This window comes from Streptomyces ziwulingensis, from assembly GCF_039542605.1.
In the GTDB taxonomy this organism is placed as follows: domain Bacteria; phylum Actinomycetota; class Actinomycetes; order Streptomycetales; family Streptomycetaceae; genus Streptomyces; species Streptomyces ziwulingensis.
Map to the genome: position 1 here is coordinate 1 of NZ_BAABIG010000033.1, position 57,671 is coordinate 57,671.

The 57,671-nt window shown below is 72.0% G+C and carries 30 protein-coding genes and 5 pseudogenes; 12 read left to right on the top strand and 23 right to left on the bottom strand.

Annotated features, from left to right (window positions below; genetic code table 11):
* Positions 1–255 precede the first annotated feature (255 nt).
* Positions 256–1,726 (top strand): annotated as a pseudogene (locus ABEB00_RS17515) (NF041680 family putative transposase).
* Positions 1,727–1,810: 84 nt separating this feature from the next.
* Here ABEB00_RS17515 and ABEB00_RS17520 read toward each other — a convergent pair.
* The 3 genes from ABEB00_RS17520 to ABEB00_RS17530 all read right to left on the bottom strand — a co-directional run bounded on the left by ABEB00_RS17520 (position 1,811) and on the right by ABEB00_RS17530 (position 4,245).
* Complete coding sequence (locus ABEB00_RS17520) at positions 1,811–1,969, bottom strand: hypothetical protein (RefSeq protein ID WP_345620679.1); 159 nt, start codon at positions 1,967–1,969, stop codon at positions 1,811–1,813.
* Positions 1,970–2,307: 338 nt separating this feature from the next.
* Positions 2,308–3,084: a lipase family alpha/beta hydrolase gene (locus ABEB00_RS17525; protein WP_345620681.1), complete on the bottom strand. Its 777-nt coding sequence runs from the start codon at positions 3,082–3,084 to the stop codon at positions 2,308–2,310.
* Between the two features lie 294 nt (positions 3,085–3,378).
* The gene (locus ABEB00_RS17530) at positions 3,379–4,245 is read right to left on the bottom strand and encodes an esterase/lipase family protein (RefSeq protein ID WP_345620682.1); all 867 of its coding nucleotides are present in this window, start codon (positions 4,243–4,245) and stop codon (positions 3,379–3,381) included.
* Between the two features lie 342 nt (positions 4,246–4,587).
* Between ABEB00_RS17530 and ABEB00_RS17535 the strand changes: the two genes are divergently transcribed.
* Positions 4,588–5,583: a helix-turn-helix domain-containing protein gene (locus ABEB00_RS17535; RefSeq protein WP_345620683.1), complete on the top strand. Its 996-nt coding sequence runs from the start codon at positions 4,588–4,590 to the stop codon at positions 5,581–5,583.
* Positions 5,584–6,253: 670 nt separating this feature from the next.
* Here the strand turns inward: ABEB00_RS17535 and ABEB00_RS17540 are convergent.
* From ABEB00_RS17540 to ABEB00_RS17560, 6 genes and pseudogenes are all read right to left on the bottom strand, one after another.
* Positions 6,254–6,427, bottom strand: a pseudogene (locus ABEB00_RS17540) (IS5/IS1182 family transposase); the annotation flags it as partial.
* 51 nt (positions 6,428–6,478) lie between these two features.
* Entirely contained in the window at positions 6,479–7,270 is a 792-nt protein-coding gene (locus ABEB00_RS17545) for a recombinase family protein (protein WP_345620684.1), read from the bottom strand.
* An 86-nt stretch (positions 7,271–7,356) separates the two neighbouring features.
* Positions 7,357–7,512: pseudogene (locus ABEB00_RS36070) on the bottom strand (zinc finger domain-containing protein); the annotation flags it as partial.
* A 231-nt stretch (positions 7,513–7,743) separates the two neighbouring features.
* Positions 7,744–8,697, bottom strand: coding sequence for an FAD-dependent monooxygenase (locus ABEB00_RS17550; protein WP_345620685.1), 954 nt, complete (start codon positions 8,695–8,697; stop codon positions 7,744–7,746).
* Positions 8,694–8,936: a hypothetical protein gene (locus ABEB00_RS17555; RefSeq protein ID WP_345620686.1), complete on the bottom strand. Its 243-nt coding sequence runs from the start codon at positions 8,934–8,936 to the stop codon at positions 8,694–8,696. Before ABEB00_RS17555 ends, ABEB00_RS17550 begins: the two co-directional genes overlap by 4 nt.
* 99 nt (positions 8,937–9,035) lie before the next feature.
* Entirely contained in the window at positions 9,036–10,538 is a 1,503-nt protein-coding gene (locus ABEB00_RS17560) for an MFS transporter (protein WP_345620688.1), read from the bottom strand.
* Between the two features lie 164 nt (positions 10,539–10,702).
* Here ABEB00_RS17560 and ABEB00_RS17565 point away from each other — a divergent pair, with 164 nt between their 5' ends.
* Positions 10,703–11,179, top strand: coding sequence for a MarR family winged helix-turn-helix transcriptional regulator (locus tag ABEB00_RS17565; RefSeq protein WP_425586520.1), 477 nt, complete (start codon positions 10,703–10,705; stop codon positions 11,177–11,179).
* A gap of 237 nt (positions 11,180–11,416) precedes the next feature.
* On the opposite strand, the gene ABEB00_RS17570 is transcribed toward ABEB00_RS17565, so the two are convergent.
* Both ABEB00_RS17570 and ABEB00_RS17575 read right to left on the bottom strand, forming a co-directional pair.
* On the bottom strand, positions 11,417–12,067 hold the full coding sequence (locus tag ABEB00_RS17570) for a hypothetical protein (protein ID WP_345620689.1): 651 nt from the start codon (positions 12,065–12,067) through the stop codon (positions 11,417–11,419).
* A 171-nt stretch (positions 12,068–12,238) separates the two neighbouring features.
* A pseudogene (locus ABEB00_RS17575) lies at positions 12,239–12,397 on the bottom strand (transposase); the annotation flags it as partial.
* Between the two features lie 400 nt (positions 12,398–12,797).
* On the opposite strand from ABEB00_RS17575, the gene ABEB00_RS17580 reads away from it, so the two are divergent.
* The 4 genes from ABEB00_RS17580 (at position 12,798) to ABEB00_RS17595 (ending at position 15,788) form a co-directional block, all read left to right on the top strand.
* Positions 12,798–13,088, top strand: coding sequence for a hypothetical protein (locus tag ABEB00_RS17580; RefSeq protein WP_345620690.1), 291 nt, complete (start codon positions 12,798–12,800; stop codon positions 13,086–13,088).
* 21 nt (positions 13,089–13,109) lie between these two features.
* Positions 13,110–13,966, top strand: a protein-coding gene (locus ABEB00_RS17585) for an IS5 family transposase (RefSeq protein ID WP_345620912.1) whose coding sequence is annotated in 2 segments (ribosomal slippage) — positions 13,110–13,478 and positions 13,481–13,966 — 855 coding nt in all. Because the reading frame shifts where the segments join, the coding sequence is not laid out codon by codon here.
* A gap of 118 nt (positions 13,967–14,084) precedes the next feature.
* Complete coding sequence (locus ABEB00_RS17590) at positions 14,085–15,368, top strand: transposase (RefSeq protein ID WP_486389428.1); 1,284 nt, start codon at positions 14,085–14,087, stop codon at positions 15,366–15,368.
* A gap of 72 nt (positions 15,369–15,440) precedes the next feature.
* Positions 15,441–15,788, top strand: coding sequence for a transposase (locus tag ABEB00_RS17595; RefSeq protein WP_345620693.1), 348 nt, complete (start codon positions 15,441–15,443; stop codon positions 15,786–15,788).
* 87 nt (positions 15,789–15,875) lie between these two features.
* On the opposite strand, the gene ABEB00_RS17600 is transcribed toward ABEB00_RS17595, so the two are convergent.
* Together ABEB00_RS17600 and ABEB00_RS17605 are read right to left on the bottom strand one after the other, a co-directional pair.
* Positions 15,876–16,310 carry an SgcJ/EcaC family oxidoreductase gene (locus ABEB00_RS17600; RefSeq protein ID WP_345620695.1) on the bottom strand — a complete coding sequence of 145 codons (435 nt, stop codon included), beginning with the start codon at positions 16,308–16,310 and terminating at the stop codon, positions 15,876–15,878.
* 29 nt (positions 16,311–16,339) lie between these two features.
* Positions 16,340–17,335 carry a helix-turn-helix domain-containing protein gene (locus tag ABEB00_RS17605; protein ID WP_345620696.1) on the bottom strand — a complete coding sequence of 332 codons (996 nt, stop codon included), beginning with the start codon at positions 17,333–17,335 and terminating at the stop codon, positions 16,340–16,342.
* 547 nt (positions 17,336–17,882) lie between these two features.
* Here ABEB00_RS17605 and ABEB00_RS17610 point away from each other — a divergent pair.
* Both ABEB00_RS17610 and ABEB00_RS17615 read left to right on the top strand, forming a co-directional pair.
* The gene (locus tag ABEB00_RS17610; RefSeq protein ID WP_345620697.1) at positions 17,883–18,395 is read left to right on the top strand and encodes a hypothetical protein; all 513 of its coding nucleotides are present in this window, start codon (positions 17,883–17,885) and stop codon (positions 18,393–18,395) included.
* Positions 18,396–18,633: 238 nt separating this feature from the next.
* Positions 18,634–19,161 carry a hypothetical protein gene (locus tag ABEB00_RS17615; protein ID WP_345620698.1) on the top strand — a complete coding sequence of 176 codons (528 nt, stop codon included), beginning with the start codon at positions 18,634–18,636 and terminating at the stop codon, positions 19,159–19,161.
* Positions 19,162–19,258: 97 nt separating this feature from the next.
* Here ABEB00_RS17615 and ABEB00_RS17620 read toward each other — a convergent pair.
* Positions 19,259–19,850 (bottom strand): annotated as a pseudogene (locus ABEB00_RS17620) (transposase); the annotation flags it as partial.
* A gap of 512 nt (positions 19,851–20,362) precedes the next feature.
* The gene (locus tag ABEB00_RS17625) at positions 20,363–20,683 is read right to left on the bottom strand and encodes a hypothetical protein (RefSeq protein WP_345620699.1); all 321 of its coding nucleotides are present in this window, start codon (positions 20,681–20,683) and stop codon (positions 20,363–20,365) included.
* A gap of 61 nt (positions 20,684–20,744) precedes the next feature.
* Here ABEB00_RS17625 and ABEB00_RS17630 point away from each other — a divergent pair, with 61 nt between their 5' ends.
* Entirely contained in the window at positions 20,745–21,155 is a 411-nt protein-coding gene (locus ABEB00_RS17630; protein ID WP_345620700.1) for a hypothetical protein, read from the top strand.
* A 145-nt stretch (positions 21,156–21,300) separates the two neighbouring features.
* On the opposite strand, the gene ABEB00_RS17635 is transcribed toward ABEB00_RS17630, so the two are convergent.
* The 6 genes from ABEB00_RS17635 to ABEB00_RS17660 form a co-directional block, all read right to left on the bottom strand.
* Complete coding sequence (locus ABEB00_RS17635) at positions 21,301–21,648, bottom strand: hypothetical protein (protein WP_345620701.1); 348 nt, start codon at positions 21,646–21,648, stop codon at positions 21,301–21,303.
* 384 nt (positions 21,649–22,032) lie between these two features.
* The gene (locus tag ABEB00_RS17640; RefSeq protein ID WP_345620702.1) at positions 22,033–22,596 is read right to left on the bottom strand and encodes an AAA family ATPase; all 564 of its coding nucleotides are present in this window, start codon (positions 22,594–22,596) and stop codon (positions 22,033–22,035) included.
* Complete coding sequence (locus ABEB00_RS17645) at positions 22,593–23,393, bottom strand: DUF6042 family protein (protein WP_345620703.1); 801 nt, start codon at positions 23,391–23,393, stop codon at positions 22,593–22,595. Before ABEB00_RS17645 ends, ABEB00_RS17640 begins: the two co-directional genes overlap by 4 nt.
* Positions 23,394–24,663: 1,270 nt before the next feature.
* Positions 24,664–24,867 carry a hypothetical protein gene (locus tag ABEB00_RS17650; protein ID WP_345620704.1) on the bottom strand — a complete coding sequence of 68 codons (204 nt, stop codon included), beginning with the start codon at positions 24,865–24,867 and terminating at the stop codon, positions 24,664–24,666.
* The gene (locus tag ABEB00_RS17655; protein WP_345620705.1) at positions 24,842–25,057 is read right to left on the bottom strand and encodes a hypothetical protein; all 216 of its coding nucleotides are present in this window, start codon (positions 25,055–25,057) and stop codon (positions 24,842–24,844) included. The genes ABEB00_RS17650 and ABEB00_RS17655 overlap by 26 nt, the downstream gene beginning before the upstream one ends.
* 712 nt (positions 25,058–25,769) lie before the next feature.
* On the bottom strand, positions 25,770–52,652 hold the full coding sequence (locus ABEB00_RS17660) for a pentapeptide repeat-containing protein (RefSeq protein ID WP_345620706.1): 26,883 nt from the start codon (positions 52,650–52,652) through the stop codon (positions 25,770–25,772).
* Between the two features lie 2,773 nt (positions 52,653–55,425).
* Between ABEB00_RS17660 and ABEB00_RS17665 the strand changes: the two genes are divergently transcribed.
* The gene (locus ABEB00_RS17665) at positions 55,426–55,686 is read left to right on the top strand and encodes a hypothetical protein (RefSeq protein WP_345620707.1); all 261 of its coding nucleotides are present in this window, start codon (positions 55,426–55,428) and stop codon (positions 55,684–55,686) included.
* 554 nt (positions 55,687–56,240) lie between these two features.
* On the opposite strand, the gene ABEB00_RS17670 is transcribed toward ABEB00_RS17665, so the two are convergent.
* Together ABEB00_RS17670 and ABEB00_RS17675 are read right to left on the bottom strand one after the other, a co-directional pair.
* Positions 56,241–56,672 (bottom strand): hypothetical protein, encoded by a 432-nt coding sequence (locus ABEB00_RS17670; protein WP_345620708.1) that lies wholly within the window; start codon positions 56,670–56,672, stop codon positions 56,241–56,243.
* Between the two features lie 29 nt (positions 56,673–56,701).
* Positions 56,702–57,052: a DoxX family protein gene (locus ABEB00_RS17675; RefSeq protein ID WP_345620709.1), complete on the bottom strand. Its 351-nt coding sequence runs from the start codon at positions 57,050–57,052 to the stop codon at positions 56,702–56,704.
* Positions 57,053–57,163: 111 nt separating this feature from the next.
* Here ABEB00_RS17675 and ABEB00_RS17680 point away from each other — a divergent pair, with 111 nt between their 5' ends.
* Positions 57,164–57,553, top strand: a complete 390-nt coding sequence (locus ABEB00_RS17680; RefSeq protein ID WP_345620710.1) for a winged helix-turn-helix transcriptional regulator — start codon at positions 57,164–57,166, stop codon at positions 57,551–57,553.
* Positions 57,554–57,671 lie beyond the last annotated feature (118 nt).

Below are 57,671 nucleotides of genomic sequence, written 5' to 3' on the forward strand. Positions count from 1 at the left end.
GGCTCCACGGTGAAATAGGACACATCCCACCCGCCGAATACGAGACCAACTACTACCGCGCAACCACCAAATTCCAGGTCACAACCACAACCTGAAGTCTCTACCGAACCCGGAACGGTTCACCTTGTCATTTAACGACCGGCGTCGAACGCTGCTCGAACTTGATCAGCGTTTTCGCAGTTCGGCGGACATGTAGGCGGCCTTCGTCTGATCCTGTGCTCCGTCACAGAGTGGATCAGCGCGAAGGCCGTGGTCGTGAGTTTGGTGCATCAGGGTGTCCTGCGGGATGCGTTCGCGGAAGTGTCACACTTCCGGTCGGAGCTGTACGCGTGTCTGACCGTGCGGGGCGACGCGTTGTTCGAGTTGTGCGACGCGCTGCTGTGCACGGACGGGCCGGTGCGGACGCTGGTCGATCTCGCGCTCGCGCCCGAACACCGCCGTGGTCACGGGGCTCTGTACGGCGGACTCAACCAGGGCCGGATCGACGTCGCCCGGCTGCGTCGGGCCCTGGCCGGGGTGCCGCTACCGAAGGCGGCGGACGGCCGGCTCGTGCTGGCGGTAGACGTCTCCCCGTGGCTGCGGCCGGACGCCAACACCTGTGCTGACCGGGCCTTTTCCCACACGTTCGGCCGGGGTGAGGGCAAGCATCAGATGGTGCCCGGCTGGCCGTATTCGGTGGTGGCCGCGTTGGAGACCGGCCGCACGTCCTGGACGGCGGTGCTGGACGCGGTCCGCCTGGAGCCCGGCGCCGACGTCGCCGCGGTGACCACGGTGCAGATCCGAGAGGTTGTCGAGCGGCTGGTCGCGGCCAGCCAGTGGCGGCCGGGTGATCCGGAGGTCCTTGTCGTGCTGGATGCGGGATACGACGCTCCGCGCATCGCCCACCTGCTGGGTGACCTGCCCGTCGAGATCCTCGGCCGGCTCCGTTCGGACCGGGTGATGCGGCGTCCGACGCCCTCCCGCGAAGAGTTCCACCTGGCCAACCCCAAGGGTGGTCGGCTGCCCAAGCACGGCGGCGAGTTCGTCTTCGGCGACCCCACGACCTGGGGCACCGAGCAGGCCGTGACGGTCTCGGACACCCGGCTCTATGGGAAGGCGACCGCGCAGGCGTGGGACCGGCTGCACCCGCGGCTGACCCGCCGGGCAGCATGGCTCGACCACGACGGGCCGCTGCCCATCATCGAGGGCACCGTCATCCGCCTGGTCGTGGAGAAGCTGCCCAGCGGCGGAGTCAACAAGCCGGTCTGGCTGTGGTGGTCGCGCACCGGCGCCACCGAAGCGGACGTCGACCGCTGCTGGCAGTCCTTCCTCCGCCGTTTCGACATCGAGCACACATTCCGCCTGTTCAAGCAGACCCTCGGCTGGACCAAGCCCCGGCTCCGCAGCTCGGAAGCGGCCGACCGGTGGACCTGGCTGGTGATCGCCGCCTATGCCCAGCTCCGGCTCGCCCGCCCCCTGGCCACCGACCTCCGCCGGCACTGGGAGAAGCCGACGGAGCCGAACAGACTGACACCCGCCCGCGTCCGCAAAGGGTTCAGGAACCTGCACGCGAAAACCGGGTCTCCGGCCGGTGCACCGGAACCGTCCCGGCCCGGGCAGGCCGCCAGGCTCGAAGAACCGCCGCCAGGCCACCCGGCATGACGTGGGCAGAGTCCTCTCCACCGGCGAGGCGTTCAGTCGTCCCGCTCACCACAAAGTCGGCACGAAACCGCGTCGAACTGGATAAATGACAAGCTCACACCCTCACACCGCGCCTCGCCCGCCTGGGGAAACGGGCTGTGTGCCACACAGGAGCGCCGTGGTGAACGGTCTACAGGACCGTGCCGTGGAGGGCGCGGCGGTCGCCGGACATCGCGTAGCGGCGGGCGGCGAGGCTGTTGTCGAGGTCCTCGCCGATCTGGTCGCACAGCGGGGCGAGGACGTCGGCCGCCTTGGTGTCGGACAGGTACGCGGGGGCGACTTCGAGCATCTACTCCCCGATCTGCTGGGTGGTGGCGGCGAGGGCGTCGAGGACGCGGCGCAGCTCGGTGAGCGCGGGATCGGCCGGCGGATCGGCGAGCGGCGGGGGCGGTGCGGTGCGGACGTCGCGGAGGCTCTGTCCTGCCCGGTTCGTGCCGGGCAGGACGGGCCCCTTCCTTAGGGCTCGCTGACTGAGTGGTGAGGTGGGCCGACGGCGGGCGCACCGTGTGCCCGGGCATCCATGTGGTTATGAGTGGGGGTCTTGCTGAAGGGGAGTGGCTCCTTCGTAACACAACCCGGCAGGCGCGCCAGCGGGGTTGTGCCTTGGTCCTGGCGACAACGGGTGACCTACCACTTGGTTGCCCAGTACAGGGCGTTGCTGGTGGCGCGTACGGGGGCTGCCCCGTTTGCCAGCGTGGCCCAACGGCTGCTTCCGTAGTTGCGGTAGTACAGGCGTTTTGATCCCTTAGCCAGGACGCGCAGTGCGCTGTGTCCGATGCCCTCCGATTTGTGGTAACGCACCAAGTGCTGGGCGCCGTCGGTGGTAGGTGTGGCGCTGTTGCGTGACACCGTTTTGTCGGCGTTGGAGCCGATGAACGTCCAGTCGGTCTTCGTGGGTTGCGGAACCTGCGTGGAGTGCAGCCAGGTCATGAACTGCGAGCCGGGCAGCATCTGTCGGCACTGCAGGTCCGCTCCGAAGATCGAGTCGCAGTCTCTACCCGTCCCGTAGTGCGGGGTTCCCAGGGTGACTGCGTCCTCGACGTAGAGAAACGGCGGCCAGTTCTCCTCGGGGTCGTGGTAGGTGACCCCCAGTACGGCGGCCCGGACGATCAAGCCGCCCATCGAGTGGCCGACCAGGTCAACGCTTTCGCCTTTGCTGGAGTGGTTGCGGTAGATATCCCAGGCCAGTCGGCGGCCGAGCTCTTTCAGGCTCAGGTCGCGGTCGCCGTCCTCCGGCGCGAGGTTGATGTTGCAGAGGGCATCTGCTGTATAGAAGCCGACCTGGACGAATTGTTCCTTCTTCCAGCCCCAGCCCTGCATCGCCTCGATGAGGCGTCCCCACCGTGACTCGCAGTTCACCCCCTGCGAGATGGCAATGGGGTTGTAGCCCTTGACGAGGTACACCGTCTCGTTCGAACTGTCGGTGCGAGGCGGGGGCGTGGCCGCAGAGTCTGCGGCTGCGCCTGGAACGTTGAGCCCTATCAGTGCCGCGAAGCACATCGCCGCGATGGTTAGAGCGCGTTGTCGTCTTGCCATTGTGTCCCCCCTGGTTGTGGTGACGGAGCGTTGTCACGGCAGCGGTGGTGGCGCGTGGCTCACCACCGCTGCCAGCGGGCCTGTTCAGTGCCGCTCAGGCCCCGTCGTTTGTTGTGATGCGCACGTCGACGGCTGTGCTGGTGGTCACTTGCGGGAGGCGGGTTACCAGTCCTTCTCCCAGTACAGGGCGTTCATGGCAGCCCGGATCGGCGCGGCACCGTTCTGTGTCTCCAGCGGCGGCGTGGGCCAATTCCTGTAGTTCATCGCGTAGGTGCCAGTAGTGATGTCCGTGAGGGCCCCGTGGCTCCATCCGTTGCTGCCGGGGTACCAGACATCGTGAGACGCAGACATGCGCAGAGCGGAGTCGTCCACGACGTCGTCGTCAGCGGCACCGATCAGCGTCCAGTCCGTGCCCTGCGTCCCTTGGGGGCTCTGAGCGGCCCAGTCGAGGAACGAGGACTCGTGCCTCATGTCCTGGCACTGGCGGGTGCCATATGCCAGGGAGCAGCCGATCCCGGCAAGGGTGCTCAGTCCGTCGTGCGGGGTGCCCAGCGTCACGACGTCTTCGACGTAGAGCTTGGTCGGCCATCCGGGCAGCTTCTGCTGCACCCCCGTCAGGGCCGCCCGCACGATCAGGCCGCCCATGGAGTGGCCGACGAGGTCCACCGATTTGCCCTTGGAGGTGTACCGCCGGTAGATGTCCTTCGCCAGTGCCCGGCCCAGCGAACGCAGCGAGGCGTCGGTCCCGCGCCTCGCGATGGTCACACTGCAGCCCCTGTCCCTGGTGTAGAAGCCCACGGTGTGGAGCTTCCCCTGCCAGCCCCATTGCGTGAATGCGGCGGTCGCCGGCTTCCAGTACGTCTTGCAGTTGGCCCCGGGCGGGCTGCCCTTGGAGTAGCCCTTGACGAAGTACACCGCCTCGGTGTTGCTGTCGTCGCGAGCGGGCGCCGCCTGCGCCGGGACCGCCGCAGTTCCCAGGACTAACGCGGCGATCGCGGCCGCGAGGAAAGCGCTCCATCGTCTGATCACAGTTTCCCCCGTTTCTTTGTCCCGATGGCGTCCTCGCTCCCGCCGGACGCGCCAGCGAGGACACTGCGCATGCGCATAACTCACCCTTCTCGCTAGCCCGATGGACTCTCGCATGTCCACGGGCTGGTGCCCGACATGCTGCAAAGCCCGTGAACGAACAGCGGACCTCGAGTGACAACACCGAAGTCGGTCTGTGCCGAGGATTTCCGCACAATCATCGGGCTGACAAGGAGAAGCTCCGTTCGCAACTGTTCGGAACTACGCTCATCGCGTTCCGAACGCGCTCGAACAAGGCCGGTTCAGCCGTTGCCCAGTGATGATCTGTGGGGTCATGCTGAGGCAATGAGCCAGAAGGGAGACGGCCTTGCCAAGCCACTGGAAGATCCACCACAACCTACGCAGGCCAAAACGCCTGCCGAGTTCACCGCGGCACTGCGCACACTGCGCATCTGGTCCGGCCTGACGTATCGCCAACTCGAGGGCAAGGCCTCCACACACAGCGACACCCTTCCAGCCAGCACCATCGCGACCACTCTCGGGCGTGTCACCTTGCCCCGAGAACGGTTCGTTGACGCCCTCACCCGAGCGTGCGGCCTCAGCGACGAAGAAGCGCAGAAGTGGCTCGAGATACGTCGTCGCATCGCCACCACCGAGCCCGCAGCACCCGGTGACGATCCTGATGACAAGCCCGACGGATCACTCACCGACGCGCCGGCCCCCGCGCACGTCCCGTGGTGGCACCGGACTGTTGGTTTGCTCGGCGCTGTCGGGATCGGCGTCGCGGGCACGCTCGGCGCCAGCAGTCTCTTCTCCAACCAGCCCACGCACACCTCCCTGCCCGCAATGCCCGTGACCGGACTGCGCATGCTGGCAGTAGGCAGCTGGGCGCACATTCATCCAGCTCGCACACCAGAGCTGTGCCTCACCGAAGGCAGGGACCGAACCGGCCGATACCCAACCGCGATCGCCGCACAACGATCCTGCGAGAAGGCCATCCAGCCGCGCGTGTTCCTCGAACCGCTGGGCAAAAACATCGTCCAGATCCAGTGGCATCACCCGAAGTACGGCATCGGCTGCCTCACCGTCCTGGCGAACGGGCCGGAGCGCAACCTCCTCGAACCTCGCGACGACTGCGCCAGCGACAACCAGGCCCAACAATTCTGCCTCGAACGCTACGGCCCACCTGACACCGCCCATTTCCGCATCCGCCCGGTCATCACAGACCAATGCCTGAGCCTGCGTGACCAAGACACCAAAGAGGGAGCGGAAATCGTCCAAGGCCGCTGCTCCGGCGCCGCCGACCAGGACTTCCTGATCAAACTGACCCCGCCTCCGTAAGCCGCTGTACTCAGCTTGACTCGTCCTGGCGAAGTGCGGGGGAACGGTGGGTGTTGAGGATGTCCCGTACCGCGACTCTGGGCCGCCGAGTCGGATGTGTGCGCGGACGAGCAGATCGCGAGTGTCCTGCCATCCGAAGCCCTTGCGACCGGTGTTGCAGAGTGGCTGGAAGCGGGGCCCGGTATGATCAACCCCGGGATAGATGCCTTGGCTTGTAGCAGAGCACGGACGCGACGGATATCCGGCGCCGGGTGCGTCCCCAGACCCGGAGCACCGGCGTGTGTGCGCGTCGGCCCCAGGCGCGTGCGCGGGGCGGCGACATCACCGCCGACCGCGGCAACAGCCCCGTGCCTCGCCGTCGCCGGGGTCGAGCAGATGCTCCAACAACCTGACCCACGTCCCGCGCGGGCGAGGTGCTCACGGGAGGCTGCAGAAGGCAGGCAAGAAGAAGCCGAACGTCTACCTGCCCAAGCACCAGTACGTCCTGGCACCGACGACCCTCTCCCGGCACGCTGTCGTACACCACCTGCCCCTGTCCCACCTGAACGCAGGGCACTGCATCATCGCCGTCATGCTCCTCATCTCGATCATCCGCGAGACTCAGGAACGCTATGACGGCATCCGGGACGACTTGCTCATGCAGGCCAGCGGCTAGGGCGCATCGTTTGGATCAGCGGGCTGACCAGAGGAAGATGCCCGCGACGTGGAGGCCGGCCAGGTAGATGGTCGCGGTCTTCTCGTAGCAGGTGGCGATACCGCGCCATTGCTTGAGGCGGTTAATGCACCGCTCGACGGTGTTGCGCTGCTTGTATGCCTCTCGGACGAAGGCAGGTGGGCGCCCGCCCCGGCCCTGTCCTCCCGAAGCTGCCGCGAAGTGACAAGTAGCTCTTTGTGATCAGAGTGACGCCGAGTCAGGCGCTGCGGGGCGAGGTTCGGGGACCGCGCCGGTCCGGCTGGCGGCGAAGTCGGCGTGGGCCTGCTCGACGGCTTCGGGGTATGCCTCGCGTTTGGCGTGCTCGGTCAGCGCTCGGTAGATACTGGCCGCCGAGGGGTTGTATCCTTTGCGCTTGCCGGTGGGGATGAACAGGTCGGGCTGGATCTGCTCGACGGACTCGCCGCCCGCGCGGCGCCGGAGGACGGTGTGGAGCATGTCGTCGGTGATGACCGGGGGCCGGCCGCCGTGCTTGCCCTTGCGGGCCGCGGTGTCGAGGCCCTCCAAGGTCGACTCGCGGATGTTCTCCCGCTCGGTCTCCGCCATCGCGGCGAAGAACGCAAACAGCAGCTTGCCCGGCCCGGTGGGGTCGTAGATCCCGGGCAGGGGCCCAGCGAGCATCTCCAGGATGAGGCCGTGGGCGGTGAGGTGGTCGGCCAGCGCGGTGAGTTCGGCGGCGTCGCGGCCGAGGCGCTTCATCTCGTACACGGTGAAGATGACCCGGCAGTGCGGGGCATGCGCCTTGACCTCCCGCGCGCTCAGCAGCGCCTCCTCGAACCGGGGCCGGACCCGGACGCGGGTGCTGATCTTCTCGCTGAAGATCTTGTCCCGGGGGATGCCGTGTCCCGCGAGCGCGTCGAGCTGGGAGTCGAGTTCCTGGCCGAGGGTCGAGCAGCGGGCGTAGCCGATGCGGATGTTCGCGCCCGGCAGGTCCGGGTCGATCGGCGCGGGGGGGGCGGGGTGACGGGCCGCCATGGCCGGCCCGGCCCGCGGTCGGCCGGAGTCGGCACCCGCAGCGCCTTCTTCAGCCGGGGCACCATGGTGAAGCGGCGGGTGTGGTAGGCGGAGGCGACGGCGCCGCCGCGCGAGCGGCAGGGCGATCCGGGCTGGGCATCACACTTCGGGCAGGTGTGCGCTTCGACATCGTCGCCGTCCGACCGGTCGGCCTTCGGGGGTGCTGAGGGTTCGTCATGAGCCCGGATTTTCGCACAATGCAAGTCTCAGAAGGGGGTCCGCGCTACTTCCGGGTGAGAACGGGTTCTGAGAACGAAACCGGGCCCGGAGGCGGTCCGGCGACCCGTTCCTGATCTTGCTCGGGCAAAGGACCGTTTATGAGAACCGGACGGTGCGGTTGCGGGCCTGGACGCGATGATGCGGTATGGATGCGGCGACCTGAGTGCTGAGAGCGGCCGTTTGCGCTGGTTGCTCCCAGGAGAGTGCCATGACCGTTAGAGGCCGTATGGAGGCAGCGTGAAGGTGTCGGCAGGCGGTACGAGGAAGCGGTTGAGGGCTTTGGCGATGCGGGACCGGGAGGCGGCGCGCAGGACGGTGTTGAGGGCGTGGATGCCGGCCCGGGTGCGGGGTGAGGCGATGCGGGGCACGCCGGGCGGCAAGTGCTGGGCGCGGGTGACGTAGGGGCGGAGGATGTGCTCGTAGCGGGCGAACGCGATGCCGTGATGCGCGTGGTGGGCGAGTTCGCCCGCCAAGACGTAGGCGCCGGTGGGGGCGAGGCTGGTGCCCATCCCGCTGAGAGGTGAGGCGCAGTACGCGGCGTCGCCGACGACGGCGACGCGTTCCCGGGCCCACGAGGGCATGCGGACCTGGGTGACGGAGTCGAGGAAGAAGTCGTCGGGGGTGCCCATGGCGGTGAGGATGCGCGGGACCTCCCAGCCCGCGCCGATGAACAGGCGGCGCAGGAGCTTCTTCTGGGCGTCCGGTGCCAGGCGTTCGTCTCCGCGGGGCGGGGAGGGGTAGGACAGGGAGGCGCGGGTGGTACCTCGGTTGTCGGGGCGCGGGGTCGCTGTGCGTCCTTGGGTGGCGTTGTGCCAGCGTGCCCAGGTGCCGTCCGAGGGCTGGCGGAGGATGGTGAAGTACGCGGTCGTCAGGCCCACGGGGCGAATGTCGGTGGTGTCGCCGAAGATCAGGTCGCGGGTGCGGGAGCAGGCTCCGTCGGCGGCGACAACGAGGTCGAACGTGCGGTCCGGCCCGTTGCGGAAGGTGACGTCGACTTTCTTCCCGGTGTCGGACAGCTGGGTGATCTCGTCGTCGAACAGGTACTCGGTGTGCGTGTGGGTCGTCTCGTAGAGGATGCGTGACAGGTCGGCGCGCAAGATCTCCAGGTCGGCGATCGGGCCCTGGCCGCCGAAGGTTCCGCTGGCGAAGGCGGCTTTGGTGCGGTTCACTGCGTCGACGAAGCGGATACCTTCTTCGCGGGTGGCGTGGGCCCGGAGGGTGCGTCCAGGCCCATCTTGCGGGCGACGTCCCGCCCGGCACCGCGCAGGTCCACGGTCTGTCCGCCTTCCCGCGGGGCGGGGGCCCGCTCGACGAGGGTGGCCTGCATTCCGTGCCGCCGTCCGAGCCAGTGGGCCAGGGCCGGACCGGCGATGCCGGCTCCCGCGATCAGCACGTTCCGGTGTGTCATGACGCTCCCTTCCAACTTCCTCGCCGTTTCCCGCCTCGGGTTGTGGCCCCGGTGCGGTCCGTTCGGGGGCGGCCGGGGCCGCACGGCCCCGGCTTGGGCTCAGATGGCGAGGTGCTGCTTGGTGCCGGAGTCGTCGGCAGTCGTCTCGGGGGTGATGCCGTGCTGCTCTTCTTCGGGGCGGCCCTTCTTGGGCAGCAGGAAGGTGATCGTGAAGAAGACCACCAGCAGGCACGCCTGGACGATCAGCGCGCGGTGGAAGCCGCCGCTGAAGTCACCGGTCTTGACCTGGGCGAAGAACACCGAGCCGAAGACCGCGACGCCGATGGAACCGCCGATCGCCTGGACCGCCGACAGGACACCGGAAGCGGAGCCGATCTCGTCGTCGTCGACCGCGGCCAGGATGAAGCTGAACAGGGCGGCGATCACCATGCCGGCGCCGACGCCCGCCACCGTCGTGCCGGGGACGATGTCCCAGATCGAGAATGAGGCGGAGTCCAGGCCGTCGAGCTCGAACCACAGCACGGCCGCGCCGGCCAGCTGGACCAGCGGTCCGATCTGGAGCACCTTGCGGCCGATCTTGTCGGCGAGGAACGCGCCGCTGATGGCGCCGCCGATCGCGGTTCCCACGGCGAGGGGCAGATTGCCCAGCCCCGCGTCACCGGCAGTGAAGTGCTGGCCGATCTGGAGGAACAGGGTCAGGACGAGCTGGGTGCCGATCAGTCCGCTGAAGAACAGGGCGATGCCGCCGAGGCCGACGGTGAAGGCCGGCTTGCGCAGCAGACCCGGGGTCACCAGCGGCTCGCGGCCCGCAGCGGCCGTGCGGCGCTGCTGGAGGGCGAAGAGGGCGAAACCGATCGCCGAGGCGGTCATGGACAGCCACGTCCACAGCGGCCAGCCGTTCTCCTGGCCCTGGTTCAGCGGCAGCACCAGCAGGGCACAGGACGCCACGATCAGGGCAGCACCGGTCATGTCGACCCGTACCGCGCGGTCGCCCGCCTTCCTGGGCACGAACTTCGCGGCGACGATCAGCGCCGCGATGCCGATGGGCAGGTTGATCAGGAACACCGACCGCCAGCCCAGGCCGAAGAAGTCGCCCTCGATGAGGAAGCCGCCCAGGACCGGGCCGATGATGCCGCCCAGGCCGAGGACGGGTCCGAAGATCGCGAAGACCTTGGTGAGCTCGGGACCGGAGAAGTTCTCCCGCAGCAGGCCCAGGCCCTGGGGCAGCAGCAGCGCTCCGGCGGTGCCCTGCAACAGACGGAAAGCGATCAGCGACTCGATGTTCGGCGCGATCGCGCACAGCAGCGACGCCGCGGTGAAGGCCGCGAGTCCGATCAGGAACATCCGGCGCCGGCCGTAGCGGTCGCCGAGGCGGCCACCGAGCACGAGCCCGGCGCCCAGGGTGAGGGCGTACCCGCCGATCACCCACTGCAGCCCGACGGAACCGGCACCGAGGGACTTCTCCAGGTCCGGCCCGGCGACGTTGACGATCGAGGCGTCCAGGAGATCCATGATCTCCGCGACGATCATCACCGCCAGGATCAGCCACCGCCACCGGTAGGGCTCGGTCGTCTTGTCAGGGGTGGGGGACGGGTCACGCACGCCAGATACCTCCATGGTGAAGTAATTCCATCATAAAGGTAAAGTGGTGGCGGTAGGTTGTCAAAGCGGGGTGAGTGGACCGTGCGGACCGCGTGGCAGAAGAGAAGGGCGAAGGCGTGGAGGAAGCAGTGCGCGACGATGTCGCGGAGCAGCGTGAGCGGCTGATGGAGTCGCTGAGGATCTACGGCGGCCACTACGCCGAGCTCAGCCGGCGCTTCGCCGCCTGGCTGGGCCTGCACTCCACGGACGCGACCGCGGTCCTGGAGATCGCCGCCGCCGAGGAGCGCGGCACCCCCCTGTCGCCGGCGCGGTTGAGCGAGCGGATCTCCCTGTCCTCGGGCGCCACCACCGCGCTGCTGAACCGCCTCGAAGCGGCGGGGCACATCACCCGTGCCCGCGACCACTCCGACCGGCGCATCGTCACGCTGCACAGCGGCGGGCACATCCAGGAGAGGGCGGACGAGTTCTTCGGCCCGCTCGCCAACCGCCTCGACGCCTCGATGTCGCACTTCCCGCCCCAGTTCCTGGAACAGGTCGAAACGTTCATGGCCGACCTGAACACCACCATGGACAGCCACCTCACGGAACAGGACGCGGTGACACCGCGCTCCCCCCACACCCCTGATGGACGAACTCCCTGACCGGCTCGCTCCCAGCCAGCTTCCCCTCACCCGCTCATCCTCTTCGCCCGCGCCCCGCCCCACGCACCCGAGCGGCAGCCGCCTTCGCGACGGGGCCGACCGGGGCTACTCCTCCTCGTCACCGTCCTCGGGCGCGTCCGGATCACGGAAGGGCCGCAGGCCCTGGCCGGGACCGCTGGCAGTGATGTTGAACAGGTATCGGCCCAGGAACCCGCTTCGGCGCCGTCCGGCTGCTCGTCAGGCCGGGGCTGTGGCCGGCTCGCCGCTGCGCGGGCCGGGCACCGAAGCCGCCACGGCGGCGACGAGGTCCAGGTGGGAATTCATGTCCAGCTCGAACCGGCCGTACGGGTTTACGTGCGTCCAAAACAGCGGGGACAGGGCCCGCCGGTCGGCGTCCTTCTTCTCCGCCCGCGTGTTGATCCGCTGCACCAGCTGGATGAACAGCTCCACCAGAGAATCGGTGATCTCCGTCTGCCGCACATGACACAGCGCGGCCAGCAGCGTGTACCGCACCGGTCCGGCTGCCGCCCGCAGGTCCGAGGGGTACTCCTTCGACGCCCGCGCCCGCCACGCCGCCACCAGCTTCTCCGACACGTCCCCGAACAGCTCCGGCGCCAGCTCCAGCGCGCGCACCCGCTGGAGCTTGTTCACCTCCGCCAGGAGACTGTCCAGGCCCAGCGCGCCGGGGTCCGCCTTCAGCTCGGAGAAAAACGACACGCCGCCGCCCGCAGACTCCTCGCCGCCGGCGTCCTCGGCGACCAGGTCGTCCAGCCGGGAACGGGTCGCCGCCGACAGGCGGTCCACGGTGGCCGCGCAGAACTGTTCCTCGAAGGTGCTGACCGCCGAGCCGACCAGGCGGGCGATGCGTCCCGGCGTCGGCGGCTCCATCCGGTCGCCCCGCAGCGCACGACCACGGCCTCCGCGAGCCGGTCCCGGTTCAGCTCCACCCCGCACAGCTCCGCCGCCAACCACTCGGCGAGCTGGGCCTGGTCCTCCGCAGTGCACTCCCGGAACCCGAACGCGCCCCGGATCTCCACACGGTGTCGCTTACTGATCGTTTCAGAAAGAGGTTCGCAGGCGGCGGAGGCATATGAGGATGCAGGCCAGTTCGAGCGGTCCTTGATGGAGATCCGCGCGTTGCTCGTAGCGGGTGCGGAGTCGTTTGAACTGGTGGAGCCAGGCGAAGGCGCGCTCGACCACCCAACGGACCTTGCCCAGCCACACCCGCACGATGACGTCATCGGCCAACCCCATCGATCGCATCAACTCGACGACCGACCGCTCGTCCCCCACAACCGCCCCCGCTCCCCTGCACACAGCCAGTTGCGCGGCACTGTAAACGGACCCACTGACAACGAGCCCGAAGCCCAGCCCCGGGGGACCACACTCCACCCGCCGGCCGACGCCCCACCGGGCTGCTCCCAACACACAGCAAGCCAAACGAGGTAAAGGAAAACAGGTACCCTCGCCTGCATCACCGCAGATCAAGAAGTGTCGTCCCCGCGCCCGCGGGGGTAGCTCGTCCTTCTCCACCTGGCTCCCGCCCGGCCTCTAGGGCGTTTCGTTTGGATCAGGGGGGCGGATGATGGCGGTCGTTCGTGGGTGGCAGTCTGGGGTCATGAGATCCTGGGACACCGCCCCCGAGGACGAGCTGCGGCGTCTGCTCAATGAGTGGGACCCGATCGGCGTCGCTGACGATGTGCGGGACGAGTACGACTGCATGCTCGCTCCTCTGCTCCAGCGGCTTCGTTCCGGCGCCGACCGGGCCGCGATCGGTGAGTTCCCGCGGCGCGAACTGGAAGATCACTTCGGTCTGGACCCTCTGGGCCTGGGGCCAGACGTCATGGCCACCCGAGTGATCGACTGGTGGGCTTCGACCAGCCCGGCTGGTGACGTGGCCGGCGCATAGCCGCTCCCTTCCGATCGTCTGATCGTTGGTCCGGGTGTGCCGTTGACTGACGCGCGGTGGGCGCGGATCGAACCGTTGCTGCTGGGTCGCACACCGAAGCGGGGTGGCCGGTGGCGCGATCACCGCGAAGTGATCGACGCGGTCGCGTGGAAATTCCAGACCGGGTCGCAGTGGGGGCACCTGCCTGAGAAGTACGGCAACTGGCGGGGCGTCTACAACCGGTTGCGGATGTGGGCCGCGGATGGCACGTGGGAGCGCGTGTTCACCGCGCTGATGGCCCAGGCCGACGAGGAAGGCGGCCTGGACTGGGTCGTATCGGTGGACTCCACGCTCGTCCGTGCCCACCAGCACGCTGCCGGAGCCCGGAAAAAGGGGCCCCGGCGGGCGAGCCAGCGGACCATGGCATCGGCCGGTCTCGCGGAGGACTGACTACCAAGATCCACCTCGCGGCCGACGGCCGCTGCCGCCCATTAACGTTCGTGTTGACCGGCGGGCAGGCCAACGACGCGCCGGCCTTCACCGAGGTGATGGCCCGCCTGCGCGTCCCCCGCCGCCGGGGCCGCCCCCGCACCCGGCCCGACGTGGTCCTGGCGGAGGCGTATTCATCCCGCGCGATCCGCAGGCACCTGCGCGGCCGTGGCATCAGGGCTGTCATCCCCGTCCGGGCCGATCAGAATGTCCACCGGCTGAGGCGCGGCAGCCGGGGTGGGCGCCCACCTGCCCTCGACCGAGAGGCATACAAGCAGCGCAACACCGTCGAGCGGTGCATTAACCGCCTCAAGCAATGGCGCGGTATCGCCACCCGCTACGAGAAGACCGCGACCATCTACCTGGCCGGCCTCCACGTCGCGGGCATCTCCCTCTGGTCAGCCCGCTGATCCAAACGAAACGCCCTAGTTGACTCTGTCGGGGATCTTGGAGTTCCTCGGTGCGGCAGCATGATCAACGGGCATGCTCGGGTGGTTCCGCCGACCGATGTAGTTGTCGAGGTGCCCGTTGTCCCTTCGCCCACGTTCCGGTGAGCAAGTCCCTTCTCTGACCGCGCGGATCGCGCGGGCGAGCAACCCGGGCGGTACGACGGCGATATGGGTACGCGATCGCCTCGATGGGCTGTGGTGCGACGAGGACTTCGCCGACTGGTACCCGCGGGATGGGCGCCCGGGGCTCTCGCCTGCTCAACTGGCCACCGTCTGTGTGCTGCAGTTCCTGCTCGGCCTGTCGGACCGGCAGGCCGCCGAGGCGGTCCGCTGTCGCATCGACTTCAAGTACGCCATGGCAATGGAACTGGACGATCCCGGGTTCCACCACAGCGTGCTGGCCGACTTCCGTGACCGTCTCGCCGAAGGCGATCGCGCTGACCGCCTCCTCGACCTCGCGCTGGCCCGCCTCACGGAGGCCGGACTGGTGCGCGAGCGCACCACGCAGCGCACCGACTCCACCCACGTCCTGGCCGCGGTGCGCGACCTGACCCGCCTGGAGCTGGTCACCGAGGCGGTCCGCGCCGCACTCGAAGAAGTGGCCGGTATGTCCCCTCACCTGCTGGACGAACTGGTCGATGAGGAGTGGGGCCGCCGCTACGGTCGGCCAGTCCGCCTGGGCAAGACCCCCAACAAGCCCACGACCAGAATCCTGGCCACCGGGAACGATGCCATCCGGCTCCTGGAACACCTCTACCGGCACGGAGCAGGCCGCACGTCCGGCCCTCGCGTCCAGGCCCTGCGCCAGATCATGGTGCAGAACTACCACCGTGACCAGGCAGGCCGGCTGCGCTGGCGCACCGCCGAGAAGGAAGGCGGACCCGGGCTGCCACCCTCGTCCCGGGCAGTCGTCTCGCCCTACGACACCTCGGCCCGCTATGCGAGGCACGGGCACATCATCAACTGGAAGGGGTTCGCCGCTCATCTGACGGAGACCTGTGCTCCCGACGGCCCCAACGTGATCACGACGTGGCCACCACCGCGGCCACCACCCACGACAGTCAGGTCCTGCCCGGCATCCACACCCGTCTGGCGCGGCGCGGGCTGCTGCCCGCCGAGCATCTGGTCGACGCCGGCTACACGTCCCTGCCCCACCTCGAACAAGCCACCCGTGAACACCAGGTCACGGTCTCCGGGCCGCTGCGGAGCAACCCCACCCGCCAACACCGGCAGAACGAGGGCTTCGCCCGGGACGGCTTCCACATCGACTACGACCGTCAGCAGGTCACGTGCCCCCAGGGGCAGGTCAGTGCGGGCTGGCACGGCCCTCACCCGACCTCGTCACCCACCGCGGCCCCGCTGATCGTGGCCAGGTTCACCAAGAGTCAGTGCCGTCCCTGCCCGGCCCGCACCCAGTGCACCTCCACCGCCGACAGTGCCCGAACCGTGGGGTTTCCCCCGAGAACTCCGTGACCTGCAACTTCGCGTCCGCGCGGAGCAACAGACGCCCGAGTGGAAGACCCGCTATGCGGTCCGCTCGGGAGTGGAGGGCACGGTCAACGAGTTCGCCCACGGACACGGCATGCGGCGCTGCCGCTACCGAGGACAAAGAAAGGCCCGCATCCAGCACGTTCTGACGGCCATTGCCGTCAACATCGAGCGCCTCAGCGGACTGCCACCGGCCGAAGAAGCGCCCACGTCCCGTCGACCGACTGCCTTCCAGCACCACCTCGACCAACGCGAGATACCTCGGCTGAAGTCCTGGCGAACCCTGGGAACCTGACCGGCATCTCCAAGATCCCCGACAGAGTCAAGCCGCGCAGACAGGCAGCGCGGGGTACCCGGGTGGCGAGGCGGGCACCGGTCTCCGTTACGTGGTCGCCTGTGCGTCCAGGGCCATGGCGGACTCCAGCGAGACCAGACGTGAGTTCTGCAGCGTCGCGATCTCCCAGCGGTCGTTCTGCCAGACCATCGCGAACAGCTGCAGGAAGTAACGGGTCGGCGGGGGTTCCTCTTCGCCGGCCATCACCATGCCGAAGCGGTGGTGTACCACGGCGCAGCCCGGCGCGACGAGCCGGGTGAACTCCACCTCGCTCCGCACGAGCCGGGAGCCCTTCAGTACCGTGTCGAAGACCGGCTGCTGAAATGCGATCACCGTGTCACGTCCCTTGTGGACAGTGCCGTCGAAATCAATGAGCTCGGCGTCCTGCGCGAAGTCCGCGGCGAACGCGGCCGCGTCACCACGGTTCCACCCCTCGATCATTCGGGCAGGGACAGCACGCAGAGTGTCGAGCGACGGATTCATTTTCAGGGCCCTTTCCGCTTTACGTCTTTTCAGCCACCATCCTTGCCGGGTTTGACGAGGTGGTCATTGACGATCAGTGCACCGTCGTTGGACATGCGTGCCCCCGGGCTGTGTCCGTAGGTGGCCTTGAACAGCCGACTGAAGTGCGCCGGGTCCGCGAAACCCCACGAGGCGGCCACCGCGGCGACCGTGGTGTGCCCGCGGGCCAGATCCGCGCAGCACCGCTCCAGGCGCCGCCGGCGGATCAGGGCGGCCACGGTCAGGGGCTGGTCCTGGAAGAGCTTGTGCAGCCGGCGCACCGACACATGGTGTGCCGCGGCCACCTTGGCCGGGGTGAGATCCCGGTCGGACAGTCTCGCCTCGATGAAGCCGATGACTCTCGCGCGGAGTACGTCGTCGTCGACCGGCCGGACGTCACGCAGGCGAGACTCCAGCGTCACCGCGATCAGTTCGATCACCGCAGCCGCCGACCGGTCCGCTTCGTGGGCGCGGAACCCGTCCAGGGTCCGCGTCATGTCCCGTACGAGCGAGGACACCAGCGCTCCGGGGCCCCGGTCACCACGAATCCCCACGCCGACCAGCCGCGCCGCGTCGTCCACGCCGAGCCGCAGCAGGTGTCGCGGCATCAGCATGGTCACGTGGGTGGTCGCGGAACTGGCGAACCGCACCGGCCGTACGGGGTCGATGAGGACCAGGTCCATGGGTCCCAGCACGGAGGTACTGCCGCCCTGCTCGACGCGTACCTGTCCTCGTGTCACCACCTCGACCTGCCACAGCTCGCTGTCGCGGGCACGTCCGGAGCGGGCGTCACGGAAGCACTCCCCCTCCGGGGTCACCAGCTCGGTCAGGCGCAAGGGGCCCAGGTCGCGGCTCACCACGTCGGCGTGGAAGTCCTCGCCCGTGTGCCGGTCACCGCGCAGCGGCGGCAGACCGCTGCGCTCAAGCATCTCCAGAAAGCCGTCGGCGCTTTTCATGCTGGCCTCGGCTTGCGCGACGCCGCTCAGCCGCGGCCCGTCACCGTCCATCACGGCAGTGTTCCATGTTCACCGCTGCCGCGGTCACGGGGGCCGTGTGCGTGACGCCCGGTCCAGCACTGGAGGCACGTCAGAGCATTGCGGTGAAGGTTCCGGCGCGGGGAGGGGGAGGACGGAGCGATGACAGTCCTTGGCCGTGATCGCCCCGCGTGATTGGCCCACTCCATGACGATTCAGAACCGGCCGGCTGATCCTGCGTGATGGCCGAGGTCATCGTTCCCCTCTAGTTCACAGAAGACGAGCGGCACATCATCTGTCGCCGCATCGGAAGCCACGACATCTCTGCCGGGCCCTGACGGTCACAAACGACCGCTGCCCCCGGCGGTCCGGGGACAGCGGGCGGGGCGGTGGTTCACGCCGTAAAGATCCAGCGGTACAGCTTCGTCTGGCGGCCGATCTTCGTGTATGCCTCGGCTGCCACAGTCGAGGGGCTGTAGAGGGTCACTGGCCGAGCAGCGGTGTACGCCTCCGGGACCCGCACGTCGGCCCGCACCGTCTCGGCACGATGTCCTCGTACGCCTCGGGGAGCTGGTCCTCCATGTCCTTGCAGACCTTGCCCTGCGAGCCGTGCTTGACCCCTTCCGGTGATGACCACCCAGTCGACTCCTGCTGGCATGCCGATGTGCCGTACGCGGCCGCCAGGCCGGCGATCTTGTCTTCCGGCTCGGTTGAGTCCCCGGGCTTCCTTCTCCTGGGACGTGGTGCGGCCGACGACTCCGTCCCCGGCAACGAGCGCCCCGGCGGTGGCGAGCTTCACGTCTCCGGGGCAGTCGATGACGATCAGGTCGAAGCGGCCGCGCAGCTCGCCCAGGATCCGGTGCAGTCACAGCTACCGGGCGGTCTCGCCGGCGAGCTTGAACTCCAGCGTGTCGACCTTCTTGGATTCGAGCACAGCCCACAGGGTCGGGAAGAACTGCTACGTCTTGCTGTTCCGAGCCGGTACGACCGCCTCGGTGAGGGTGAACAGCTTGTCGATGACGTCGCGTCAGGCTGCTCGGTGGGCGGGGGCGCCGTGCTGCGCTCCCCGCGTGAATTACGCGCGCCCACGTGAATAACGCGCCTCTGGCGCCCTTGTGCACTCCCTGGACGCCACCGGCCGCCCGGTGGACGGTGCAACCCACAGCGCAGGCCGTCCCGGCAGGGAGCACCACAGCCGGGCCCGGGATCGACACAAGCGACCCCCACTGCACCCGCGGCTGTGCCTTCAAGGGGGCTTACTGAAAGGCCCCACCACGGCGGAACGTATCAGCGTCTCCAGAGGCCCTGGCTCGCGTGCCGCACTCACGGGGGTGAGCGCCCTGCTGTTTCTGCTCGTCAGTCTCCTGATCACAGCGGGACCTGCCAACGCACGCGAGAACGCAATCCTCGACGTCACCTGCACCCCGCCCAGCAGCGACACCAGCGTGTACACCCCGCCGCTGACCAACACCCCGCAGTCGGTCGGGACAACGTCGAGCATCCAGTTCGGCCCCCGCATCTCCCTCCCCGCACCAGCCGTCACCTCAGGGACATCGGCCATTACTTTGCCCCCGGCCTCGCGCACCTGCCTGGACCTGCTTTCCGCAGGCACCGGAACCAGGACCATCACCCGGAACACCGGTGCCACCAGTACCCTGCCGACGAACCGGACCACCCCAGTGGTCGGCGCGGTCCTCGTGGTCACTCTCACCGGCACGGTCACTTCCGGGCTGTTCGCCGGTGACACCGTCCTGATCACCGTCACCGGACCCGCCACCGGCATCACCCTGCGCGCCCTCGGACTCGGCACCGTACCCAGCACGTACGGCTGCGTAACCATGGAGATCACCTCCGTGTGATCCCACCCCTCTCTCGCCGATCGGGACGAACGACCGCTCCGGTCCCGCACCTGCGGAAGGGAACCTCGATGACGAAGTCCAGCCGCCCGCGTGACGGGGGGGGGCGGGAGGCGGGAGTGAACAGCCTCTTGTCACGCGGCACCGCCCAGAGCACGTCGATCCGGCGTCGGGCGAACGCGAGCAGCGCCTGGGTGTGCAGCAGCCCTTCGCCGCGTTTCCTGAGGCAGTAGTCCCGGGAGGGGCCGGGCCGCATCATCGCGTTCTGTGCGGCCATGTGGAAGAGGTGCCGCAGGCGCCGGTCGTAGCGCTTGGGCCGCTGGTAGTCGCCGGTGCGGCGGCCGGAGTCCCGGACGACCGGGGCCAGGCCGGCATACGAGGCGAGGCGGTCGGCGTCACGGTAGCTGGACAGGTCGCCGACGATGGCGACGAAATCGGCGCCGAGGATCGGGCCCATGCCGGGCATCGACTCGATGACCTCCGTGTGGTCGTCGGTTCGGAAGGTCTCGCGGATCTCCCGGTCGTTGTCCTTGAACCGCTCGTCCAGGGGCAGGGGCAGGTGGACAAGGCCGCAGATCAGTTTCGCCGCCCGTCAATTTAACGGGCAGCACGATCTGCTGGGACCGGGCGGCCTCCACCGCCTTCGCGGCGACCGTGCCGACGCCGCGACTCCCGCGGCGTTCCAGCCGGGTCAATCACCTCCGTGTGACCCCCGCCCGTCCGGGTGCTTCCGCCCGGACGGGCGCAGAACCGACGCCGGCACCATGGCTGCCGGGGCCGGTACCGGGTCGCAGTACGGAAAGCGCACGGGCCCATGCCCGTACGCGCGAGCGCTTCACACCGATGACCGCACCGTCCACATCCACCCGCAACGCACGCCACTCGACACGTCCGTGCCTCTCAGCTCAGGAAGATCCCCCTCATGCTCCCCAGCACAGTCCACCACGACCACCACCGGCAGCGGCGTCCTAACAGGCGTCTTCTCGCCCTTCCAGCCGTAGTCACCACCCCGACGCTCGGCCCGCTCCTGCCAGCAGTCAGCGCGCGCGTCCCCCAAGGAGGCCGCGCTCACGCAGGTCTCCTGCCTGGTCGGCCCCGCCGACCAGGGCTTCAGTCCCGCCCTGACCAACACCCCGCAGGCCACGACCACCGGTGTCACCAGCCACTACGGCTCCCGCGCGTCGCTCACCCACCCGTCGCTGACCTACGGCGACACCGTCACCCTGTTCCCCGCCCCCGCGGCCTCCTGCCTGACCCTGCTGAGCTCCTCCGCCAGCACGAACACCATCACGTGGAACACCGGGGAGACCAGCGTCGTCTCCTTCGAGAACAGCGTGACCGTCGTCGAGGAAGAAGTCGTGGGCACCTCCACCGGCACCGTCGTCTCCGGCAAGCTCACCGGCGCCTCCGTTTCCGCCGGCGCTGAAAGCCATGCCGGGCAGGGCTGATAGCGGTGGAAGTTCTGCGAATAACGCGGCCGAATATTTTCGAGCACCGGCCTCGTGACCTGAAGTGATCTAGACATGACATGGTGATGGCATAAATTCGTGAGGCACGCACCACTCACCCCGGCATAAGGAGATCTCATGCGTTTCAAGCAAGTCGGTGCGACTCTGGCGGGTGCCGCCGCGGTCACCGTGCTCGCCGCGGGCCCCGCCCTCGCCGCTACCACCACCTTTGCGGTTTCCTCCGGCGGAGGCACCCACTCGGCCTCGGGTAGCTTCACCTGGCTCAACCGCTCCGTTCAGGTCCAAGGAGGGGTGAAGAACATCGGCGGCGCGGGAACGCAAGTCCTCTTCGACGCGTGGGCCGGCAGCACCCCGGTTGAATCCCAAAGCCGCCCAACTGGCGGGAAGCTCGCAGTCAATGAGACCATAAGCTACAACTTCACCCTCGATGGTTCGGCGTACTCGGGTGGTATTACAGAAATCGATGTCTGGCTCTACAACGCCCATGCTGACTTGTGGTCAGGCCCCACAACCTATTTCCGGCCGTGATCCCGTATCGCCACGGCAGTTCCCGTCGGCCCCCTGCGGCATCGCAAATGGCGGGCGTGCAGGCCCTGGACTCTTGGGCCGCTCCCCTTGCGAAGAGCTGCCCGCTCCGGCCTCTCCTCTCGTCGGCGCCTGACGGCGCCTGCGGTCAGTTGCCGGCGCGGTTCCTCTCGGCAGTGCGCATCCTGCGGGCCATGTCTACCTGCGCGCGGACCACGGCCTCGAACAGGGTGTCCGGAACTCCGTCGGGTCCGGCGTTCGCGGACAGCAGCGCGGTGAGGAGACCGCCAAGGACGGTGACCGAGCCGGCCGCCCCCACCGGGCTGCGGACTTCGCGCAGTTGACGTACGGCGACGTCGATACGGTCCATCGCTTCCTCGCCCCGGAGGAACAGCCCGAGCCGGTCGGCGAGGAACATGCGGACGACTGCCACGCCCTCGGCCAGGGCGGTGTCCACGTTGAAGTCGGCGCGCGCCCTCTCCGTCTCCCTGAGCACGGCCGGCATCGTGTACGTCCGCTGCCCCGGAATCAGGCCCTGCTGCCGCCATTCCTCCTACGGGACCGGGCCGGCGGCGTCACGGCGAGCCCGGTGGCGGTCGGTGGCGGTCGGTGGTGGTCGGTGGTGGTCGGTGGTGGTCGGTGGGGTGGCCGCCCGCGATGCGGCAGGCGCGTCCTACGGCGTCTTGCAGGTGGGGCACTCAAGGCGGCGGATCCAGAAGCGGATGAGATCCATTTCATGATCGAAGCGGAGGTGCCCTCGCCACTGGCCGCCCCACGGGATGCTCCGCGGCCCGTTCTCCCCGCCCACCGGCCCCCCTGGGTCCGGTGGTGTGTACCGTCCTGCCTGCCCTGAAGCCGACCGTACCTGCGGTGGCGCCCCTCAGCGGTCGACCGGGGATATGCCGTCCAGGCCGCTCTCGGCGAGAATCTGCTGGACCGTGTCGTCCAGGGTGCCGGCCGCGTCGATGACGGTCTCCAGGCCGTTGGGGAGCAGGTCCCTCTCCCGGTACCAGTCGCGTAGGTGCCCCTCGTTGACGTGCGCAAGGTATTCGGCGTCTGGTTTCGTCGCGTGCCGAAGCACCGTCTCCTCGAAGGGCACGTGGAGGTAGTAGCACCGTGTGACGCCCTGGTGAGCGCGCACCAGGTCCTGGAGCATCGTGCCGTAGCGGTCGGCGTACAGGATGCCTTCGACGATGACGTGGAAGCCGTTGTCCAGTGCGTAGCGGGCGGTGAGGTCGATCAGGCCGATGTTCGCGCCGCCGGGCCGGTCGCGTTCGCGCAGCACCAGCCTGCGCAGGTTGTCCTGGGCGACGATCGCGAGGTTGCGGCCGAATTTCTCGCGCAGGGCGGCCGCGATGGACGACTTGCCCGAGGCGCTGTTGCCGCGGAGCACGATCAGGCGTGTGCCGCTGGTCCCCACGGTACCGTGCGCGTCCTCAGTCATCCGCGGCTCACCCGGATGCGGTTCTCGTGGAAGTGCTCCCAGTCCATGACCAGGCGGAAGCGGCGGTGTGCCGCCAGGCGCTCCGCGTCGGCCGGCTCCTCACCGCGCTGGACACGGGCGTCGCCGGATCTCACGAGTCCCGCGAGAGCGAGCCGGACGTCGCCGACGTCCTGGCCCGTGGCCGCCGCAAGCCGATCCAGGGAGGTGAGGGTCTCTGCCGGTTCACCCAGATCGTCGACCAGGTGGTCGATGAGGGTGTCGAGGAGCGGGCCGGTGTGCACCGTCCAGCGAATCCTGTCGAGACGCTCGGTGAGTCCGGGGTCCAGAGGCAGCAGATCGCCGGGCAGCGGCAGCGCCGCGGGCATGGACCACCGGGCGCCGTCCGGCGTCTCCTCGCGGCCGGCCAGACCCCACGTCAGATACAGCTCGGACAGGTCCCGCACGGTTCGGGGCACCGGGAAGCCGGCTGTCGTCAGCATGGTGCCGAACTTCTCCCAGCGGTTCGCCTCGTTCGCTTCGCGCCCCTCCGGCGCGTTCTCGTAATCCCACTCCTCATCCGGCCAGGAGAAGGTGAGCGCACCATCGAGGTCACCGCCGATCATGTCCCAGTGCCCGTCGAAGATCTCGTGCACCAGGTCGTCCAGCGAGCCGGTGAAACCGGGTCGGCACGCCGTCCCGACCAGCATGGACAGCGGGAAGCCCTGACGGGGCAGGACGTGCTCCCAGCCCGACACCCACCAGTCGTTGTGCATCGCCAGGTCCCGGCGCGGCCCGGGAACAGACGCCTTCTCAGTCATCCGCGGCTCCTCCTCGAAAACACCTCGATGCCCGCAGCGTACGCAGCGAGACGCTGCAGGTTCTCACGGACGTCCCACCCACGCCTGGTGCTCGGGAGCGACGCGCGGTTGCTCACGGAGGCGGCCGCGCGGCACTCCGACGCGCGTACGGCCCTCCAAAACCTGCAGTCCGCTGTCCGCCGGGTCCGGGAGGCGCCGGTCAACGAGGAGCGGCGGGCGCAGCCACGTCCCGTGCTCTTCCCAGTACCGGCCGCCTTCCGGGGGCCGCACCGCACCTTGACCCAGTACACCTGGTCGGCGGCGTAGCTCTCGATGCCACCGGCGTCGCTCTCGCCGGTCCGCCCGGCCCTGACCTCGTGGTCGGGCGCAGCCAGCGTGGTTGTCAGGCGGGGAGTGCGTCGATGGCGGCCTGCCACGGGTAGGCGTCGAGGTCGCCGTGCTTCGGTTTGTTGGGCACGAATCCGCCCTCCCCGAGCAGTACGGTGACGCCCGCTTCGCGCGCGGGAAGGCGCCGTGGCCGGCCACGGCGGGGTGTGCTGCTTGGGCGTCGTTGAAGTGCGGCAGGGCGGTGATCGGCAGGCCAAGGCCGATGCCCTCGGTGATCAGGCCGAGGGCGAGGGTGTCGCTGATCGCGGTGGCCCATTTCGCGAGGGTGTTGTTGGTGAGCGGGGCGGGGCCACGAGGATCGCGTCCGGGGCGGGCAGGACGTCCGGCTGGGAGAGCAGCTTGTACTGCCGGCGGACCGGGTGTCCGGTCAGCTCCGTCAGAGCCTCGATCTCGCCTTCGGTGTCCTCACTGAGCCATCGGTACGCGGACGGCGTGAGGATCACGCACACGTCCCAGCCCGCCGCCTCGGAGGCGCGGACGGGTACCGTGTTCCGCTCCGAGGAGCGTGGCGACCGCTTCGGTGCGCAGGCCGGCCTGCTTCTCGCCGATGGCTCGGTCGGTGAGCGAGAAGCCGCCCGGCGCGGGCCGCGCGGGACAGTGCGGCGTCGGCGAGCGGCCCTTTCGGCGAAGCCGTTGCGTGCGGACAGGCCGGGCTCGATAGAGATCATGGTGACGGTCCTCTCCGCCCGGCCGCGCGTGGTCTCCCCGGGTGGAGACGCGGTCGCGGGACCGAGCGGGCGGGAACGTGGAGCACCAACCTCGTTGGCGTCGCATCGTGGTGCCGAGCGACACGCTCGGCTTCGAACTGGGCGAAGTGCTCGTCCTGGTACGGCCCGCACCGCCCGTCGGCACGGTTGCCCCAGGACCTTCCCCGCCCGGGCTGCTACTTCCAGCGCTCGTCGGTGAACTTCGCGCCGCAACCGGCGCACATCGGACGCTGTGCCTCGCGCTCCGCGGCTTCACGCTCTTCCCGCCGGCGCCGGGCCTCCTTCCGCTGCACGGCATACAGCCGGTCGCCCTCGGGGCTGTCCAGCGCCTCGGCGAGCGTCTGCCACTGGTCCTCATCCCGCCCGAGCCTGCGCCACACCTTCCCCGCGGCCCCTTTCGGGGTCGGCGGTGATCCGCTCCAGCTCGGTGAAGACCACAGGCACCGCCTGGTGGTGGTCGACAGCCGTGATGCCCTCGCAGCAGCCCGGGCAGGGCTCCCCGGCGAAGCAGGTACGGGCTGCCTGCTCCAGGCGCTTCATCCGGCTGGCGCGCTGCGCGGCGGTCGTCACGGTGAAGAGGGACCCTTGGAGGGGGCCTGTGGGACCTTGGTCCACGTCGGCGGAGGGCCGGCGGCCGCAGGGGCGCGGTGCTCGTGGGCGGGGTCGGGTGTGGGTTCGGCGGACACGCTGTCCTCGGTTTCTCCGGTCTGCGGAGCGGGTCGGCGGTCGTGCGGCCCCCGCGCGGATCTGCGCACGGGCCGGGGCCGCCGTGGGAAGCCACCCCTTGACCACGGTCCGACGGCCACCGACGAGAGGTGACCGATCTCTCCTTGACCGCACCTTGCGGTCCGAGTTTGTCCGGGCCTGGAGTCAGGCGCGTACCGCGTCCCGGAGCGCGGTCTCTGTCCACAGGGCCGGACGCGCACCGTGGGGCGATTGGCCGGGCGCACCATGCGTCCGGCCGGCGAGCAGCAAGGAGCCGTCATGGAGACCACGTCACTCAAGGTGGCCCAGCTCGCCCCGGAGCAGATCCTGCGGGCCGCCGACTCACCCCCGCGCGGGTCCGCCGGGGGTTCAGAAACCTCCGCCCCAACTTGCGCAACGTGACCAGGTCGGACTGTGAAGAACAAGTTGAGTGCCTGGTACTCAGCACGGCCCGGGCGGAGCCGGCCGGGTACGACAGAACCTCCGCTGCCACCCCCGCGGCCACCGCCGGCGGCAGCGGGGGTGGCAGCGGAGGCTTCACTGTGCACTCCGTACGGTGGCAGCAGGCGGGCCCGGGTCACCGGGTGTGGGTGTGGTTCCGGCTGCGTGTCCCGATCGTCGGGACGTCGGAGTAGCGCAGCGAGGACCGGGACGCGCCGGTCGGGGACACCGGCCCGTCCGTGTCGGGCCGCGCGCCGGGGTCGAGACCCAGATCGCGCAGTGCCCGCTGCGCCTGCCCCAGCCGGCCGTTCGCGTTGCCCAGCACGCGTGCGGCGTTGCGTGTCCGCCGCGCGGCGTGCTGTTCGGCGAGCGCCTCGTGGTACTTCGTCAGCGCGTCCGCGAGGCTCGCCAGTTCCGGGTCCAGCACCAGGGGCGGCACCGAGGCGGCCGGCACGGCGGGAGCAGCCGGGGCGGCGCCCGTCCCCTTCCTGCCCTTGCCCTTGTCCTTGTCCTTGGCGCCCGGGGCGCGCGCCGCGCGCGCCCCGGGCTGCCGCGCCGCGTCCCGCGCCAGCTTCGTGGAGGCCACCAGGGCGGGGTGGTTGTGCACCGCGTCGAGCTCCAGCGGACCGTCCACGAACCGGGTGCCGTGGCCCGACCACTGGTACTTGTTGCCCTGACGTGACGTGCTGAGAGCGTAGACGAGCGTGTCCACCAGGCCGTCCGGGGCCAGGACGTACGCCAGCGAGGCGCCGCCGCCACCGCCCTCCAGGTGCACGTGCAGTGCCCGGTTGGCCCGCACCTCGCCCTCGCGTGGCTGCCGGTCGCCCGTCGCCACCTCCCGCACCACCCGCAGCGACTCCTCCGACAGCCACTCCGGCCGTACGTGCCCCGCGTAGACCAGACGCCCGCTGTACTCCCAGGTCTCGCTCAGGTGCGGGGCGAACGCCGCCAGCCGCTCCGCGACGTGTACGGCCTCCTCCGCCCGGCGGGCCTCGCGTTCCGCGCGGGTCCGCGTCCACACCGCGTGTGCCGCCTCGGCGACCCGGCTGTGGTAGTCCCCCTCCAGGACCATGCCCATCGCGTCGAGCCAGCGGTGGAAGTCGCTCTCGAAGTCCTCCAGGGCGGCCTCGGCGGTACCCAGGAAGGGGCCGAAGGTGTAGTCGCGCCACAGGGCGGGGTCCTGGCGGAGGTCCTCGGTCACCGTCGGCGCGCCGAGCAGCAGCGGCAGCAGTTCGGGGTGGCCGCTCAGCGCCCCGGCCGGTGCCGCGCCCGCCGGGCTCAGCAGCAGTTCGGCCGTCTCGGGCACCGAGGCGAGTGCCCGCGCCCACACGGAGCCCCGCGTGGACCGGGGCTCCGCCGTGCGCGCGGACGTGTCGGCGGGTGCCGCCCGTCCGGTGTGCCGCGGTGCCCGGTCGGATGCCGCCGCCGCGCCGCGTGCGGGGCCGGTGCTCTCGGACAGGGCCGCCAGCAAAGGCTCCGCCGAGGTGGCCTCGGCCAGTTCCCGCAGGCGGCCCTTGCGGGCCAGCTCGCGCAGCGCGCCGGTGAGGTCGGTGTCCCGCAACGCGTACGCCGACCAGGCCGGGGTGGCCAGGAAACGCTCGGCGAACCAGGGCTCCTCGTCGAGGAAACGGGTCAATGCGGCGTTCGACAGCAGCCGGCGGAGGTCCGCGGCCCCGGGCCCGGGCGCCGTCCCCGCTCTGCGGGCCAGTTCCGAGAGCAGGGCCTCGCGCTCGGCAAGGCGCCGTACGAGCTGAGCCGTCAGCGCCTCGGCGAGCACCCGGTCGGCCCGCGCCGCACGCCACAGCGCACTGTCCGCGCGCGCCTCCTCCAGCAGGCGGTGGCTGCGCAGCAGCGCGTCCGCCAGCCACGGCGCCTGGCGCAGCTCCCGCCAGATCCGCGGCTGGTCCGTCATCGCCTCGGGCAGGCCGCGCACCGCCTCCAGGGCGGTGCGCAGGGAGCGTCCGCCGTTACCGAGCCGCTCGGCCATCTCGGGGTACTCGCGCAGCAGGCGGTGCACGGCGGGGCGCCGCGTCAGCAGCCGCGCGACGGCCTCGTCCGCGGCCAGGGCCGCCACCACCTGCGGGGCGGCCATCGCGGTCCGCACCAGCGCGGTGTCGCCGAGCACCACCGGCACCTGCGCGGGCCTGGAGGCGAGCAGGTCGAGCAGGGGATCGTGGTCGAGCAGCGTCACATAGTCCGCCACCGTGGCCAGCAGGTCCGGCTTGGCGGCCAGCGCCTGCGCCATTCCCGGCACCCTGGTGAGCACTTCCACCCGCTGCGGCCGCTGCGCCAGCGCCTGCGCCAGCGGCAGGCTGCGCACCGCCGCGCGCACCGCGTCCTTGCCCCGGGGTCGCGTCAGCGCCTGGGACAGGTGGTCACGCAGCTCCGGGTGCGCGAGCAGCACGCCGGCGACCGGGCCGGCGTCGGCGAGCACACCCGCGGCGTCCTCGCTGTCCCGGATGAGAACGGAGTCGCTGAACCCGTTCATCTGTGAGGCGATGTCCTCGCGGTACATGACGAGCCGGCTCAGCTCGGGGTTGGCCATGTAGCCGGGGATCACGTCGGGGGCGTTGAGGAGCCACAGCCGGGTGTCGGGGTTGGTGACGAACAGGTGGTGGAAGGGGTCGTTGGTGCGCAGCGCGCGGGTCAGCCCGGGATCGTCGTGGACCAGCGACAGGCTGATGTCGGACGGATCGGCGATCAGTTCGAGCAGGGCGCGGCGGGTCCGCAGCGTCTCCAGCAGTTCGGCGTTGTGGTAGAGGGCGGCGCCCAACGCCTGCCGGGAGCGGGCGAGTTCGAGGAGCCGCGGAACGCCCCGGGTCTCCCGGTTGACGGTCAGCAGCCGTTCGAGGACCGCCGGAGACTCGGATGCCCCCTCGGCCTCGATCCGGGTCCGCAGCCGCTGCTCGGCCTCCCGCTCGGGGAGGGCGAACAGGCTCGCCAGCCAGTCGTCGTTCTCCCGGAGTTCGATGCCCTCCGGTGACAGCGCGGGCCGGCCGGTGCCCCGGACGGCTTTCAGCAGCTCGTTGATCCACCCGCGGCTCTTCTTCGTCCTGCTCGCGTTCCTCCTGGTCTCGGCGGCCCGGTCGAGGGGGCCGTGGAGACTCCCGTCGGCCAGTGCCTTCGCGAAGTCGGGGCGGGCCACGGCCTCCACGAGTGCCTCGGGTGCGGCCAGCAGCAACTCCCGGGCCGGGGTGGCGGGTTCGAGGGCGTCGAGCAGTGCGGTGTCGTCGTAGAGGCGTTCCCAGTGCTGGACGGCGAACGGAATGCCGGGCCGGTCGGCCAGTTCGCGCACCAGGCCGGGGTGGGTGCGCAGGTTCCGCAGTTGGTCGCGGTGGGTCAGGGCGGTCAGTGCCTTGGGGTTCCTGGTGAACAGGGTGAGCAGCGCGTTGCCGTGCTCCAGGACCGCGTCCTCGACCTCGTGCTTCGCGTCACTCAGCCGGCTCAGCATCACATCGGCGCCGGTCACGCGGAGGAAGCCGATCAGGCGGTCGTCGGTGGGCAGCGCCGACGCCAGACCGGTCAGGGAAGCGAACAGGACGACGCTCGCCGGGATCATCGCGACGGCGTGCGCCATGGCCGGGTTCCGGTACAGCGCCTCCCCCAGGGCGGAGCTCGTACGGTTGATCTCCGCCACTCGTGAGGCGACCGCCGCGGCGTTCGGACCGAAGGTCTCGGTCTCCAGCGAGGAGTGGCGCAGCACCGTGCGCAGCACCCCGGGCGCCAGCAGGGCCGGGACCTCGCCGCCGGCCAGCAGGGCTCGCAGGGGCGCGTGCCGCGGCCGGAGCAGGCGGCGGTACTCGTGGGCTCGGCTCAGCAGCCCGGGATTGTTCCCGAGGACGGCCGTCAGCCCCTCCTGGTCTTCCAGCGCGGCCACGAGTTCCGGGTCGGTGAGGGCCCGGTCCAGGGCGGCGTCGCCCGCGCGCAGCCGGTCCAGCGGCGCGCCGTCCCGCGCCTGTCCCGCCGTCCGCCGCGGTGGGGGGACGGCCTGCGCGAGGGCCTGGGCGAGACGGTCGTCGGGCACGTCGTCGAAGGCGCGCGGGTCGTCGGAGAGCGCGGCGGCGACCGCCGGGTTGCGCGCCGCGGCGCCGAGCAGATCCTTGGACGCGGCGATCCGGGCCCCGAAGCCGGGTACGTCCGGTAGCAGGTCGATGAGTTCCGGGCTGTCCGCCAGGACGTCCAGCACCGAGACGTCGTTCATCGCGAGGTCGAGCAGACCGGGCACTTCGAGGAGCGCGTACGCCTGGTCGGCATGGGTGCGCAGGGCGGCGCGCAGTTCTCGGTGGTCGAAGAGCCCGCGGAAGTCGATCGGCCCGGCCTGGGCGGAGCCGCTGGTGGCGCTCAGGAGCCCGGCCATCAGGGCGCCCTCGGACGAGAGGGCCTCGGCGCGGGGCACCGGACGGTCGGACCTGCGCAGCGCGTCGGCGACCCCCGGTACGCGTTCGGCGAGCGTGGGGAGCGCCTTGGTCGTCAGGAGCATCAGGGCGCGGATCAGGTCGGTCTGCGAACGGAGCCGGAACGGCAGCGCGGGGAACATGAACAGATGTCCGGCCCACTTCACCCCGCTCTCGATCGCGTCGACGAGTTCCCGTCGGCCCGACGGGGACTTGGCCACCAGGGCGGCCAGGAACTCCGGCCGGTTGTAGAAGTCCCGGGCCCGCGGCTCCGCCCGCAGGGGCAGTTCCTCCAGGTGGTCCAGCAGGACGGGCGAGGCGGCCAGCACCTCCGCCATGTCCTCGTGGGCGAAGAGGTAGTGGGCCAGCCATGCGTCGCCGGCCGCCCGCTCGACGATGTGGACGGCGTCGGGCTGGAGCATCCGCGACACCGCGGCGCGGTGCTCCTGCTCACTCCAGCGGCTGTCGGCGAGCAGAAGCTCGCTCAGCGGCCGGACCGGCCACTCGTCGTGCCAGCCGGAGTGCCTGGCGGCGTCCAGCAGTTGGCCGCGCAGCCAGGTCTTCTCCTGGACGGTCCGCCCGACGGCACGCGCCGCCGCCTCCATCTGGGACCGGCCCGCGGGGGTGAGCGGTGCCGGCTCGGTGGCCCGGGGGGCCTGAGTGCTCGGGCCGTCCTGGGGCTGGTCCGCAGCGGACCTGTCCGCCGCCCGCCTCCCGGGCGCGCCGCCGGGCACCTTCGGCTCCGCCGCCCGCAGAGCGGGGTTGTCGGCGGCCAGCAGGTCGGCGAGTTCCCCGGCGGCCTCGGGTCCCTGGTGGTGGAGAGTTTCGGTGATCCGGGCGAGGGCGTCGCGCCGGGCCTCCCGCCGCGCCTCCACCTCCGGCTCCCGCCCGATCTCCAGCGGGGCGGAGAGATATCCGCCGGCGGTGGTGAGCAGGGCCCGCAGCTCCGCCGCGGTGACCCCGAGCCGTTCGCCCAGCCGCCGCGTCTCCTGCGCATCCTGCTCCAGAACCTCCTCCGGGTCCTGTTGCGGAGCCTTCCCCGGGCCCTGCTCCAGGACCTCCCCGAGGTCCTGCTCGGGGGCCTTCTCCGTGACCGGCCGCGGCGCCTTCTCCGTGACCGGCCGCGGCGCCTCCTCCGTGACCGGCCCGGTCGGGACGGGCGGGTCGTCGAGGGTGCGCAGCACCATGGAGCCGAGGACCCAGCGGGTGCCGTCCGGCCCCTCGACCCGCAGCACGGCCAGCGCGTGGACCAGGTGACCGGGGGTGGGTCCGGCCTGGCCGGCCGGGGCCGGTACGCCGTACTTCAGGTAGTCGCGCCGGTAGTTGTTGGCGGTGCCGCTCTGCCCCTGCCCGGACCGGTTCTGGGCGTGCGGCACCGTGAGGCGGACGCGGTCGGCCCCGTCGGGCCGCAGTTGCACGGTGGAGCGGCTGCTGACCGCGGGGGTGACCGTGGTCGTGGCGCTCGCGCCGGACGCGTCGGTGGCCACCCGGACGTCGTCCAGGGCGGTGGGGCCGTCGGCGAGGATCTCCCGCGGCAGCAGCCGCAACCGTACGGAGGTGGTGGGATGGGCACCGGTCCGCCCCATGAGACGGCCCACCGCGTGGGAGTCGAGGAGCCGACCGGCGTCGCCGTGTCCCGGCCGCACCAGCCGGGCGAGCCGGACCATCAGGGCCTCGTACGACAGCGAGGTGTGGGTGCGGCCCGGTCCGGCGAGCGCCGGGTCGACGTCGCGCAGTGCCTGCGCGAGCTGCTCGGCGGCGTCGAAGGCGTACAGCGTGAACGGCCGGGCGGGCACCCAGTCCTCGCCGTTCAAGGCGTCCCGCAGGGCGGGTGTCAGGCCGTCCACGCGGATCCCGACCGCGCCCAGCGGCGGTTCGGCCCGCTCGGCGGGGTCGCTTGCGAGGACGGCGGGTGCCACCAGCGGCACCAGGCCGCCGGGCGCGGCGGACACGTCGGCGCGGTCGAACCGTACGGTCACCGTCGCGTCGGCGGACGCCTCCGGATCCCGCGTCCGTGTCCCGCTCAGAGCGCTGCCGACGGCGTCCACGAGCCGTCCCGCGGCGGTGCCGGTCAGCAGGCCGGCGCGGACGATGGCGGTGTACCGGTACGGGACCTCGAACTCCACCAGTTCACCGGAATGCTGCCAGGACCGATTCTCGCGCATTGACGTCACGGTGGCGCCCACCGCTCGCTCGGTGGTCAGGGCGAAGATGCTCTGCAGGCGCTGGCCGCGGTACTGCAGCACCGGCACGGCGTCCAGTTCGTGGCTGCGGGTGTGCGCGATGCTCCGCGCCGCCGCGCCCGGCACCGGCAGGTCCCCGTCCCGCCCGCCGCCGTGGGCGGCGGAGTGGGTCAGCCGCACGGTGTCCTCGACGACGCCGCCGCGCAGCGCGCCCAGGTCCGTGCCCGGGGCCGGGCGCGCCGTCAGGGTCACCTCCACCACCTGCGGGCCCAGCCAGCCCCGGTGCACGAAGTGGGTCGCCACCCGCCCGCCGGGGCCCGAGCCGACCAGGGTGCGCAGCCCCGCCGAGGACGTGCGGTCGGCGATCCAGGCCGCGACGCCGGGCAGGTAGGTGGCGTGTCCCGGCACGGTCGCCCCGGGGGCCGCGTTCTCGACGGCATCGAGGACGCGTCGGCGGAAGTCACCGCGCGGACCGGCCGGTACCACCTCGGTGACGGCGGCGTGCCCGAGCTGGCCGGTCGCCCGGTACCACGGGGGCAGCGGCAGCGTCCTGGCCGGGGCGGGCCGGTCGACACCGGCGACGGCCGCCAGTACCGGGTGCTTGGCCAGCTCGCTCTCCGGGATCAGGAACTCCACGCCGTCCGGTATGCCGAGGCCGACGGTGCGCACCGAGTGGGGGCCCGCGGCCAGGGTCCCGGACACGGCGTTGCGCCGCCCCTGGCGGACCGTCACCCGGTAGGCGACTGTCGCGGCGAACCGTTGGAGGCGGGTGTTGTCGTAGGTGGTGACCCGGGTGTCCGCGGCGTTGTCCGCCACGGTCGTGCCGGCCGACGTGCCCGTGCCGTACGCGTAGCGTCCGCTCGGGAAGAGGGAGATGTGCGGCTCGTAGGCGCCGCCGACGGTCAGGCCCCGCTGCTGTCCGCTGCTCAGCGTCCGGGTGACGGACGAGGTGTCCGACGCGTACAGCCAGGTCTGCAGGCTCATGGGGCCGGGGGCGTCGAGCCGGCGCACGTCGATCAGGTGGCCGCTGACCTCCACCGACACGTCCGTGCCCGTGAGCAGTCCGAAGCTGCCGGCGCCTTCCAGCACGAACCCGTCTCCGAAGACGGCCAGGGCGTTGGCGTTGAGCTGGTTCGAGGTGAGCGCGGAGCGCAGGACCTGCTGCGCCATGCTGTCCGGGTCGGTGAGGGAGCCGCCCACCGCCGTGCGTGTCGTCCACCGCCACGCTCCGTCGGCCGCGCGGTGGGCCCACCGCAGCGGTCCCGGCTGGTCGGCCGACGCCCAGGACGCGACGGGGTCCGCGTCGGCTGCGGCGCCGGTTGCGGCCCGCTGTGCCGCGTCCGGCGCGGACAGGTCGAGCACCTTCTCGGCACTCGTGCCGGAGGGGGCCGCGCCCAGCAGCCGGCCCACCGCCCGGACCAGGGCGTCGCCACCCTCGGCCCGTTCCACGAACGCGGTCTCGGGCAGCCGCGGCAGCGTGTCGGTGACCGTGGCGTCCAGCAGCCGGGTCAGCTCCTCCTCCGTCAGCTCCACGACGGTCCGGCCGTCGGCGATGTCCGAGCGGGCCGCGTCCGAGCGGGCCGCGTCCGAAAGAGGCACGCCCGAAAGAGGCGCGCCCGAAGCACCCCTGCCCGAAGGTGACGGCTCCGAATGGGCCGCGCCCGAAGCGTCCGTGTCCGAAAGGGCCGGCTGCGAGCCGGTCGGCTCCCGCGCGGCCTCGGTGCGGTAGGTCGGCACCGCCAGGGTGAGGGTGCCGTCGGTGAGGACGGGGCGGGGGGCCGGGCCGTGGCTCCACGACACGTCCAGACGCAGGCGGACCGGGACGTCGAAGACCTGCAGACCGTCGGCGGCCGAGGTGACGGTGTACTTCTCCTGGCCGACCAGCGAACCGGTGCCGGTGGTGACGGCGGTCGTCCCGCTGTACGCGTACTCCCCTCCGACGCCCTGCAACGGCAGGTCTCCGTGGCGCTCCAGGGGATTGCTGACCTGCGCCAGCCCGGACACCGACCAGGCCAGGGGGGCCGTCGTGCGCTGCTCCTGGCCCGGACGGACGAACCCGGACCAGTTGTCGATCTGCATACCGGGCAGCGCCCGGACGGCGGTGACCGGCCCGGTGCCGCGGCGTTCGGCCGACAGCCGCACCTCGACCCGCTGTACGTCCACCGTGCCGGGAAGTTCGAACCAGACCGAGTGGCCGCCGTCGACCAACTCGTCCGCCGCGGCCCGCAGCAGGTGCGCGGACCGTACGTGGTCCAGGGCACGGGCGTTCACCAGCCACCTGGCCCGGGTCGCCTCGCCGGTCCAGCCGCCACCGCCCGTCCCGGGCGGCAGGAACCCGTGCCCGCGCAGCCACCGCTCGGCCATGTCGAACAACGGCTCGGCACCGTCCACGCGCAGGGTCGTCGTCGACATGCCCAGGGAACGCAGTCGCTCCAGTTCGGGCGGCAGCCGCCGCGGCTCGGTCTCCCGTACGCCCTCCAGCGCGGCCCGGGACGGTACCCGGAACATCACCGGGTACGTCACCCGGCCGCGTTCTCCGGCGCCGTCCAGCGGGCTGCCCCCGGCGGGCAGGACGACGCCGTCGTGCGGCCGGACCAGTTCCGTCTCGAAGGCGACCCGGCCCCGGACCTGGAACAGCGGCCCGGCCCACTCCAGCGCCTGCGACCTGGTGACATCGCCGCCGGACCCGAGCCCGTAGGAGACCTGTCGGCGGGCGCCGGCGTTCAGTGTCACCGCGCCGCCGGCCGAGACGGCGGCGCAGTCGCCCCGCGGGTCCGAGAAACCGAGCGTGACGCCGAGGTCGGCGCCCGCGGCGTTGGTGACGGTCGACTGCCCGGTGACCCGGACGGTGCGCACCACCATGTGCGCCAGGCCCGCCTCGGGCGCCGTCGGGCCCGCCTGCGCGCCGTCGTCGGTGAGGGCCGCGCGCACCCGCACGAAGCCCAGCACCGAACCGTCGCCGGCCAGGAGCATCGGCGAGCTGTGCCATCCGTCCAGCATCCGCGGCAGGGCGTCGCGCAGGTTGCGGGAGCCGAAGAACCGCCGCAGGTCCTCCCGGGAGGCCCCCGACACCCCGCCCAGGTGGGGGGCGAAGGACTGTTCCACGTCGTGCAGGACCCGCTGCGGGTGCAGCACCGTCTCCACGGCGTACAGCGGCGTGTCGTGCACCGCCGCCCGCAGGGGGGCGTGTTGTCGTTCGGCGGCCGTCCGCACCGCCGTCTCGCCGCCGCCGGTGGCCGCGGTGTCCTGGACGCTGTCGGCGGACTCGGCGCGGGTCAGGTGTTCCGGGAACCAGACGGCGATCCTGCCCTGGTCCGGGCTCTCCCGCTCGGGCGTCCAGTCCGCCCGGTGTGGTCCGGCGTCGGTCCGGAACTGCCAGCGCATGCGGTACTCGTAGGGCACCGCTCCGCCGAGGACGGTGACCATCGACAGCGTCTGCGCCCCGCCCACGGCGCTGACCTGCGTCGAGAGCTGGTTGCGCACCAGGTTCACCTGGGGCTGCACCACCACCTGGCGCAACGCGCCGGCCGTCGGCTGCCACACGTGGCTGTGGTGCAACTGGAACGTCCGCAGGTCGGCCGTACCGGCGGTGTTCCCGGCCTCCGAGTACCCCGCGCCCCAGCGCACCACCCGGTTCGGCACGCCCTCGGCCAGTTGGCCGAGCAGCGTCGGCGCGGGCCTGGGGCCGGTCAGCCGCAGCCGCACCTGGACCGTCCGCGGCACCCCGCGGTGGACCAGGTGCAGCGACAGCCCGCTCTCGCTGCGCAGATCGGACCACTCATGGGTGAGGTAGGCGGCGGTCAGCCCGGCACGGATGCGCTCGCGCAGACTCTCGTCCCGCCCGGTGGCCCCCTCCAGTTGCCCGGTCACCGTCCGGTGCAGCCAGTCGACCGTCGCCTCGGGGACCGGTCCGAGGTTGACGGTGCCCTGGGAGCCGTCGAACTCCGACCCGTACGTACGCACCGGATCGCTGAGTTCTTGGGGGACGCGGGCCGTGCCGGCGGCCGTCCCGACCTCGGGGGCCGCGCTCCGCCGTGTCCGCGGCCGCTCCTGCGACTGCTGTCCTCGCTGTCCGACGTCCCCGGCGAGCGGCGCCTCCTCGTCCGCCGGCCGCGGCGTCAGGGCCTGCCGGTGCGGGTCCCCGGTCCGGGCGCCCGTGTCCGCCCGGCCGCTCGGGCCGGCCTGACCGCTCGGGCCGGCCTGACTGTCGGACCCGGTTGCCGCCGTTCCGGGTGCCGTCGTCCGCGCCTGGGGCGCGGTCCCGGCGGCTTCGGGACGGAGCCGGTCCAGGGCGGCGAACAGGCTCCCGTGCTCCGCCGGGCGCGGCTCCATGAGCCGCTGGTCCAGTTCCTCGGCCCGGGCAAGCGTTCCCGCCTGGTCGCTCGGACCCGCCTGCGCGTCCCGGTCCGCCGCGTCCGCCTTCGACGGGACGGGTCCCGCGCCGGCCGGGAACGGGCGCGTGCCCGGTCCGGCCGGTTTCCCGTCCAGTTCCCCGGCGAGTCGGTGGGCCGCCTCCGCGCCCCGCGTGTGCAGGACGTGGGCGACCTCGCTGAGCTTCTCGCGGTAGGTCTGCCGCAGCTCCTCGGTCCCCGGGTCGCGGTCCAGCGTCATCGGCGCGCGCAGGATGCCGCTCGCCCCGGTCAGCAGCGCCTCGGCGTCGCCCGTGGGCACATCGAGCCGCGCCGCGAGGTCCGCCACCACGTCCGCCGGGAACCGGCCGGCCCGCGTCCCGGGATCCAGGCCCAGGTCGCGCAGCGTCCGAACCGCTGTGTCCACGGCGCTCTCGGCCGCCTGCCGGCGGGCCTGTGCCTTCTTGTCCCGCGCCTGCGACGCGGCCCCCTGCTCGGCCACGGCCGCGTGGTACGCCGACAACGCCTCGGCCAGCCGGGCCAGTTCGGGGTCCACCGCCTGGACGGGCGCCCCCGCGACCTGCGGGTGCGCCGTCTCCGCGCTCTCTTTGTCCTTGCCCTTGCCCTTGCCCTTGCTCCGGTGCTCCGGTGCCGTTCGCGCCGCCTGCTGTGCCACTCGTTCCACGGAGGACCGCAGCGCCGGTTCGTTGCTGACCGCTCCGATGTCCAGCGGACCGTTCACGTACTGTCCGCCGTGCCTGTCCCACTGGTACTTGTTGCCCTGCCGCGTCCTGCTCAGGGCGTACACCAGGGTGTCGACCTGGCCGTCGGCGGCGAGGAGGTACGCGAACGAGGCGCCGCCACTGCCGCCGTCCAGGTGGACATGGAGCGCCTGGTCGACCGCGATCGGGCGCTGCCGCTCCTGCTGTTCGCGCGCCCGCCGCTCGCCGCGGGCGACCTCCTGGAGTACCCGCAGCCGCTCCGGCGCGAACTCCTCCTCCCGCAGGTGCCGGGCCTGGATGAGCCGCCCGCTGTACTCCCAGGTCTCGGGGAGGTGCGGCTGGAAGACCGCCAGCCGCTCCGCCGTGCGCGCGGCCTCCTCCGCCCGGCGGGCCTCCCGCAGCGCCAGTTGCCGGTCCCACACGCCGCGCGCCATGTCACGGACCCGGCTGTGGAAGTCGCCTTCCACGATTGCGCCCAGCCGCTCCAGCCAGGCGTGGAGGTCGGTGTCGAAGCTGTCGAGGCCGGCCTCGTCCGAGGCCAGGAACTCGTCGAACGCGTAGTTCCGCCAGGCCGCGGGTTCCCGTGCCAGGTCTTCCAGGACCGCGGGCGCGCCCAGCAGCAGGGGCAACAGCTCCGGGTGCCGGCCCAGTTCGGCGGCCGTGGCCGCGCCCGCCGGGTCGAGCAGCAGGTCGGCGGCCTCGGGCACCGAGGCCAGTGCCTCGGCCCACACCGAGCGCGTCCCTGGCTGGGTCCGCTGCCGTCCGGCCGCCGCCGGTTTCGTGGTGCTCTTGCCCCGGTCCTTGCGGGAACGCCCCGCCGCGGCGGTGTCCCCGGCCCGGTCCTGGGGTTTCGGCACGGTCCGTTCCCCGGCCGGGACGGTGGCGGTGCCGCGGGGCAGGGCGGCCAGCAGCCGTTGTCCGTCGACGTCCTCGGCGAGCTGCCGGAAAGCGTCGGGGTCCCGCGCCAGTCGCCGCAGTTCACCGGCGAAGCCCGGTGTCCGCAGGGCGTGGTCCCGCCAGGCGACGGTGGCGAGGAACCGCTGCGCGAACCACGGCTCGTCGGCGAGGAACCGGGTGAGGTCGGCGTCGGACAGCAGTCGCCGGACGTCCGGCGGGGCGACGTCGGCCAGCAGGCCGGGCCGCTCGGCGATCTGGCGCAGCAGCGCCTCGCGGTGGGTCAGCCGGCGCACCACCTGCGGCGTCAGCGCCTCGGCGAGCGCCCGCTCGGCGCGCGCCGCCTGCCACAGCGGGGTGTCCTGGACCGCGTGGGCCACCAGGCCGTGAGCGCGCAGCAGGGTCCCGGCCAGCCAAGGGGCCCCGCGCAGGTCCCGTCCGATCCGCGGGTCGGCGACCATCGCGTCGGCCAGTCCGCGCACCGCGCCGAGCGCCGAGCGCAACGGCCGGCCCCCTTCCGCGGTGGTCACGGACAGAGCGGCCGCCAGGTCCGGCTGTTCGCGCAGCAACCGGTGCGCCGGCGCGCTCTGCGGTCCGCGTTCCAGCAGCCGCGCCAGTTCCTCGTCGGCCGCCAGTGCCGTCACCACCTCGGGGGTGCGCAGGGCCGTCTCCAGCAGTTCCGCGGAGCGGAGCACCGTGCCGGCCCGCTCCGGGTGCCGCTGCAAGGCGGTCAGCAGGTCCGTGCGGGCCAGGAACCGCCGGAACTGCGCCGCGTCGGTGAACGCCCCGGGGCGGTCGGCGAGGCTCGCGCCGACCACCGGGAACCGCCGCAGTTCATCGGCCAGCTCAGGGGCCTGTGCGACCGCCCGGGCCACCGGGAGTCCGCTGAGCACCGCCCGTACGACCGTGGTGTCCTCGTCGTCACCCGTGTGGAACCGGAGCAGCACGGCCGCCAGCTCCGGGGTCGTCAGGAGGAGGTCGACGACCGGTCCGCCGTCCGCCAGGACGCGGGTCACGTCCGGCCGCTCCAGCGTCAGCCGTTCCAGGACGGGGTCGGTGGAGGCGCGTTCGTACTCCCGCGGCGACATGGTCATGAAGCGGGCGAGGTCCGGTACCCGGGCCAGTTCGCGGGCCCGGTCCGGGAAGCTGATCAACTGGCTGAGGGAGACCGGGAAGCGCACGTACCGGTAGAGGTAGTCGTCGGTGCGCAGCGCGGCGGTCAACTGCGCGTTGTCCTGGAGCAGGACGAGTATCGAGGTGGCGGCGTCCTCGGCGAGGGGGAGGAGGCCGGGCCGGGCCTCCAGGGTCTCGGCCAGTTCGGTGTTGTCGAAGAGCATGGCGCCCATGGCGAGGCCGCGCCGGGCGGCGCCGAAGAGCACCTCGTCACGCCGGACCCTGTCGTCCACGGCCAGCAGCCCCGCGAGCCTCCTGTCGTGTTCCGCCGCCGGGACCGCCTCCTCGATCCGGGCCCTGGCCTCGTCCTGCGGCAGGTGCCACAGTCCGGCCCAGAAGGCGTCGCCGGGGCGCAGCCGGACGCCTTCGGGCGACAGCACGGCGTCGCCGCCGTACGTCGTGACGATCCGTTCCAGGTCCTTCGTCCAGGCCTTGGTCTTCTTCTTGTTCTTCTTCGCGTTCTCCGCCTTGCGGGCCGCGACGACGGCGGACACCTCGGTCCGGAACGCGGGATCCTCCAGGGCGGCCACGAGACCGGGGCGCGCGATCGCCTCACGGAGCACCTCGGGCGCGGAGGCGAGCAGGCTCAGCAGGTTCTCGTTGCGGCTGAGCCCGTCGAGGAGGCCGGGCGAGCGGAAGAGCGCGTGCCAGTGGGCGACGGCCAGCCGGAAGCGCGGCCGGGAGGCCAGCTCCGCCAGCACCGCCGGGTTGGCGTGCAGCGCGGGCACCGTCGAGGTGTCGACGGCGTCCAGGACCCGCCGCTCGGACGCGGCCAGCCGCAGCAGCGCGCTGTCGTTGCGGAACATCACGTCCAGCAGGCGCGCCCGGTCCTCGACGAAGAGCAGGTCGTGGAAGCCGGAGAGAAGGTAGTAGCTGAACAGTCGTTCGTCGGTGGGCCGGTGTTCCCAGAACATCCTCATGTTCTGGTAGTCGGGCGGATACGTCGAATTCAGCCAGAGGAGGATGCCCAGCGCGGGGTTGTCGAAGGCCATCTCCCCGACCCGGGAGTCCTTCCTGACCGCCTCCGTGAACCCCAGGCGCCCGTCGTAGGGGCCGGCGTCGAGGAGGGGCGGGGATTGGGTGAGCCAGTTGCGCAACGCCTCGTGGCGCAGAGCCGCCCTGAGTACGTAGGGGGCCAGCAGCGGTGAGTTCTCGCGCACCAGCGCCCGCAGGCCCGCCGCCTCGACGCTCAGCAGGCGCCGGTACTCGTGGGGCTCCGACAGCAGGTCCGGGTGGGCCAGCAGGGTCCGGGTGAGGGCGCCGTCCTCCTTCAGCACCTGCGCCAGGGCGGGCTCGGCGGTCAGTACGGTGTCCAGGCCGGGAAGGACGTCCCGGACCCGTGACAGCGTTCCGCCGCGTGCGGTCCGTGACGGCTCGGCGGCCCCCTCGGCCGCGGGGAGCCTCGCCTCCCGCACCGCGTCCGGCAGTCCGGTCTCCGGCACCGCGTCGAAGTGGCCCGGGTCACGGGAGAGCAGGGCAGCGACGGCCGGGTTGTCCACCGCGGCGTTCAGCAGGGCGTCGTCGGCCGCGAGCCGGTCGGCGAAGCCGGGGACGTCGGTCAGGACGTCGATCAGTTCCGGGCTGCGGTCCAGGACGTCCAGCAGGCCGAGGTCACGGGTCACGGCCTCCAGGAGCCGGGGGGCCCGGAGAAGGAGCGGCGTCTGGTCGGCGTGGCCCTGGAGCGCGGCCCGCAGGTTCCGGTTCGCGTACAGGGCGCCGTAGTCGACGACGACGGCGTCGGCGGCGGTGTGGAGGATGGTCGCGGTCAGGGTCCACTCGCGGGTGAAAGCCCGTGCGGTCTCCGGCGATGCGGCCAGAACGGCGGGGACCAGGTCGGGCAGGGCGTTGACCACATTGGCGGCGAGCCAGTCGCCGGCCACGGCGAGGATGTGCGGCGTGCTGCCCTTCAGGGCGGTGGCCAGCCCGGCGGTGGTCAGCAGGTAGTTGGCGTCCGGCGACTTGTTCTCGATCGCCTCCACCAGCTCGCGGCGCCCGGGTCCGGAGGGAGCCAGCAGGTCGTCCAGGTACTGCGGGTTGCTCGTGTACCTGTGCAGGGCGCCGGAGGCCAGCTCACTCAGCCCCTTCAGCAGCACACCGGACTCGGAGAGCACCTCCAGGTGCTGCGGGCGCAGACGGATCAGCGGTCCGAACGCGGGCTGCTCGACGACGGCCTTGAGCACGTGCAGATGAGCCGGCTGCATCAGCGTGTCGATCAGCCCGTCGTGTTCGGGCGCCGTCCAGTCCGGGTCGGCGGCGGCCATGCGGGCGAGGTCCTGGGCGGGCCAGTCCTCGTGCCAGGTGCGGGCGGCGGCCCGGGCCAGGTAGTCGGTCAGGGTGTCCGGCCGCAGCCTGCTCCGGTCGGTCTCCCGCAGCGCTCGCCGCGCCACGTCGGTGAGTGTCTGGCGGATCCGGGCGGGTGGCTGGACGGGCGGTTGGACGGCGCCCGACCGGGGGGTGCGCGGCGGCGCCGCCGCGGGGAGTCCCTGTCGTGGGGAGCGGATGCCGGGATTCTCCATCTCCGCCCAGACCGCCACCGCCTCGGCCTGTTCCCTGGCCTGTGCGTCGTCCACGGCCCAGGTGAACACGTGCATGATCTGGAACAGCGCCCGTTCCTGCGCCTCCCGCAACGCGACCTCGGCCGGCTCGGCTCCGAGCACCACAGCGGGCTCCAGCACCTCCACCGCACGTTGCCACACGGTCTGGAACCACTGCGGGCCCAGCATCCCCAGGAGACGGCTCTCCATCTCCGAGGCCGTCTCCCGCACGCCCGCCAGCCCGAAGTCCACGCCCGGGTTCAGGTGTGCGTTCAGGTGCGGGTCCAGGTCCATGCCCAGACCTGAAGTCGTACCCAGGTCCAGATGGGTGCCGGGGTCCACACCCGGGTCCGGTGTCTCCAGCCCCAGCGTGGCCAGCCATTCCTCGAAGCCGCCCGGGTCCCCCTCCCCCTGTTCCGGCCAGACCTGGGACGGGTCGGGCAGGCCAGGCACTTCCTCGTCCAGCTCCATGCCGTCCCGGGGCCGGCCCATGCCGGTCAAGTCCATACCGGTCAGGTCCATGCCCGTCAGGTCCATGCCCATCAGGTCCACACCGGTCAGATCCATGCCCGTCAGATCCACACCGGTCAGATCCATGCCGGTCAGGTCCATGCCCGCCAGGTCCAGGCCCGCCAGGTCCACACCGGTCAGATCCATGCCCGTCAGATCCACACCGGTCAGATCCATGTCGGCCAGGTCCATGCCGGTCAGATCCATGCCGGGCAGGTCCACGCCCGTCAGGTCCGCCTCCGCTGACCGCCCGCCCGCACCCGAGGAACCGGCCATGCCCGAAGGACCCGCCAGGCCCGAGGGCCCGGACGCACCGGCGCCCGCCCTCCTGCCGGCGCCCCGCGTGCTCGTGCGCTGTTTCCCGGGAACCCCGCGCAGGATGCTGTCGGCCCAAGCGTCGCCGAACACCTCACGCAGCGTCTGCTTCTGCTCGCGCCCCAGAACGTTGCGCTTGACGTGCGCCAGCGTGCTGATCCAGTGCGCGACGTTCACGGTGGCCTGTCCGCCGGGCACGGGGATCGCCCGGATCTCCGCATCGGGCAGCGGCGCGCTCGGCACCCGGCCGCCCAGGTAGGTCCTGACGGCATCGAACACATGCTGGGTGGACCAGCGCATGCCGACCGATTCCCACCAGTCCACGACGTCCTGCGGCAGGCCTGCCACACCTGGCTTACGGCGCAACGTGTCTATGTAGCTGCCCAGCGACGGGTACGCCTGTCTGTCCACTTCCAGGTGCTGGTGAATCTCGTAGTGCCGTCGGGCGGCCTCGCGCCGGAGCAGCGTCCTTTCCGGCAGGTCGGCGTCCTCCACCCTCCCGTCGACGACCACAGCCGCCCCGGGCTCCACCGCCGACTGGTACTCCCAGTGGAGCCTGTCGACCTGTGCCTCGTCCAGCGCCGTACCCAACGTGTCGTGCACCCGGTCGGCGACGGCCCCGAAGGTCACCTGCCCCGACTGGCGTACCTGGTCACGCACATGCGCGAAGAGTTCGTCCCGCTCCTCCGGTGTCGGATACCCCGGCCAGACGGGACGCGCGAAGGGCTGCGACTGCGCGGGGGACACCCAGGGCCGGGCCCGCCACGCCTCCGCGGGCTCCCCGAGGGTGTCCACGTCGATCGGCGCCCCCGGGCCGCCCGGCGTGGCCGCCGCGTGGTCCGGCTCCGGCGTGGCCGCCGCGTGGTCCGGCTCCGGTGTGGCCGCCGCGTGGTCCGGCTCCGGGCTCGGGCCGAACAGGTCCTCCATGCCGTCGTCGGACACCGGCGCGGGAACGAGGGGCCGGTGCCGGGCCGGGTGGCCCTCGCGCAGGGCGGCGTCGCGCGCCGCCTCCCGCGCCGCCTCGCGCGTGCGGATCAGCCAGTCACTCCACTCCTGACCGAAGCCGGTCAGAAGCTGCGTGCGGTCCGCCGGTCCGAGATACGGCTTGGCCGTGAACGCCCTGCTCCACCGGGCGAGGTCGAAGGCGGCCACATGCCCGGCGACGACCACGGCCTCGATGTCGGCGTCCGGCGGTGGCACGACGACGTCACCGTCACGGTCGGCGAGGTAGGCACGCGCCGCAGCCGCCGCGTCCGAGATCGACCACCGCATGTCCAACTCGTCCCACGCGTCGACCGCCTCCTGCGAGAGCGACCATCGCCGACGGCGCAGCCGATCGAGCACCTTACTGAGGTCGTAGCGCTTGTCCGGGCCGGCGACCATGGTGTTGTGGGGAACCTCAAGGTGCCCGTTGGCCTCGGCGAATCCCTTCGCGGCCTTGTAGTACCAGTCTGCCGGCACCTCGCGGTGCGCCTGCGTCTCCTGGCCGGGCCGCGGCTGTTGCCGGACGGCCTGCCCGCCGCTCGGTCCGGCCTGGGGCACGTCGGTGGGTGTGGGGGCCTGGTCGGCGGGTGCTTCGAAGACCTTGTCGGCCCACACGTCACCGAGCGTTTCCCGGATCCGTGTCCTGGTTGCCGTCCTCAAGGGGTGGCGTCGCAGCATCTCACCCCAGTGCACCAGGTCGGCCGTGGCCCGCCAGTCGGGCACCGTGACGGCACGGATCTCCCCCTCCGGCGGCGGTGCGGTGAGCGTCCGGCCGCCGAGGTACTCCGTCGCGGCGGCCAGCATGTCGTCGGTCGACCACCTCATGCCGACCGAGTTCCACCAGTCGACGACACCCTGGGGGATTCTGGCGAACTTTCCCTCGCGGCGCAGGTCCCGGACGTACGGCCCCAGGGGTGTGCGAACACCCCTGACCTGCTTCTCGTACTGTTGGGGCACCTCCAGGTGACGGTGGTCGCGGAAGTACTCCCAGGCGGCGATGGACTGGCTCGGCGCCCCCCCGGCTGAGAGGCGGGTCGCCGGCGCCGCCGCGGACCGGCGGTATTCCTCGTGCAGTTGAGCCCACTGAGCCTGATCGAGGCGCAGCCCCAGCGATCGGTCGGCCCAGTCGGCGACGGCGCCGAAGGTCAGCACGTCCTCCGCGGCGGAGTCCTGCTCGCGCAGAACCAGTTCCCGGAACAGCAGTCGCCGTTCCTCCCGCGTCGGCCGGCCGCCTTCGTACTGCTCCTGGACGGGTCGCGGGGCGGGTTCGGAGAACCATGGCCGGGACCGCCACAACCGCTGTTCCCACGTGCTCCCGGGCCCGTCGGGGGCGTGTGCCCCCGTCGGGTCTCCGCCGGTGTCCGTCACCCGCGGTGCCGCGTCGAGCCGCGACGGACCCGCCTGCGGAGACGTCCTCTCATCGGCGGAGGGCCTGCGGATCTCCTGGTTCCCGGTCCGGCCCCTGGCCTGGTTCTCCGCCGTGCTCTGCGCCGCGCTCTCCACCCGGTCGCCAGTCCGCTCGGCGTGCTGCCGGGCCCGGACCCGCTCCTCGGCTTCGGCCAGGGCACGGACCCACGGCAACGCCCGTGCCTGCTCCTCAGCCCGTTCCCGGGCCCGCTCCAGCTCCCGCTCCTCGGCCAACGCCCGGACCCGTACCCGTTCCTCGGCCTCGGCCCGTGCCCGCTTACGCTGTTCCTTCTCGATCAGCGCCCGGGCTCGCTCCTGTTCCGCGGCCTCAGCCGCCACCCTGGCCCGCTCCTCGGCCAACACCCGCAGCCGCGCCCGCTCTTGTGCCTCAGCCCGCGCCCTCTCCTCAGCCTCAGCCCGCGCACGCTCCTCAGCCGCCACCCTGGCCCGCTCCTCGGCCTCAGCCCGCGCACGCTCCTCCGCCGCCACCCTGGCCCGCTCCTCGGCCCTGTTCCTGAGCCATTCGTCCACCTGTGTCACGGCCTCTGCCTGGATCTCGGAGGGCGAGGCTGCGGCTCGGGCGGCTTGCCCCTGGACGGCCTGAGCCCGGCCGCGCAGCCAGGTCTGTGCATCGGCTTCGACTCTGGCCCGGTCGAACGCGGCCCGGGTGAAGGCGGTCCGCAACCCCTCCGGACGTTGCGGGTGGCGCAGGATGTACTCCTCGTTCAGCCACTCCAGCAGTTCGAGAGTCGGCTGCCACTTCCACGTGTTCATCACCATCTTGGCGACATCGTCGAACTTGAGCAGCGTCGAGCGCTTGTTCTCTCGTCCGCGCAGCGTGGTCATCAGCCAGTTGATCTGCGCGTTCGACAACGCCGACGCGGGAGGGCGGTGGTCGGGCCGCGGCGTCGCGGCCACGGCCCACAGCCGCGTCCGCCATGCTTGCGGGGCAGGACCGTCGAAGCGCGCCGACAGGAGATCGGCGGCCCATACGTCGCCGAGTACCCATCGCAGTGCCGCCTGCTCGTCATGGCTCAGGGTCGTGTCGCGGATGTGGGCGAACGTCCGCTTCCACTGCGCCAGGTCGAACGCCGTGCGCCAGCCTGGCACCACGACCGCGCGGACCGCCTCGTCCGGCGGCACCCGGGTCGGCTTCGGGCTCGCCCCCAGGAACACCTGTGCCGCCCGCAACGCGGTCCGGGTCCCCCACCGCATCCCGATCGAGTTCCACCAGCCCACCACCGCCGGGGGAAGAGCGCCGTAGTCCGCCTGGTCGCGCAGGTGCTCGATAAAGGCGATCTGTGAACCGAGACCGTCCGCCTCCAGGTGCCCGTGGAGCAGGAAGTGGTTCCACGCCAAGGACACGTGTACAGGGTCCGTCGCCGGCGAGGAGACCCGGTCACGCGGGGGAAGCGGGGCGACCTGGAGGTACTCCGCGTGCAGCGCCTCCGCCTGCGCCCGGTCGAGCCGCAGGCCGAAACCGCGGTCCACCAGGTCGGCGACCGTCCCGAACGTCATGATGTCGTGCTGCGCATCCGGCCCCCTTCCGCTCAGGTCGGCGAAGACCAGATTTCTCTGACTCGCGGTCAGCACTTCCTCCACCGGCACGGGTTGGGCCGGCTGCGGGGTCCGCCCGGTGTACCACGGCCTGGACCGCCACATCTGCTCCTGGCGCTGCCTCGATGCCTCGGCGTGGACCGGAGTCCGCCCCGCCGGAGCCGGCGCCGCGGGCCACGAGGCCGGCGGCGCGCCGCCCAGGACCCCATGACGTGAGGAGCGGATGCCCGGGTTCTCCTTCGCCAACCGGTCGGCGAGTCTCCGCGCCGCGAGAACGTCCCCGGCCTCAAGTACGTCCCCGGCCTCGCCGAGCCTGTCCACGATCCGGAGCAACGCCCGTACCTGGCGCTCCCGCAACGCGACTTCTTCGGGTTCCCGTCCGATCACCACCGCCGGCCGCAGCAGCCCGACCGCCCGGTCCCACAGCGACCGGAAACGGATCCCGCCGAACGTCTGCCGCAGCCGGGCCTCCGCGTCGGCTGCCGACTCGTGGCCGTGGTCGCGGTCGAGGCCGGCCGGTTCCCCCACCTCCCCGAGGCTCCACAGGTGGGCGGCGGCCCGACCGCCGGTGAACGCGTCGGAGTACGCCGCCTCATGGGCGGCCCAGGAAGCGGACAGGGCCTGCGGCGCCCACAGCAGTTCGTAGGCGGCCAGGAAGTCGCCGCGGAAGTCGTCGGCGAGCTCCGTCAGCCGGTCGGCGTCGATCTCCCGGTCGCCGCGCAACGCCTCGAAGGAACGTGCCGCGCTGCTGAGCGCCGCGCCCGTCCCGGACTCGAAAGCGAAGTGAGCGGGCAGTGCGCGGGCCTGGTCGGCGAGGACGGTGTCCCACTGCCGCAGCGCGCCCGCCAGGTCGTCTCGGGTGACCGGCCGGCCGGTGAACAGCGTGTCGAAGGCGGACAGCAGCCGCTCGTCCAGACCTGCCCGGGCGCGGGCGGCATCGGCGTCGGTGAGTTCCTGGCCGGGGTGGTCCGCCCGCCATCGGTCGAGCCGCTCGTCGAAGACGCGTCCGGAGACGGTGACCACGTGGTCGCGGGCGTGCCGCACGGTGAGCCAGGTGTGCAGCCGGTCGGGGTCGGTCAGCTCCTGGTACGCGGTGCGCCACCGCTCCAGCCGTTCCCGTCCTCCCCCGTGGCCGGCCGTCGAGTCGTCGGCCCCGAAGATCTGCTCGAAGCGGTCGTTGACGGCGGCGGCCACCGAGATGTCCAGCTCACGACGGAGCATCGGACGTATCCGGCCGAAGCTCACCGGGAAACGGTCCACGAGCGCGGGGCCCACCCGGTGACCGGTCTCGGCCCAGGAGGCGACCGCGTCCGCGACGGCCTCCCGCGCGCGCAGGATCTCCGCCTCCCGGGTCGCCTGGACGGCCAGCCGGGCCGGCTGCGCGGTCAGCAGCGCGCGCAGCCGGTCCTGCCACTCCTGCGGCAGCGCGCGGCCGCCCGAGACCAGTTCGGCCACGCTGTCCGTGGTGGGGAAGGACCGGTCGAACATCTCCTGGAGCGTCCGGCGGGCGTCGCCGAGAAGTTTCCCCCGCCCCGGGGCGGAGACCTGGGCGTGCTCGGCACCGAGCGCGGCCGGCAGCACCCGCTCCTCGCGACCGAGCCGGTCGTGGAAGGATTCCGCCAACTCCTCGAACACCGCGTCGAGCCGGGCCGACTGGCCGAGGAGCAGCGCGTGCCGGTCGAACTCGCCGGGCAGCCCGCCGATCAGGGTGCGCAGCCGCCGGCCCGCCTGCCGTACCGCGCCGTCCGTCGCGGTACGAGGGCCGAGGCCGGCAAGGGTGTCGCGCAGCGCCTCGTCCCACCGCTCGCGGAAGTCGGCGGCGGCCCGTTCGCGGACCGCGCGGGCCAGGTCGGCCGTCAGCTCGAACGGGGCCCGCGTCCCGTCGTCCAGTCGGTTGCGCCAGGCATCGGTCAGCCGCTTGCCCCAGTCCCGGAACGCGCGCTCGAACGCCGCGTCGCCGCGGTCGAGGGCGACCTCCCGGGCCGCCGCCACGGTGAAGGCGTCCCGCAGTTCCCGCGTCACCGACAGCGGGTCGGCCGGGCCGGCCGTGCTGATCCGGCCGTGGCCGTCACGGACCCGCTCGTGGACAGCGGCCATCTGCTCCTCGGACAGCTCGGGCGCGTCACTGCGCGCCCACTCGCGGAACGCCTGGTCGAAGGTGTCGTCGCGGAGCACGCCGGTATCGGGTACGTCCGTCCCCTCGGCCCGGTCCTGTCCGGCGCGGGCCTGTCCCAGCAGCTCGGCGTAGTGCAGGTGCAGTTCCCGCTGGGCCGTCCGCCAGGCCGGGGTCCGCCAGTCGTGGGCGTCGGCGTGCGCAGGGGGCGCGGCGAACTCCACGGCCACCCCGGTCCCGGTGTCTCCCGTGCCCGCGGCGGCCTCGGCCGCCTGGACATACGCGTCGCGCAGCGCGCCGATGTGGCGCCGGGACCAGTCGGCGGTGGCCGCGTGGGACATCCGAACCGGGTCCTCGGGCCGGTCCACCGGCGACCGCTGGAAGTCCTGGTGCGCCCGGTGCCGGGTCTCGGCGACCTCGTGCAGCGCCGTGACCTGCGCGTGCAACCGCGCCAGCGCCTCGGCGCGGGCCTGCGGGCCGTACCGCTCGAACTGTTCGGCCAGCGGTTCGGCGAGCAGCCGGCGTCGGCCTTCGTACCAGGCGGTCAGCTCGCCGTCCCAGGCCGGGCGGGCGGCGAAGCGGTCCGTGTACTCGGCGAGCAGCCGGTCGGCGGCGACCGCGGCCGGTGCCCGGCGCTGCTGGTACAGCGAGGCCTGGCGGACGTCATCGTCGAGCAGTTGCAGCCGCTGCCGGCGCTCGTCGGCGTCCTCCGAGGCCGTCGTGCCGGTCCACTCGGCGACGTACTGCTCGCGCAGGACGGCGAGTTGCCGGGTGTACCAGAGGTGCACGGGGGTGCTCCACCCCGCCCTGCCTTCGGTCAGGTCGGTCCGCTGTCCGTCCGGCCCGGTGGTGCGCAGCGCGGCGTCGAAGGCGGCGCGCGCCCGCCGGTCGGTCTCCCAGGCGCGGTGGGCCTCGGCGTAGCGGTCCTGGAACTCGCGGACCAGTTCGGTCGTCGGCTCGGCGCCGGCCGTCGCGTCGTGGAACCGGTCGGCGAGCGCGACGGCCGCCGGGGCCGCGGCGAAGGTCAGGCTGTCCCGGCCCTCGGGCAGGACCGCGGCGACCTCGGTGTCGAAGACGAGCCGGGTCCGGGCGCGTGCGGCCAGATCGGCGCGCACCGACTCCAGGCGTGCGGTGAGGTGTTCCAGTGCGCGGGTCCGGCCGGCGGTCGGCTCGGCCGGTCCGGCGGTCCGGTCACGGGTCCAGGCGTCCGCGAACTCCTCCCGTACGACGGCGACCGGGTCCTCCGCCTGGCGGGTGCGCAGGTCGGGGAAGTCGGCGAGGCGGCTCGTGAACTCGGTGTAGGCGCGGTCCCGCGCCTGGACGGCGCCGCGCAGGCCGGCGAGGGCCTCGGCGGTGCCGGCCTGGGCGGCCGGCGACGGGCGGGACGTGGTCGTGGGGATGGTCGTGGGGTTGGGGGTGGTCGTGGTGACGGTCCGGTCCGGGCGGGGTGCCAGGGTCTGTGTCTGTGTCTGTGTCTGTGTCTGAAGGTGCTCCTGCCCCACGGAGGGGGTGCGGGTGACCTCCAGCCGTCCCAGGTCGAGGGTCCAGGACGGTGTGTTCTCGCGGGCCGTGTACTCCTCGTCGCGCCGCCGGGTCCGTTCGGCCAGGGCCTGCCAGCGGTCCCGGGCCGTTCCGCTCAGGGCGTCACGGGCCGCGGCCTCCTCCTCGGGGGTGGTGTTGCGGGCGGCGGCGTCCCACTCACGGGAGAACCACGACCGCAGCTCCCCCGCCTCCCGCTGGTACTCCTGGAGCAGGCGCGGCGAGCGGACCTGGCCGGCCGGGATCTCGGCCTGCGTGGACAGCTCCCGCAGGACGGCGCTCTTGCCGAGGAAACCCTGGAAGTTGGCGGCGACCTGCGAGCGCCAGGCCAGGTTCTCCCGTTCGGCGGCGGCGCGCGCGGCCTCGGCACGGGCCCGCCCCTCGTCGCCGAACGGCCTGGCGGCCTCCGAGCGCGCCTGCTCCTCCTCGAAGCGGACCGTCTCGCGGAAGGCGTCCCCGCTCTCCCGCTCACGCTCCAGCCAGGCGCGCACGTCCCGTTCGGAGGGGCCGAAGAGGTCGTGGTAGCGGCCGGTCCAGTCCTGCCGGAAGTCACCGGCCAGCCGGTCGTACGTCTCCTCGCCGACGTCGAAGCGGCGTTCGGCGCGCTCGGTCAGCTCGCTGCGGTGCGCGGTCAGGGAGTGGAAGGTCTCCCCGCCCTCGCGCAGCGCACCCCGCAGACCGTGTTCGAGCGCGATCCGGTCGGTGAGGGAGCGCTGGACCAGCGGCAGGTAGTCCCGGAGGAGGACGCTCTCGCCCTGCGCCACCTTCTCCCGCGTCCAGGTGCCGTCGCCGTCCCGGCCGGCCAGTTCACCGAAGACGCGGGTGACGTCCTCGCGCAGCCCGTCATGGGCACGCTGCGCGGCGGGCCCCTCGGCGTCCAGCCGGGCGAACATCAGGTCGGCTTCGGTGAGGGCGCGTTGCAGGCCCGCCTGGAAGTCGAGTCGTATCGGCAGTTCCTCCACCAGCCGGTGCTGGGCCTGCCGCACATGGAAGGAGTACGCCCGCCAGTCCGCCGCGGCCAGTTCCCAGGGCCGCTGTCCGGCCAGGAACCTCTCGCCCTCGGCGGTCAGGTCGGCGCGGTGGCCGGCGACCACCGCGTCGGTGTCGACGGCGGCCGTCTCCCCCGGGTCGCGTCCGGCGGAGCGCGCCCACTCGGCGCGGGCCGCCTCCACCTCGCCGGGGACCGCCTCCCGCAGCCCCTCCTCGACAGCCCCGGCACGCAACCGGGCGGACCAGCGGCCGTGCACATCGGCCAGACGCGCCTCGACGGCATCCCGGTGCGCCAGCCACTCGTCGTAAGCGACCCTGCGGACCTGACGGGTCTCGTCGCCGGGCAGGGTACGGGTCAACTCGGCGAACTCGGTACGGAAGTCCTCCCGCGTCCTCTCCACCCACGACAGCGGCGTCTCTTCCGGGCCGTCCCCGGCCCGGCTGAGCGTCGGCCGTTCCACGCGGGCGGTGTCCACGGCCCGCAGGAAGACATCATCGGCGGCGGCCTCCAGCTCCAGTCGGGTGCGCAGGCCCCGGTTCAGCTCGCCGATCCCCGTGCCGAACTCATCGCGCAGCCGGTCCATGCTCAGCGGCTCGAAGGCGTCGTCCTCCCCGGCCCGCAGCCGCTCGGCTGCCCGGTACACCTCCGTCGTGGCGTCCCTCACGTACGCCTCACGGGCCCGCGCCCGTACTTCGTCCGGCAGATGCGTCCACGTGCCCTCGCCGCCGGCCGTCTCCGCCTGCCGCCACGGCGCCGCGGCCTCGAACTCCTCGCTCCTGCCGCCCCGGGCGCCGTCCGTGTCCCCGGCGTCCGGCCCGTTCCCGGCGGCCCGCGCCGCCCTGACGTCCGCCAGGCGGGTCAGGCCGGCGCCGGCCAGGCGGTCGAAGTGCTGTCCGGCGGTGTCGTGCGCCAGGCGCGCGGCGGCCGTGATCTCGAAGTCGTCACGGAGTCCGGCGGACAACCGGTCGAACCGCGAGAAGAACTCCGACCGGGTGAGGTCACCACGCCGGTACGCCTCGAAGTCGGGCCGCCACCGCTGTTCGAAGTAGGACTCGACCTCCTGACGCCAGACCTCGTGGAAACCCCGGGCCGCCGGGTCGGGCGCCCCGTCCTCGCCGGCGAACACCGGTCCGGCACCGGCCCGTTCCGGATCGTTCGTCAGCTCCGGAGCGGCCGTCCCCCTGCCGCCCGGCGGCACATCGGCGTCCGGACGCGGGAAGACCGGCTCAGGGTCGGCCAGGTGGGCGGCGAACGCCTCCCGCACCCGCCGGTGCGCGGCGTCCTCGACCTCGAACCGGAGGCGGTGGTCGGTGACGACGCTCTCCTGCGCCTCCCGCCAACGCCCCACCAGCACCGGGTCCTCACCACGGAAGACATACGGTTCCCCCGGACGCGGGTTCGGTAGGACACCCGCACCCTCGCCGCCCGGCCCCGGCGGATCGGCACCCAGAGCGTCCCGTGCGTCACCCTCGTCGGCGCCCGGACGCGGGGAGTCGTCCAACGGGCGCGGGGCCGGTGCGGTGCCGTCGGAGGCGGGTCGTCCGGACGGCTCCGGGGTCCGCACGGTCCGGGTGGCCGGCGGCGGGGTCTCGGCACGCGGCCCTGTCGCGGTCTCCGGGCGGGCTCCGGCGGGCGTTTCCGCCTGTGGCCCGGCCGGGGATTCCGTCCGTGTCCCGGCTGACGTGCCCGGTCTGACGGGCACGGCCTCCGTACGCGGAGCGACGGCCTCCGCGCCGGGCCGGGGGCCGGGTGCGGTCGTGTCGCCGGTACGGGACGGTACCGGTCCCCCGTCCACGGCAGCCGCACCCGTCCGCACGGCAGCCGCGCCCGACCGCACGGCGCTGCCCGGCGCGGCGCCGCCCTCCGGCCCCGGCGCCCCGTCCCGCACCGGGCCCGTGCCGGTGACCACTCGGGGAGAGGACTCCGGACGGCCACCGGGAACGGAGGACGCGGCGGCATCAGCGGCCGTACGGCCACCCGTGCCATGCGCCGTCGTGGTCTGCGCACGACTCCCCGCTCCCGGTGCCATCGCAGTCTCCGCACGACTCCCCGCTCCCGGTGCCATCGCAGTCTCCGCACGACTCCCCGCTCCCGGTGCCATCGCAGTCTCCGCACGACTCCCCGCTCCCGGTGCCATCGCAGTCTCCGCACGACTCCCCGCTCCCGGTGCCATCGCAGTCTCCGCACGACTCCCCGCTCCCGGTGCCATCGCAGTCTCCGCACGACTCCCCGCTCCCGGTGCCATCGCAGTCTCCGCACGACTCCCCGCTCCCGGTGCCATCGCAGTCTCCGCACGACTCCCCGCTCCCGGTGCCATCGCAGTCTCCGCACGACTCCCCGCTCCCGGTGCCATCGCAGTCTCCGCACGACTCCCCGCTCCCGGTGCCATCGCAGTCTCCGCACGACTCCCCGCTCCCGGTGCCATCGCAGTCTCCGCACGACTCCCCGCTCCCGGTGCCGTCGTGGTCTCCGCACGGACGACGGGTGCCGGACCCGGCTCGCCCACGCCGGGTCGCACGGGCGCCGGGGTGGAGGTGACGCGGGGCGCGGCGGTGGAGGTGGACGCCGTGAGGTCCGCACGGGTGGGGGCGGGAGTCGACGCGCCGTCCGAACGGCCGGAGGCCGGCGTCACGTCCGCACGTCCCGCGGGCGTCGGCGCGCTGATGGCCGGGGTCCGGGCCGAGCCTGTGCTCCCGGGGGCAGTCGGATCGGTCCGCCCGGCGGTGACCGGTGCCCCGGTCTCCACCGTCCTGCCGGGAACGGCGGCCGGCAGGACAGTGGTGCCCTCGTCGACGGGCCCCACGGTCCGCGCGGGCATCGCCGGGGTGGTCTGCGGCGCGGTGCCGCCGGGTACCGCGTCCGCGCCCCGGTCCGGCAGGGGCGTCGGGCCGGACGTGCCGGGGCCGCTGGTCCTGGCCGCAGCGCTCTCCGCCCCGTTCCCGGAACCGCCCGCCTCGGCAGACCTGACCGGGACCCCGGCCCCACCGCCCCCTGAGCCGCCCGCCTCGGCGGCCCTCCCCCGGACGGCGGCCGGGCCGGAGGTCTCCGTCGTGGCGGTTCCGCCGGGACGGGTCGTACCCGCCGCCCCGGGCGACTCCGCACCGCCTCGGCCGGCCGGCCGGACCACCGCCCCGGCAACCTCCGGCTCCGCGCCGCCCGGGCGCGGTCCCGTACCCGTACTCCCGGCCCCGCTCCCTGTCCTCCCCACGGTCGCCGGTGGCACCGTGCCCGGAGCCTCGGGCAAGCCACCCCCCGGGTTCGTCCGGACCGCGCCGCCCACCGGAACCCCCGCGAGCGGCGTCGACTCGAAACCCGGCAGACCCGTCCGCGCAGGCCGGGGACCCGACACCGTCCCCTCATCCACCACGGCCGCGGGCCGGACCGTACCCTGTTCCGCGACAGCGGGCCCACGCTCGGCCAGCGCGGCGGGTGCCGCGTCACCGGACTCCGGGCCGGCTCCGCCCCGTGTTCCCGCGCCCGGCGCAGCCGGTTCGTGCGCCGTGCCGGAAACCCTGCCCGTTCCGCCCGGTGTGCCGGGGACGGACGCGGCGGCCCCCGCCGAAGCCCTCTCCGGCACACCCGACCCGCCGGACCCACGGGACCCGCCAGGCTGCCCGCTCACCGTCGGCACCGTGCCGCCCGGCGACGCGTCCTCGGCGCCCTTCCCCGCAGACACCACCGGCGAATCCGCGACCGACCCGCCCTTCGGGCCACCCGCACCCGTGAAATCCGCCTCCTGCGGCAAGGACTTCACCAGATCCGCCACCCCGGCGGCGGGATCGTTCCCACCCTGCCGACGCCCCCCGCCGAACCCCGGCGCGCCCAGCGCCGCACCCGCCGCACCGCCCAGGAACGCCAGCCCCGGGTCCACCGACCCACCCGTCGCCGCACCGGCCGCGACACCACCGGCCACACCCGCCGCGCCACCGATCACCGTCCGCCCGATCAACGTGCCGGACGCACGCGGGGCCACCACCCGGCCCAGGCCGGACAGCGCACCGAACGCAGCACCGCCGATGGCACCACCGATCGCCATGTCCGCGATGGCCTTGGGATCGAGCTCCTTGCGATGTCCCTGAAGGATCTCGATCGCCTGGAGCAACGTCTCCAGCCCGGTCATGACACCCGTGCCCACCGCCGCCGACATCAGCAGCCGCTTCATGATCGCCATGATGATCTGGCGCACGCCCGTGATCAGCGCGGGCACGGCGGCCATACCGAACAGCGTGTTCATCAGGAAGGCGAGTTCCACCAGCATCCAGGACAGCATCGCGATGACCAGATTGGTGGCGTGCTCGACCTGGAGAGCGAAGTCGTCGCTCATCGTCTCCAGGTTCGCCGCGGCCTGCGCCAGCGCCGGCAGCGTGCTGTTGAGCTGCCGCATGTAGTCACCGAACGCCTCCGCGGGCTGCCCGTTGACATGCCCCTGCACCTGGGAGTTGACAGCGTTGATCTCACCGACCATGCCCACGACCTCACGGCCCAGCTCGGCCCAGATCTGCCCTTGGCGGCGCAACCCGTCGGGGTCCGCCTCCGGCAGCTCGGTCCCGGTGAGGTAGGCCGCCCAACGCAACGGCTCGGGTACCTCGGCCACTAGCGACGACCTCCGCTGCCCTTGCCGCCGCCCCAGGGGGTGCGCGGACGCGGCATCGCACGCGTCGCGCCCCGGTCGGCGGCGTCGACGAGAGGAACCATGAGGGGGCCGCCGCGACTTCCGCGTGGCAACGCACCGGACCGCGCCGGCTGTGTGCGAGAGGTCGCCCATGGTTTCGCGATCTGCTCGCCGAGCAGCGTGGACACCCGGTTCCTCCTCTCGCGTGCCGACCCGACGGGTCCTTGGAATGACGGTGGTGTACACGGCTTGTGCAGCCGCACTTCATCCAATGAACACCAGGGAACGGCGGCAAGAAGCCGCAGGTCTCCATCCTTGCCCAGGCGCACGTCACAGTTGTCCGAACAGACGTCGGCCCGGCCGCAAGGTCCTCTGCGTGAGGCGAGCGACGGCGCTGCCCCGGACGTACGGCGCGGAGCGCCGCGGGTGCTCGGCGACCGGGACCGGCAGCACGCGCTCCAGCGGGGCGTCAGCGTCGTAGAGGTCCTTGAAGCCCCTCAGGGCGTCCAGCAGCGTGCCCCCTTTGCCCAGCGGCTCGGCGGCGATCGCCGTGTCGCCAACCTCGCCCGCCGCATCAACACCAACGAGATCACCACCGAGGGCACCGGAGAGCGAAGGAAGAGCGGCACAGCGGTCGGCGCGGCACAGACCGAGGACGACTCCGAACGGCATGTCAGACGATTTCCGCCGTGGACACCGGCCGATGACCAGCGCGCGCATCTCTCGCGACCCTCCAGCCAGTTCCGTGACCAGCGGCTTCACGATGCACACCACTCCGTAGTCCGGAACGGTCAGAGTGTGGCGGCGCGCAGTGCGATCAGGGCGAGAGCGATGAGGGTGAGAACGATCGCCGGGGGTGTGCCCCTGTGGTCACCGACGCGCAGGTGGGAGGCGACCGCGCCGGCAAAGTAGAGCGTCAGGCCGACGGCCGCGGCGATCCCGAGCGGTCCCCACCAGACGCCGATGACGAGGCCCACCGCGCCGGACACCTGAGCGGCGGCCAGGAACAGCAGCATGCCCTCAGGGACGCCGAGGGTGGCCATCTGGCCGGTGATGTGTTGCGTACGCAGGGACTTGGCGCCGGCCGACACGACCAGCACCGTCGACATGAGGATGGCGACGACAACATATGCAGTGAACATGGCAATACCTCTGCTGTGCATCGGACCGGAGCGCATGAGACATCCGGTGGAACCCGTCGGGCACTGACGACAGTAGGCAGCCGTTAGGTACCTGAAGGTAACCTTCGGCTCATGACCTTTCGTCCCGGCAACGTCTTCCTCGCCGACTGTCCCGCCCTCCTGGCCATCGAACTCCTCGCCAGCAAGTGGGCCGTGGTCACGCTCTTCGCGTTGACCGACGGCCCCTTGCGCCATGGTGAGCTGGTCGAGCTGAGCGGCGGCATCTCGCGCAAAGTACTGACCCAGACGCTGCGCCGGCTGCAGGACAACGGGCTCGTCGAGCGGCGCGCGTACGCCGAGGCGCCACCGCGCGTGGAGTACAGCCTGACCGAGCTCGGGCGCACCCTGGAGGAGCCCATCAGGATGCTCACCGCCTGGGCCAGGGAGCACGGTGAGACGATCGCCGATCTTCAGGAGGCAGCCGGGAGGAAGAAGACATCCGAAGGACAGACCGCACAGTGACCGCCCGACCCGGAAGTCCCCGGAGGTTGACCGAACTGCTGGGGCGCCGGGGGATTCCTCGCTCGCCCTGGGCGAACTGCAGGACTGCGCCACGCACGACCCCGCCGGACTCGGCCTC

Coding starts and splice junctions, on each gene's coding strand:
- ABEB00_RS17520 (WP_345620679.1), bottom strand. CDS start 1,969: ATGCTCGAAGTCGCCCCCGCGTACCTGTCCGACACCAAGGCGGCCGAC.
- ABEB00_RS17675 (WP_345620709.1), bottom strand. CDS start 57,052: ATGTTCACTGCATATGTTGTCGTCGCCATCCTCATGTCGACGGTGCTG.
- ABEB00_RS17625 (WP_345620699.1), bottom strand. CDS start 20,683: ATGTCTAGATCACTTCAGGTCACGAGGCCGGTGCTCGAAAATATTCGG.
- ABEB00_RS17555 (WP_345620686.1), bottom strand. CDS start 8,936: ATGACACACCGGAACGTGCTGATCGCGGGAGCCGGCATCGCCGGTCCG.
- ABEB00_RS17545 (WP_345620684.1), bottom strand. CDS start 7,270: ATGGCGGCCCGTCACCCCGCCCCCCCCGCGCCGATCGACCCGGACCTG.
- ABEB00_RS17580 (WP_345620690.1), top strand. CDS start 12,798: ATGAGATCCTGGGACACCGCCCCCGAGGACGAGCTGCGGCGTCTGCTC.
- ABEB00_RS17600 (WP_345620695.1), bottom strand. CDS start 16,310: ATGAATCCGTCGCTCGACACTCTGCGTGCTGTCCCTGCCCGAATGATC.
- ABEB00_RS17565 (WP_425586520.1), top strand. CDS start 10,703: ATGGAGTCGCTGAGGATCTACGGCGGCCACTACGCCGAGCTCAGCCGG.
- ABEB00_RS17630 (WP_345620700.1), top strand. CDS start 20,745: ATGCGTTTCAAGCAAGTCGGTGCGACTCTGGCGGGTGCCGCCGCGGTC.
- ABEB00_RS17640 (WP_345620702.1), bottom strand. CDS start 22,596: ATGACTGAGGACGCGCACGGTACCGTGGGGACCAGCGGCACACGCCTG.
- ABEB00_RS17570 (WP_345620689.1), bottom strand. CDS start 12,067: ATGGAGCCGCCGACGCCGGGACGCATCGCCCGCCTGGTCGGCTCGGCG.
- ABEB00_RS17680 (WP_345620710.1), top strand. CDS start 57,164: ATGACCTTTCGTCCCGGCAACGTCTTCCTCGCCGACTGTCCCGCCCTC.
- ABEB00_RS17605 (WP_345620696.1), bottom strand. CDS start 17,335: ATGGACGGTGACGGGCCGCGGCTGAGCGGCGTCGCGCAAGCCGAGGCC.
- ABEB00_RS17645 (WP_345620703.1), bottom strand. CDS start 23,393: ATGACTGAGAAGGCGTCTGTTCCCGGGCCGCGCCGGGACCTGGCGATG.
- ABEB00_RS17535 (WP_345620683.1), top strand. CDS start 4,588: ATGAGCCAGAAGGGAGACGGCCTTGCCAAGCCACTGGAAGATCCACCA.
- ABEB00_RS17610 (WP_345620697.1), top strand. CDS start 17,883: ATGTCCTTGCAGACCTTGCCCTGCGAGCCGTGCTTGACCCCTTCCGGT.